Source organism: Roseibium algicola, from assembly GCF_001999245.1.
Lineage (GTDB): Bacteria > Pseudomonadota > Alphaproteobacteria > Rhizobiales > Stappiaceae > Roseibium > Roseibium algicola.
The window spans coordinates 1-54,920 of sequence record NZ_CP019632.1; the positions used below are offsets into that span (position 1 = coordinate 1).

Annotated in this window: 62 protein-coding genes and 1 riboswitch (1 of these 63 running past the window's edge); of the genes, 43 read left to right on the forward strand and 19 right to left on the reverse strand. The window is 57.1% G+C overall.

What is annotated here, in order from left to right:
- Window positions 1-90 precede the first annotated feature (90 nt).
- The 11 genes from trbB to trbI all read left to right on the forward strand — a co-directional run bounded on the left by trbB (window position 91) and on the right by trbI (window position 9,798).
- Complete coding sequence (gene trbB / locus B0E33_RS30180) at window positions 91-1,104, forward strand: P-type conjugative transfer ATPase TrbB (protein ID WP_077294666.1); 1,014 nt, start codon at window positions 91-93, stop codon at window positions 1,102-1,104.
- On the forward strand, window positions 1,094-1,453 hold the full coding sequence (locus tag B0E33_RS30185) for a TrbC/VirB2 family protein (RefSeq protein ID WP_077294669.1): 360 nt from the start codon (window positions 1,094-1,096) through the stop codon (window positions 1,451-1,453). The genes trbB and B0E33_RS30185 overlap by 11 nt, the downstream gene beginning before the upstream one ends.
- The gene (locus B0E33_RS30190) at window positions 1,446-1,742 is read left to right on the forward strand and encodes a conjugal transfer protein TrbD (protein ID WP_077294672.1); all 297 of its coding nucleotides are present in this window, start codon (window positions 1,446-1,448) and stop codon (window positions 1,740-1,742) included. Before B0E33_RS30185 ends, B0E33_RS30190 begins: the two co-directional genes overlap by 8 nt.
- Before the next feature lie 2 nt (window positions 1,743-1,744).
- Window positions 1,745-4,180, forward strand: a complete 2,436-nt coding sequence (locus B0E33_RS30195) for a conjugal transfer protein TrbE (RefSeq protein ID WP_077294675.1) — start codon at window positions 1,745-1,747, stop codon at window positions 4,178-4,180.
- The gene (gene trbJ, locus B0E33_RS30200) at window positions 4,158-4,949 is read left to right on the forward strand and encodes a P-type conjugative transfer protein TrbJ (RefSeq protein ID WP_077294678.1); all 792 of its coding nucleotides are present in this window, start codon (window positions 4,158-4,160) and stop codon (window positions 4,947-4,949) included. Before B0E33_RS30195 ends, trbJ begins: the two co-directional genes overlap by 23 nt.
- A gap of 4 nt (window positions 4,950-4,953) precedes the next feature.
- The gene (locus B0E33_RS30205; RefSeq protein WP_062492205.1) at window positions 4,954-5,196 is read left to right on the forward strand and encodes a DUF2749 domain-containing protein; all 243 of its coding nucleotides are present in this window, start codon (window positions 4,954-4,956) and stop codon (window positions 5,194-5,196) included.
- Window positions 5,197-5,216: 20 nt separating this feature from the next.
- The gene (gene trbL / locus B0E33_RS30210) at window positions 5,217-6,434 is read left to right on the forward strand and encodes a P-type conjugative transfer protein TrbL (protein ID WP_077294681.1); all 1,218 of its coding nucleotides are present in this window, start codon (window positions 5,217-5,219) and stop codon (window positions 6,432-6,434) included.
- A gap of 15 nt (window positions 6,435-6,449) precedes the next feature.
- On the forward strand, window positions 6,450-7,112 hold the full coding sequence (trbF, locus tag B0E33_RS30215) for a conjugal transfer protein TrbF (RefSeq protein ID WP_062492203.1): 663 nt from the start codon (window positions 6,450-6,452) through the stop codon (window positions 7,110-7,112).
- Between the two features lie 65 nt (window positions 7,113-7,177).
- A complete protein-coding gene (gene trbG, locus B0E33_RS30220) occupies window positions 7,178-7,975 on the forward strand; it encodes a P-type conjugative transfer protein TrbG (RefSeq protein WP_077294841.1) in 798 nt (265 codons plus the stop codon).
- 2 nt (window positions 7,976-7,977) lie between these two features.
- Window positions 7,978-8,442 (forward strand): conjugal transfer lipoprotein TrbH, encoded by a 465-nt coding sequence (locus B0E33_RS30225; protein ID WP_062492199.1) that lies wholly within the window; start codon window positions 7,978-7,980, stop codon window positions 8,440-8,442.
- Between the two features lie 12 nt (window positions 8,443-8,454).
- The gene (gene trbI / locus B0E33_RS30230) at window positions 8,455-9,798 is read left to right on the forward strand and encodes an IncP-type conjugal transfer protein TrbI (RefSeq protein ID WP_062492197.1); all 1,344 of its coding nucleotides are present in this window, start codon (window positions 8,455-8,457) and stop codon (window positions 9,796-9,798) included.
- A gap of 252 nt (window positions 9,799-10,050) precedes the next feature.
- Here trbI and B0E33_RS30235 read toward each other — a convergent pair whose 3' ends face one another.
- Entirely contained in the window at window positions 10,051-10,425 is a 375-nt protein-coding gene (locus tag B0E33_RS30235; RefSeq protein WP_439126698.1) for a MerR family transcriptional regulator, read from the reverse strand.
- Window positions 10,426-10,542: 117 nt separating this feature from the next.
- On the opposite strand from B0E33_RS30235, the gene B0E33_RS30240 reads away from it, so the two are divergent.
- The 22 genes from B0E33_RS30240 to B0E33_RS30350 all read left to right on the forward strand — a co-directional run bounded on the left by B0E33_RS30240 (window position 10,543) and on the right by B0E33_RS30350 (window position 24,905).
- Window positions 10,543-10,929 carry a mercuric transporter MerT family protein gene (locus B0E33_RS30240; RefSeq protein WP_077294687.1) on the forward strand — a complete coding sequence of 129 codons (387 nt, stop codon included), beginning with the start codon at window positions 10,543-10,545 and terminating at the stop codon, window positions 10,927-10,929.
- Between the two features lie 13 nt (window positions 10,930-10,942).
- On the forward strand, window positions 10,943-11,254 hold the full coding sequence (locus tag B0E33_RS30245; protein WP_077294690.1) for a hypothetical protein: 312 nt from the start codon (window positions 10,943-10,945) through the stop codon (window positions 11,252-11,254).
- Between the two features lie 3 nt (window positions 11,255-11,257).
- A complete protein-coding gene (locus tag B0E33_RS30250) occupies window positions 11,258-11,512 on the forward strand; it encodes a hypothetical protein (protein ID WP_156912582.1) in 255 nt (84 codons plus the stop codon).
- A complete protein-coding gene (merF, locus tag B0E33_RS30255) occupies window positions 11,509-11,736 on the forward strand; it encodes a mercury resistance system transport protein MerF (RefSeq protein ID WP_077294696.1) in 228 nt (75 codons plus the stop codon). Before B0E33_RS30250 ends, merF begins: the two co-directional genes overlap by 4 nt.
- On the forward strand, window positions 11,729-13,153 hold the full coding sequence (gene merA / locus B0E33_RS30260) for a mercury(II) reductase (protein WP_077294699.1): 1,425 nt from the start codon (window positions 11,729-11,731) through the stop codon (window positions 13,151-13,153). Before merF ends, merA begins: the two co-directional genes overlap by 8 nt.
- Window positions 13,154-13,222: 69 nt before the next feature.
- Window positions 13,223-13,891, forward strand: coding sequence for a cytochrome c biogenesis CcdA family protein (locus tag B0E33_RS30265; RefSeq protein ID WP_077294702.1), 669 nt, complete (start codon window positions 13,223-13,225; stop codon window positions 13,889-13,891).
- A 21-nt stretch (window positions 13,892-13,912) separates the two neighbouring features.
- The gene (locus B0E33_RS30270) at window positions 13,913-14,362 is read left to right on the forward strand and encodes a hypothetical protein (protein ID WP_156912583.1); all 450 of its coding nucleotides are present in this window, start codon (window positions 13,913-13,915) and stop codon (window positions 14,360-14,362) included.
- 135 nt (window positions 14,363-14,497) lie between these two features.
- On the forward strand, window positions 14,498-15,979 hold the full coding sequence (locus B0E33_RS30275; RefSeq protein ID WP_156912584.1) for a multicopper oxidase family protein: 1,482 nt from the start codon (window positions 14,498-14,500) through the stop codon (window positions 15,977-15,979).
- Window positions 15,976-16,692: a c-type cytochrome gene (locus tag B0E33_RS30280; protein WP_077294707.1), complete on the forward strand. Its 717-nt coding sequence runs from the start codon at window positions 15,976-15,978 to the stop codon at window positions 16,690-16,692. The genes B0E33_RS30275 and B0E33_RS30280 overlap by 4 nt, the downstream gene beginning before the upstream one ends.
- Before the next feature lie 218 nt (window positions 16,693-16,910).
- Window positions 16,911-17,639, forward strand: coding sequence for a WD40/YVTN/BNR-like repeat-containing protein (locus B0E33_RS30285; protein ID WP_228148171.1), 729 nt, complete (start codon window positions 16,911-16,913; stop codon window positions 17,637-17,639).
- A gap of 11 nt (window positions 17,640-17,650) precedes the next feature.
- Complete coding sequence (locus B0E33_RS30290) at window positions 17,651-18,136, forward strand: DUF411 domain-containing protein (protein WP_228148172.1); 486 nt, start codon at window positions 17,651-17,653, stop codon at window positions 18,134-18,136.
- 132 nt (window positions 18,137-18,268) lie between these two features.
- Window positions 18,269-18,754 (forward strand): c-type cytochrome, encoded by a 486-nt coding sequence (locus B0E33_RS30295; RefSeq protein ID WP_077294713.1) that lies wholly within the window; start codon window positions 18,269-18,271, stop codon window positions 18,752-18,754.
- Window positions 18,751-19,356, forward strand: coding sequence for a DsbE family thiol:disulfide interchange protein (locus B0E33_RS30300; protein ID WP_077294716.1), 606 nt, complete (start codon window positions 18,751-18,753; stop codon window positions 19,354-19,356). Before B0E33_RS30295 ends, B0E33_RS30300 begins: the two co-directional genes overlap by 4 nt.
- A gap of 107 nt (window positions 19,357-19,463) precedes the next feature.
- Complete coding sequence (locus B0E33_RS30305; RefSeq protein ID WP_077294853.1) at window positions 19,464-19,961, forward strand: TlpA family protein disulfide reductase; 498 nt, start codon at window positions 19,464-19,466, stop codon at window positions 19,959-19,961.
- Window positions 19,962-19,974: 13 nt separating this feature from the next.
- The gene (locus B0E33_RS30310) at window positions 19,975-20,400 is read left to right on the forward strand and encodes a hypothetical protein (protein ID WP_077294719.1); all 426 of its coding nucleotides are present in this window, start codon (window positions 19,975-19,977) and stop codon (window positions 20,398-20,400) included.
- Window positions 20,393-20,632 carry a hypothetical protein gene (locus B0E33_RS30315; protein WP_077294722.1) on the forward strand — a complete coding sequence of 80 codons (240 nt, stop codon included), beginning with the start codon at window positions 20,393-20,395 and terminating at the stop codon, window positions 20,630-20,632. The genes B0E33_RS30310 and B0E33_RS30315 overlap by 8 nt, the downstream gene beginning before the upstream one ends.
- Before the next feature lie 45 nt (window positions 20,633-20,677).
- The gene (locus tag B0E33_RS30320) at window positions 20,678-21,325 is read left to right on the forward strand and encodes an SCO family protein (RefSeq protein ID WP_077294726.1); all 648 of its coding nucleotides are present in this window, start codon (window positions 20,678-20,680) and stop codon (window positions 21,323-21,325) included.
- Window positions 21,322-21,771: a copper chaperone PCu(A)C gene (locus B0E33_RS30325; protein ID WP_062492177.1), complete on the forward strand. Its 450-nt coding sequence runs from the start codon at window positions 21,322-21,324 to the stop codon at window positions 21,769-21,771. The genes B0E33_RS30320 and B0E33_RS30325 overlap by 4 nt, the downstream gene beginning before the upstream one ends.
- Window positions 21,768-22,394, forward strand: a complete 627-nt coding sequence (locus tag B0E33_RS30330) for a hypothetical protein (RefSeq protein WP_077294729.1) — start codon at window positions 21,768-21,770, stop codon at window positions 22,392-22,394. The genes B0E33_RS30325 and B0E33_RS30330 overlap by 4 nt, the downstream gene beginning before the upstream one ends.
- 17 nt (window positions 22,395-22,411) lie before the next feature.
- Complete coding sequence (locus tag B0E33_RS30335; protein ID WP_077294732.1) at window positions 22,412-23,215, forward strand: DsbA family protein; 804 nt, start codon at window positions 22,412-22,414, stop codon at window positions 23,213-23,215.
- A 27-nt stretch (window positions 23,216-23,242) separates the two neighbouring features.
- Entirely contained in the window at window positions 23,243-23,983 is a 741-nt protein-coding gene (locus B0E33_RS30340; protein ID WP_077294735.1) for a cytochrome c biogenesis CcdA family protein, read from the forward strand.
- Window positions 23,984-24,524: 541 nt separating this feature from the next.
- Window positions 24,525-24,905, forward strand: a complete 381-nt coding sequence (locus tag B0E33_RS30350; RefSeq protein ID WP_077294738.1) for a sulfite exporter TauE/SafE family protein — start codon at window positions 24,525-24,527, stop codon at window positions 24,903-24,905.
- A 342-nt stretch (window positions 24,906-25,247) separates the two neighbouring features.
- On the opposite strand, the gene B0E33_RS30360 is transcribed toward B0E33_RS30350, so the two are convergent.
- Together B0E33_RS30360 and B0E33_RS30365 are read right to left on the reverse strand one after the other, a co-directional pair.
- On the reverse strand, window positions 25,248-25,574 hold the full coding sequence (locus B0E33_RS30360) for a YnfA family protein (protein WP_077294744.1): 327 nt from the start codon (window positions 25,572-25,574) through the stop codon (window positions 25,248-25,250).
- Window positions 25,575-25,623: 49 nt separating this feature from the next.
- The gene (locus B0E33_RS30365; protein WP_077294747.1) at window positions 25,624-26,202 is read right to left on the reverse strand and encodes a recombinase family protein; all 579 of its coding nucleotides are present in this window, start codon (window positions 26,200-26,202) and stop codon (window positions 25,624-25,626) included.
- Between the two features lie 334 nt (window positions 26,203-26,536).
- Here B0E33_RS30365 and B0E33_RS30370 point away from each other — a divergent pair, with 334 nt between their 5' ends.
- Window positions 26,537-27,532, forward strand: coding sequence for an IS30 family transposase (locus B0E33_RS30370; RefSeq protein WP_077294751.1), 996 nt, complete (start codon window positions 26,537-26,539; stop codon window positions 27,530-27,532).
- Between the two features lie 51 nt (window positions 27,533-27,583).
- Here the strand turns inward: B0E33_RS30370 and B0E33_RS30375 are convergent, their stop codons facing one another.
- Complete coding sequence (locus tag B0E33_RS30375; protein ID WP_228148173.1) at window positions 27,584-28,603, reverse strand: radical SAM protein; 1,020 nt, start codon at window positions 28,601-28,603, stop codon at window positions 27,584-27,586.
- Window positions 28,604-29,025: 422 nt separating this feature from the next.
- On the opposite strand from B0E33_RS30375, the gene B0E33_RS30380 reads away from it, so the two are divergent.
- The 4 genes from B0E33_RS30380 (at window position 29,026) to B0E33_RS30395 (ending at window position 33,356) form a co-directional block, all read left to right on the forward strand.
- Window positions 29,026-29,220 (forward strand): hypothetical protein, encoded by a 195-nt coding sequence (locus B0E33_RS30380; protein ID WP_062492162.1) that lies wholly within the window; start codon window positions 29,026-29,028, stop codon window positions 29,218-29,220.
- Between the two features lie 27 nt (window positions 29,221-29,247).
- Complete coding sequence (locus B0E33_RS30385) at window positions 29,248-32,100, forward strand: HsdM family class I SAM-dependent methyltransferase (RefSeq protein WP_228148174.1); 2,853 nt, start codon at window positions 29,248-29,250, stop codon at window positions 32,098-32,100.
- On the forward strand, window positions 32,101-32,817 hold the full coding sequence (locus B0E33_RS30390) for a hypothetical protein (protein WP_077294754.1): 717 nt from the start codon (window positions 32,101-32,103) through the stop codon (window positions 32,815-32,817).
- Between the two features lie 314 nt (window positions 32,818-33,131).
- Window positions 33,132-33,356, forward strand: a complete 225-nt coding sequence (locus tag B0E33_RS30395) for a helix-turn-helix domain-containing protein (RefSeq protein ID WP_062492156.1) — start codon at window positions 33,132-33,134, stop codon at window positions 33,354-33,356.
- Here B0E33_RS30395 and B0E33_RS30400 read toward each other — a convergent pair.
- Genes B0E33_RS30400 through traA form a run of 5 tightly spaced genes read right to left on the reverse strand, consistent with a single transcriptional unit; the run spans window position 33,353 to window position 39,439 of the window.
- Entirely contained in the window at window positions 33,353-33,721 is a 369-nt protein-coding gene (locus B0E33_RS30400; protein WP_062492154.1) for a thermonuclease family protein, read from the reverse strand. The genes B0E33_RS30395 and B0E33_RS30400 overlap by 4 nt on opposite strands.
- A complete protein-coding gene (locus B0E33_RS30405) occupies window positions 33,718-34,344 on the reverse strand; it encodes a TraH family protein (RefSeq protein ID WP_062492152.1) in 627 nt (208 codons plus the stop codon). Before B0E33_RS30405 ends, B0E33_RS30400 begins: the two co-directional genes overlap by 4 nt.
- 4 nt (window positions 34,345-34,348) lie before the next feature.
- Complete coding sequence (locus B0E33_RS30410; RefSeq protein WP_077294757.1) at window positions 34,349-35,587, reverse strand: conjugal transfer protein TraB; 1,239 nt, start codon at window positions 35,585-35,587, stop codon at window positions 34,349-34,351.
- On the reverse strand, window positions 35,508-36,062 hold the full coding sequence (gene traF, locus B0E33_RS30415; RefSeq protein ID WP_077294863.1) for a conjugative transfer signal peptidase TraF: 555 nt from the start codon (window positions 36,060-36,062) through the stop codon (window positions 35,508-35,510). Before traF ends, B0E33_RS30410 begins: the two co-directional genes overlap by 80 nt.
- Window positions 36,062-39,439 (reverse strand): Ti-type conjugative transfer relaxase TraA, encoded by a 3,378-nt coding sequence (gene traA / locus B0E33_RS30420; RefSeq protein WP_077294760.1) that lies wholly within the window; start codon window positions 39,437-39,439, stop codon window positions 36,062-36,064. The genes traF and traA overlap by 1 nt, the downstream gene beginning before the upstream one ends.
- A gap of 216 nt (window positions 39,440-39,655) precedes the next feature.
- Between traA and B0E33_RS30425 the strand changes: the two genes are divergently transcribed.
- The 4 genes from B0E33_RS30425 (at window position 39,656) to traG (ending at window position 43,514) form a co-directional block, all read left to right on the forward strand.
- Window positions 39,656-40,798, forward strand: a complete 1,143-nt coding sequence (locus tag B0E33_RS30425; RefSeq protein ID WP_156912585.1) for a hypothetical protein — start codon at window positions 39,656-39,658, stop codon at window positions 40,796-40,798.
- Between the two features lie 311 nt (window positions 40,799-41,109).
- On the forward strand, window positions 41,110-41,361 hold the full coding sequence (locus B0E33_RS30430; RefSeq protein WP_062492145.1) for a TraC family protein: 252 nt from the start codon (window positions 41,110-41,112) through the stop codon (window positions 41,359-41,361).
- A gap of 46 nt (window positions 41,362-41,407) precedes the next feature.
- Window positions 41,408-41,665 (forward strand): conjugal transfer protein TraD, encoded by a 258-nt coding sequence (gene traD, locus B0E33_RS30435; RefSeq protein WP_062492143.1) that lies wholly within the window; start codon window positions 41,408-41,410, stop codon window positions 41,663-41,665.
- Window positions 41,610-43,514 (forward strand): Ti-type conjugative transfer system protein TraG, encoded by a 1,905-nt coding sequence (gene traG / locus B0E33_RS30440; protein ID WP_265733584.1) that lies wholly within the window; start codon window positions 41,610-41,612, stop codon window positions 43,512-43,514. The genes traD and traG overlap by 56 nt, the downstream gene beginning before the upstream one ends.
- A gap of 157 nt (window positions 43,515-43,671) precedes the next feature.
- On the opposite strand, the gene B0E33_RS30445 is transcribed toward traG, so the two are convergent.
- The 9 genes from B0E33_RS30445 to repA all read right to left on the reverse strand — a co-directional run bounded on the left by B0E33_RS30445 (window position 43,672) and on the right by repA (window position 51,537).
- Entirely contained in the window at window positions 43,672-43,959 is a 288-nt protein-coding gene (locus B0E33_RS30445; protein ID WP_077294769.1) for a hypothetical protein, read from the reverse strand.
- 304 nt (window positions 43,960-44,263) lie between these two features.
- Window positions 44,264-44,608, reverse strand: a complete 345-nt coding sequence (locus tag B0E33_RS30450) for a DUF736 domain-containing protein (protein ID WP_077294866.1) — start codon at window positions 44,606-44,608, stop codon at window positions 44,264-44,266.
- Window positions 44,609-44,883: 275 nt separating this feature from the next.
- Window positions 44,884-46,602 (reverse strand): Fic family protein, encoded by a 1,719-nt coding sequence (locus B0E33_RS31685; RefSeq protein ID WP_077294772.1) that lies wholly within the window; start codon window positions 46,600-46,602, stop codon window positions 44,884-44,886.
- A 64-nt stretch (window positions 46,603-46,666) separates the two neighbouring features.
- Complete coding sequence (locus B0E33_RS30460; protein ID WP_062492137.1) at window positions 46,667-46,873, reverse strand: antitoxin VbhA family protein; 207 nt, start codon at window positions 46,871-46,873, stop codon at window positions 46,667-46,669.
- Between the two features lie 224 nt (window positions 46,874-47,097).
- Window positions 47,098-47,505, reverse strand: coding sequence for a type II toxin-antitoxin system VapC family toxin (locus B0E33_RS30465; protein ID WP_062492135.1), 408 nt, complete (start codon window positions 47,503-47,505; stop codon window positions 47,098-47,100).
- On the reverse strand, window positions 47,502-47,744 hold the full coding sequence (locus B0E33_RS30470; protein WP_077294775.1) for a type II toxin-antitoxin system Phd/YefM family antitoxin: 243 nt from the start codon (window positions 47,742-47,744) through the stop codon (window positions 47,502-47,504). The genes B0E33_RS30465 and B0E33_RS30470 overlap by 4 nt, the downstream gene beginning before the upstream one ends.
- A gap of 114 nt (window positions 47,745-47,858) precedes the next feature.
- On the reverse strand, window positions 47,859-49,115 hold the full coding sequence (gene repC, locus B0E33_RS30475; RefSeq protein WP_077294778.1) for a plasmid replication protein RepC: 1,257 nt from the start codon (window positions 49,113-49,115) through the stop codon (window positions 47,859-47,861).
- 223 nt (window positions 49,116-49,338) lie between these two features.
- On the reverse strand, window positions 49,339-50,340 hold the full coding sequence (gene repB, locus B0E33_RS30480) for a plasmid partitioning protein RepB (protein ID WP_077294781.1): 1,002 nt from the start codon (window positions 50,338-50,340) through the stop codon (window positions 49,339-49,341).
- A gap of 3 nt (window positions 50,341-50,343) precedes the next feature.
- A complete protein-coding gene (gene repA / locus B0E33_RS30485) occupies window positions 50,344-51,537 on the reverse strand; it encodes a plasmid partitioning protein RepA (protein WP_077294784.1) in 1,194 nt (397 codons plus the stop codon).
- 269 nt (window positions 51,538-51,806) lie between these two features.
- Window positions 51,807-51,932, forward strand: a riboswitch (TPP riboswitch).
- Between the two features lie 91 nt (window positions 51,933-52,023).
- Between repA and thiC the strand changes: the two genes are divergently transcribed.
- Entirely contained in the window at window positions 52,024-53,832 is a 1,809-nt protein-coding gene (thiC, locus tag B0E33_RS30490) for a phosphomethylpyrimidine synthase ThiC (protein ID WP_077294787.1), read from the forward strand.
- A 775-nt stretch (window positions 53,833-54,607) separates the two neighbouring features.
- On the opposite strand, the gene B0E33_RS30500 is transcribed toward thiC, so the two are convergent.
- Window positions 54,608-54,920: the 3' portion of a methyltransferase gene (locus B0E33_RS30500; RefSeq protein WP_077294790.1), read on the reverse strand. 533 nt of this gene lie beyond the right edge of the window; the window shows 313 of its 846 coding nt (coding positions 534-846); its start codon lies off the right edge, out of view; it ends in the stop codon at window positions 54,608-54,610.

Here is a 54,920-nt window from a genome sequence, read left to right on the forward strand (position 1 = left end):
GAAAAGATTATCGATACCGTTTGATATCGCTTTATAGAGTGTTACTGAGCGGTTAAAACTCAGCCCGTTTAGACAAATCAAGGGGTGGTCATGGTGGCCGTTAAAGGTGGTGAAAGCCGTCGCAGGCTGATCGCCGGGCTCGAGGATTCGCTTGGGAAAGCGATCATGTCGGCACTATCGGAGCATGACGTGGTTGAGATCATGCTCAACCCGGATGGGCAACTGTTCATCGAGCGCGTTGGTAAGGGCATGGAGCCCTCCGGCGAAATGACGCCCCATGACGCTCAAATCATTATGGGCAAGGTCGCCCATGCGCTCGGCACGGAAATCACCTCCGACAAACCGATCATTTCCGGCGAGCTGCCGATAGGCGGTCATCGTTTTGAGGGTCTTCTGCCACCGGTCGTTTCCAAGCCGTCCTTCACGATCCGCAAGAAGGCATCGCTCCTCATCCCGCTTTCCAAGTACGTCGAGGATGGCGTGATGACGGACGGCCAGGCCGCCGTGATCCGTGATGCCGTTGCCGGCCGCAAGAACATTCTGGTTTCGGGCGGCACTGGCACCGGCAAAACGACCCTGACGAACGCGATCATTGGCGAAATGGTTTCAAGCGCTCCGGATCATCGCCTCGTCATTCTGGAAGACACCGCGGAAATCCAGTGTGCGGCCAGGAACGCCGTGATCCTGCACACGTCCGACACCGTGGACATGCAGCGGCTTCTGAAATCGACCATGCGCTTGCGTCCCGACAGGATCATTGTCGGCGAAGTCCGCGATGGCGCAGCGCTGACGCTGCTCAAGGCATGGAACACGGGCCACCCGGGCGGCATCGCCACGGTTCACTCCGACAATGCCTATACCGCATTGACCCGGCTCGAACAGCTCATCGCGGAAGTCTCTCAGCAGCCAATGCCGCAAGTGATTGCGGAAGCTGTTGACCTGATTGTGTCAGTCGAGCGCTCCCCGGAGAAGGGACGCATCGTTCGGGACATCGTGACCGTCTCCGGGTTCCGGGACGGCTCCTATGACGTCCACTCAGCCGTCCTACCCAAGTTCCACACTGATGTTTCCAACGAAAGGCAAGGGAACCTCCATGTCGCGTAATTTTGCATTTCTTCTCGCCCTCGTGGGGGCCGGACTTATCTTCATTGAACCTGCCTTTGCCTCCGGGGGCGGTTCGCTTCCCTGGGAAGGCCCGCTTCAGCAGATCCAGGCCTCCATCAACGGTCCCGTCGCTGGCGCCGTTGGCCTGATCGCGGTCGCGATCGCCGGCGGCATGCTGATCTTCGGCGGCGAGCTCAACGACTTCGCCCGCCGCATGGCCTACGTGGTTCTGGTTCTCGGGATCCTTCTTGGCGCGTCCACGATCGTCGGCCTGTTCGGTTCTTCCGGTGCCTCCATCGGCATCGCTCCCGAAGTGGAAGCGGCAACCGTGGACCCGGCTCGTGACTGATGCGCCGGGCCTCAACAGAGCGCGGATTCATCGCGCTCTTTCACGCCCGACATTGTTGTTCGGGGCAGACCGGGAGCTGGTGCTCGTGACCGGTCTTGCCTCGGTCATTCTGATTTTCGTGATCCTGAAGCCCTATGCCGCCGTGCTCGGCGTGGCGATCTGGATCGTGGTGGTTGGCGTGCTGCGGATGATGGCCAAGGCGGACCCGCGGATGCGCGCTGTCTATCTGCGACACGTCAGATACCGCGCTTACTACCGGCCGACATCCACGCCCTGGCGGAAATACTGAACATGGTTGCCCTCAAAAGATTCCGGCACGTCGCGCCATCCTTTTCCGACCTGCTCCCTTACGCCGCGCTGGTCGACAACGGCATCGTGCTCCTCAAGGACGGGGGCCTGATGGCCGGTTGGTATTTTGCCGGGCCGGACAGCGAGAGCTCGACCGCCTTTGAGCGCAATGAGGTCTCCAGGCAGATCAATTCAATTCTCGCCCGCCTTGGCAATGGCTGGATGATCCAGATGGAAGCGGTTCGCATTCCCTCAACCGGATATCCGGTCAAGGAAAGCTCGCATTTTCCGGACCCGGTCACCGCCTTGATCGATGATGAGCGCCGACAGCGCTTTGAAGCCGGGGAGGGGCACTTCGAAAGTCAACACGCCATCATTCTGACTTACCGGCCGCCGGAGAAAAACAAGTCCAAGCTGGTGAAATACATCTATTCGGACGAAGCCAGCCGCAACACGTCTTTTGCCTCCCGGACGCTTGAGCACTTCAAGACGACGATCCGGGAATTTGAGCAGTATATGGCGAATGTCGTCTCGATCCGGCGTATGGAAACGCACGAGGTACCGGAAAGGGCAGGGGAGAGGCGCGGCCGCTACGATGACCTGCTGCAGTTTGCCCGCTTCGCGCTGATCGGAGAGAACCATCCGATCCGGCTGCCTGACATTGCGATGTATCTCGACTACCTGGTAACGGCGGAATTCCATCACGGTCTCAACCCCATAGTGGACGGCCGCTATGTCGGCGTCGTGGCGATCGACGGGTTTCCAGCCGAAAGCTGCCCGGGGATCCTGAACGCCCTCGATCTGATGCCGATCACCTATCGCTGGTCGAGCCGGTTCATCTTCCTTGATCCGATCGAGGCGCGCTCGGTGCTGGAAAAAACGCGCAAGAAGTGGCTGCAGAAGGTACGGCCGCTGATGGACCAGCTCTTCAAGACCAATTCCGGATCGCTCGATCAGGACGCCATGGTGATGGTTGGGGAAACCGAGGACGCGATTGCTGAGGCGAACTCGCAACTCGTCGCCTTCGGCCACTACACACCTGTCATCGTCCTCTTCGACACAAACCAGGCGCGGCTTCAAGAGAAGTGCGAGGCGGTGCGCCGGCTCGTTCAGAACGAAGGCTTTGGCGGGCGCATCGAAACCCTGAATACGACCGAAGCATTCCTGGGAAGTCTGCCCGGTGTTTCCTATGCCAACGTTCGCGAACCGCTGGTCAGCACGCGCAATCTCGCGGATCTGGCACCACTGAATTCCGTATGGGCCGGATCGCCGGAAGCACCATGCCCCTTTTACCCCGTAGGCTCCCCGCCACTCATGCAGGTGGCGTCAGGTTCGTCGCCGTTCCGGTTCAATCTCCATGTCGGCGATCTGGGGCATACGCTGATCTTCGGGCCGACCGGTTCGGGTAAATCGACGCTTCTGGCGCTGATCGCAGCTCAGTTCCGGCGCTATGAAAACGCGCAAGTCTTTGTCTTCGACAAGGGCAAGTCGATGTATCCGCTGACGCTTGCCGTTGGCGCGGATCACTATGACGTCGGCAAGTCGGAGACGCTTGCCATTGCACCGCTCTCTTCACTCGAGGACGACACCGACAAGGCGTTTGCTGCCGAGTGGCTGGAAACCCTGATCGAAATGCAGGGCGTGAAGGTGTTGCCGGAGCACCGCAACGCGATCACGACGCAGATTGACTTGATGTCAAAGTCGCAGCGCCGGTCGCTGACCGACTTCGTGTCGGGTGTCCAGAACCGAGAGATCAAGGACGCGCTGCAATATTACACGGTGGACGGTCCCATGGGTTCGCTCCTCGATGCGGAAACGGATGGCTTGTCACTCTCGAACTTCCAGACCTTCGAGATCGAGGAGCTGATGAACATGGGCGACCGGAACCTGATCCCGGTCCTGCTGTATCTGTTCCGCCGGATCGAAAAGCGCCTGACCGGTGAACCGAGTCTGCTCATTCTGGATGAAGCCTGGCTGATGCTCGGTCACCCAGTCTTTCGCGACAAGATCCGGGAATGGCTGAAAGTGCTGCGCAAGGCCAACTGCGCGGTGGTCCTGGCAACGCAATCGATCTCGGATGCCGACAGATCCGGCATCATCGACGTTCTGAAGGAAAGCTGTCCGACAAAGGTTTGTCTTCCCAACGGGGAGGCGAGGGTTTCCGGAACGCGCGCGTTTTACGAAAAGCTCGGCTTCAACGAGCAGCAGATTGAAATCATCGCCTCCGCGATCCCGAAGCGCGAGTACTACGTCACGTCTCCGGACGGGCGCCGGCTCTTCGACATGGCGCTCGGCCCGATCACGCTGTGCTTCGTCGGGGCGTCCGCCAAGGAAGATCTCAAGCGCATCGAAGACCTTCACCTTCACTACGGCGACAAATGGCCCACTGAGTGGCTCAAACAAAGAGGAATTGCCAATGCCGAACAGCTTCTTGGCTAGATCGCTCGCCAGCGTTCTTTGTGTGATCGGAATTGCAGGACCGGTCCAGGCTGGTGGCGCGGTCACCGGTGCGACCGAGTTCACCCAGATCCTCAACAACAGCGAGCTTATAGCCCTCGGCGGTCAGAACGCCGAGCAGATTGCCAATCAGGTGCAGCAGATCGGCAACCAGATCCAGATGATCGAAAATCAGATCTCCATCTACGAGAACATGCTGCAGAACACGCTCTCCCTGCCGATGCAGGTTTGGGGCGAGGTCGAACAGAACCTCGGCCAACTGCAGAGCCTGGTTCAGAAGGGTCAGGCGATGGCCTTCTCAATGGGCAATCTGGACGACACGCTGAAACAGCGGTTCCAGAGCTACGCCGACTTCGCGAAGAACGGCCTGCCGGACGGGCAGTCGTTTTCGACCATGTACCAAAGTTGGTCGGATACCAACCGCGATACCATCTCCTCGACCTTGAAAGCGGCCGGATACACCTCGGACCAGTTCGCGACCGAAGAGGCCACCATGCGTCAGCTCCGGCAGCATTCTCAGTCGGCCGCGGGCCAAAAGCAGGCCCTGCAGGTGGGTCATGAGATTGCAGCCCAGCAAGTCGAGCAGATGCAGAAGCTTCGGGGTCTGGTCTCTCAGCAGATGACCATGATGGGAACCTGGTACCAGTCCGAACAGACGGCACGCGATCACACGAAAGCAGCCTCAGATCAGTTTTTCAAAAACCCGAACGTCTCTTCTGGGAATGGGCAAGACTTCAAACCTCAGTGGTAAACATATGACATTCAAACTTCCCATCGTCGTGTTAATCGCGCTCCTCGCAGCTGTCGCCGGGGCGGGCACAACATACGTGATCGTACCGAAAACCGATCCCGAAGTTGCGGAACTGCTGAGACGCCAAGTTGAGTTGGCGGAAGAAGCAAAAGCAAAGCGTGAAGCCTCCCAGAAGGCCGCCAAAGAGTTCTTCAAGGCGCCTGATATTGAACCGGGCAACGGGCAGGATTTCAAACCTCAGTGGTAAGTAAGTAGGGGGCTGTGGCTATGGCCAGGAGGAAGTTCGGACCGCTTTTTGGAACACTCATTTTGGGAATGGTGTTCGCAAGCATATTTGCCTCGACTGGATTTGCTCAGAGCGGCGGTGCGCTGGATACTGTTCAAAACAGTTTGGCAAACGCCGCCAAGAGCTGGGAGTCCACGCTCATAAGCGGCGCAACGTCTCTCTTCTGGCTGCTAGCCACTATCGAGATCGGCTTGGCGGCTGTCTGGCTTGGCGTGAACGCTGCCTCTCTGGAGGTCTGGGCGACAGAATTGGTCAAACGGATCATTTTTATCGGCTTTTTCGCATTCGTACTGACTCAAGGCCCACAGCTAGCAAAGGACATCGTTGATAGCCTTTGGGGGATCGGAAGCGGAAGTGTCTCGGGTAAACTCTCCCCAGCGGACCTCTTCGATACAGGTTTGCAGGTCAACGGCATCCTGAATGAGCAAATTCAAAATCTGGATTGGACTGCCATTGCGCAAGCGTTGATGCTTGCCGGCTCCGGCCTCATCGTTCTCCTTTGCATGGCGTTGTTTGCGGCAGTTTTGCTCTCTGTCATCGTGGAAATGTACATCGGGCTTATCGCCGGCATGATCATGCTCGGTTTGGGTGGTTCGTCCTACACCAAAGACTTTGCTGTTCGTTATCTGATCTACGCGTTCAGCATCGGCATGAAATTGATGGCCCTCAGCATCATCGCCAAAACAGGTTCAACTCTTTTGACGAACCTCGCGGCGGATCCGACGATGACGACAACCGCATCCGGTCCCGGAATGCTGGCTGCAATAGCTTTGGCGATGTTCGCGCTTTCAATCTTCGTTCCGAATATTGTCCAGGGCGTGGTTCAAGGCGTGTCTGCCGGCAGCGGGATGGAGGTCATTAGAACGGGCCAAGGGACATCCTATTACGCTGGCGCGGCGTTTCGGCAAACCGCCAGTGTGGCAGGAGGAATTGCCGGAGCCGGGATCGGTGCCGCCGGAATAGCATCCGGTTCTTATCAAGCTGGAAGAGCCGCGTCCGATGCCGGGCACTCGCCAGCCCGCAGTGTTGCCGCTGCATTTGGCACAGGCGGAAAAGCCCTAGCCTCTGCTGCCGCGGATAAGTTGACCGGAGCGCCGAGTGCTCACGGGTCTTCAACGCTAGGTCTCGCCAATCACAAGCTGAAGCAATCCCTTCCAAACAAACCAACTGGCGGCGGGTCTTCGCCCAAATCCTCCTGAGCAATAGGCACCTAGATGGCAAAACACACTCCAATCGATAATCCCTATCTTGCCGCTCGGATGGAATGGAACGAGCGCTACGGATCGTACGTACGCACCGCTCGCGTTTGGCAGGGTATCGGCCTGCTCGCTATGGCGATGGCGATCATCGGCTTTGGGTTCGCGCTCTACCAGAGCACGCAGGTCAAGCTCGTTCCTTATATCGTCGAGGTGGACAAGCTCGGCACACCCGCGATCGGTGGTTTCCCTGCTCAGATCGAATACGCCGATGAGCGCGTTGTCCGTTCCATGCTCGGAGCCTGGATCACTAATTTCCGCTCTGTCACCCCGGACACGGTTGTCGCCAAGGGATACATCGACCGGGTTTACGCGATGCTGCGGCAGACGGACGTTGCCACCCAGAAGGTCAACAACTTCTACCGGACGAACTCTCCATTCGATCGCGCACAGTCCCGAACCGTGTCCGTCGAGGTGACAAGTATCGTCCCGCTCTCCAATCAATCTTATCAAATCGATTGGACGGAGATCGAACGGGACAGGAAGGGCAAAGAGCTTCAGACGAAGCGCTGGCGCGGAGTTGCAGCCGTGACCCTATCGCCACCACAGGACGAAGCTATCATCAGGCTAAATCCAATCGGTCTTTACCTAAAGGACTTCGATTGGACCGCGCAATTGTAAGCTAATCACACGCTCAGAGAGTGAAAGTTATGTTCCAGAAAATCAGACCGCACGCGGGCGTGTGCATGTTCGCGGCCGCGGCCGCCGTCATCGCCCTACCTGTTCAAGCATTGGCTGCCGACTACACGGCAAAGGAGCTGCGCGCCCTCGGGCTTTCGAGCGACTGGCGTAATGGCCGAGGCGTGATTACCAAAGGTCCGGACGGCAAGGTCATCTATCTCTATGGCCAGGTCCAGCCAACAGTGGTTTGCGCTCCCTTGCAGGTCTGCGACGTGGAGCTACAGCCTGGGGAAGCTGTTCGCAACGTCATGGTCGGGGACACTGTTCGCTGGAAGGTGGATCCGGCAACATCGGGGGGACCGGGCGGAAACTCGGTTCACCTGATCATCAAGCCGACAGAACCCGGGCTTGTCACATCCATGGTGGTGACGACATCGAGGCGCACCTACCAGATCAAGCTTCAAAGCGACAGTCACCGTTACATGGCCCGGGTGGGCTTCGATTACCCTGAAGACATCCAGGCGAAATTCGAAGCGGCCAATCGCCAGCTTGAGGCAAGCATCATCCCCGGCGCCGGCGTCCCGGCTGAAAACCTGGACTTCAAATATCACGTTCACGGGCAAGCCCGCTGGCGGCCGACACGTGTCTATTCGGACGGCACCAAAACTTACATCCAGTTTCCCTCAGGAATGGCGTCCGGGGATGCACCGGTTCTTTACATCACCTCCGGGGGACAGAACCAGATCGTCAACTATCGCCTGAAGGGCAGCCTCATGATCGTGGATTACACGATCGACCAGGCGGTACTCGTGTCCGGTGTTGGTTACAGCCAACAAAAAGTTCGCATCAACAGGGGAGGCTGATCATGTTGCACACACGCCGCTCAATTTTGAAAGCCATCGGCATTTCGGCGCTGATAACACCCATGGCAGGCTGCATGACGCAAAGTGGCTGGTTCAACCCGACAACAAGCGTTGATGCTGCCAATCTGTCGCCTTCAGCCGCAAGCATCGTCGCCGGCGACATGGTTGCGAAACTCTCTGAACATGTCGGAGCTGGAACGGGCACCATCTTCCTCAAGGCTGACAATTCCCAGTTCGGGCTTGCCCTCGAAAGTTCACTACGCGGATGGGGTTACGCGGTCGCGGAGGCCGACCAACAGCCATCGGGCGACACGATCATTCCCTTGGCTTACACGGTCGATTCCGATGCCGGGCAGATCTTCGTTCGCCTCACCACGCCAACTGTCGAGTTGGCACGGACCTATCAGGCAACGGCGGCCGGCGCGTCTCCGACGAGCCCTGTCTCCGTGCTGACGCGCACAGCGTAAGGGCCACCCTATATGAGCAATTCGGATTCCAATGTGCATCTGGCGGGTGACGACATTCGCGCCGACGATGAAGCTCCCAAGATACGTCGCTTAAACCGGCTGCCGATATTTCTATTCATCGGGCTCGTTGTCGTTTTCGGTGTTGTGATCATCTATGGCCTCGCGAACCGTGGCATCACGTCGGGCGGCAGTATTGTCGAGGATGGTGGTGGCACGCCGGCAAGCGGTTTTGCGGACCAACTCAAGGCCGGCATCAGCAACGGCGTTATCGATCCGCCAGGGCAACCGATCACGCCGGTTCGGCCGGAACCAGTTGAAGTTGCCAAACCGGAAATCGTGCAAGCGCAGAAGCCGTATAGCAATCCGTTTCAGCAGCAGCCCGTCTCATCGGACGCGGTGATCGAACCGCAGGAAACGGAGATAGATTGGCGCGAAAGGATGAAACGCCGCAACGAAGAGCAGGAAATGCAGGAATTGCAGCGCCAACGGATGAAGCGCCTGCAATCCATTGACGCGGCTTACGACAGTCCAATCGTCGTGAACATCGATGAACTGGAGGGGCAGGGGCAGGGATCGCAGACCACCCAGGGCAATCAGACAGGAAACGGGGCGTTTACGCGCAGCCCGTCTTCTCCTGATCTTCTATCCGCAGCCCTGCAGGCGGCTCAAGGCGGGGCTGCTAATGCCGATCCCAACGGACAATTCGGTAAACAGGATTTCTTCAATCAGGACATTTCGGAAGCCGGATATCTCGCGAACCGCGTTGTTCCGCAGCAGTCACCCTATGAATTGAAACGCGGCTCGGTGATCCCGGCAACGCTCATCACCGGCATTAATTCGGACCTTCCCGGCCGGATCACCGGCCAGGTCAGACAGAACGTCTATGATAGCGCAACCGGCCATCTGCTTTTGATCCCTCAAGGAACCAAACTGTTCGGCCGGTATGATTCCGATGTGTCGTTCGGTCAGAAGCGCGTGCTCGTCGTCTGGACAGATATCATCTTCCCAAATGGAGCTACTTTGCAGATCGGCTCCATGGGGGGCGTTGACGGCGAAGGTTATGGCGGTTTCAAGGACAAGGTGAACAACCATTACCTGCGCACCTTTGGGTCCGCAGCGCTTCTCGCAATTATCGGAACTGGAATTGATATGGCTGTTCCGGAGAGCTCTACGCTTTCCACCCAGGACACGGCCTCAGATGCCGCCCGCCGCAACTTCGCGGAAGTGTTCGGCCGGGTGGTGGAGCGGACCATCAACAAGAACCTCGATGTCCAGCCGACACTTCAGATCCGGCCGGGATACAATTTTAATATTCTGGTCGATCAGGACATCATCTTTCCGGGATCGTATGGCTGACTATGCTGGAATACAGGAAGGCAATTGAATTAGCGGCCAGAACAAGATTTGCCAAAAATCCTGCGCTTAGTTGGAACGAACTTCGAGCAATCGATTTGACCAGTCTGATTTTCACGACCTGCTACAGCGACAGTCTTTATTTAAGAAGAAACTCGCACAGGCTTATTTGAGCACCGCGTTTGTCAGGTGCAAACAGCCGGCACAGCCCCCGGGGCGAGCAACTTAGCGGGACAGTCAATCACCCAATAGGTACTACGCTTCAAAGAGCGTTTGGATAATCGGACAGGTCGGGACATCTCCCTTGGCGCATTCAGACGCCATTTTAGTCAGAGCCTTCTCCAGCTTCTTCAGGTGCTGAATCTTTTCCCTCACAGAGCTCAGGTGTTCCATTGTCATGGCATGCACCTCACCGCAACTGATGCCTTTCTGGTCGACCATTTTCAGCATCTCGCGGATCTCGTCGATGCTGAACCCGAGTTCCCGGCTCCGCTTGATAAACGACAAACGTTGAAGGTGGTCGTGGGTGTATTGCCGGTTGCCTCCGGCGGTCCGGTCAGGCTTGGGCATCAATTCAATGCGTTCATAGTACCGGATCGTCTCGATATTGACACCGGCTTCGCTGGACATTGCCCCAATCGGATAGCCTCGCGCGTTCGTGATCCCGGACATGAGAGAAACTCCTTGCATCTGTAGTGACTACAGACGGTAAGCCTTCCCCATAGTCAGATCAATGGGGGTGCCGGAATGACGACGGACATACATCCAGTGACCAAAAGAGAAACAGACCTTGGTGCGAAGGCCGCTACCGCCGGCGGCATACTTGGCGCACTTGCAATGACGTCCTGCTGTATTCTGCCTCTGGTTCTTTTCAGCCTCGGGGCCACAGGCGCCTGGATCGGTCAGCTTGGTGCGCTCACCCAGTACAAATGGATCTTTTTCGCGTTTGCCGGAGGCGCACTCGGCTATGGGTTCTGGAAGGTTTACAGGCCGACGCCGCAGGCCTGCGATGATGGGAGTTGCGACCGCCCCCTGCAAAAGCGGTTCATGAAAAGAGCACTGTGGAGCGCAACTTTCGTTGTCGCGCTCTCCTTGGCCTTCCCGTACCTCGCTCCGCCGCTGCTCGGCTACTGAGAAAGGATCCTCCATGAAAAAGACGTTTATGACACTTGCCGTTTTGTTCCTGGCAACCGGAGCAACACACGCAGAAGAACGAAAAGCGCGGATCGAGGTCACTGGCCTTTGGTGCCCGTCTTGTTCTTACATCGTCGGCGAGGCGCTGCAGAAATCCGAGAGCGTCGCGATATTGAATTTCCAAGAACACGAAGATGGCCGGTCCGGTGTCTACACAATCACGTTCGACGATGCTGTGACGGATTTGGGGGAGATCGCCGCACAACCTGCTGCATACGGGTACACGGCGGTATTGCTGGACGATGGAACGAACTCCGGAAGTTGACCTGTGAGTGACAAACCCTTGGGAATGATGCTGGCGACGGCGGTTGCCGCTCCCGTCATGATTGTCTGCTGCGGTGGCGGTCTGGCGTTCGTCGGTTCCGCGGCAACAGGATTGATTGCCCACTTTTCCGGTTCCGGTGTCGTGTTGTCGGTGCTGACTGCCGCAATCGCAGGTTTTCTCGCTTATTTCCTGCGCCAAAGGTCGCGACTGTCGGCCGGGGAAGGCTGCGGAGAAGACAATAGGAAAAATATGAAATGAACAACAAGCTCCTGGCGACAGGGGTAATAGGTACAGTGATCGCTGCGCTTTGCTGCTTCACACCGGTTCTCGTCGTATTGTTCGGTGCCGTTGGGCTGTCAGCCTTCGTTGGCCTTCTTGACTACGTCCTGTTGCCCGCTCTCCTCGCCTTTGTACTTCTCACACTCTATGCGCTTGTTCGCAATGCACGACGCCAACGCAACGAAGGAAACCGGAATGTCTGACTGTTGTTCGAAGAGGAACGGATCCTACCACCTGGCTGTGGTCGGCGCGGGCTCAGCCGGGTTCTCGGCCGCGATCACGGCGGCCGAGGAAGGTGCCCGGGTTGCCCTGATCGGTCACGGCGTCATAGGAGGAACTTGCGTCAATGTCGGTTGCGTGCCGTCGAAGGCGATGATCCGGGCTATGGAGATCATGCACGCGCCAAAAGCCGCTCGAAGATTTGACGGGATAGAGGCGACGGCGCAGATCACGGATTGGGCCGCCGTAATCCGCCAGAAACAGGCGCTGGTCGATGACCTGCGAGCTGCAAAATATATCGACGTCCTGCCCCAACACAACAACATCGCCTATCTGGAAGGTGAGGCTCGTTTCATTGCCGGCGGGCAGCTGACCTTGGAAGGAGAGGTCATCAAAGCTGAGAAGATCCTCCTTGCCACGGGATCCCGGCCGCAGGTGCCTGACATTCCCGGAATGGCCCAGGTACGCCCTCACGACAGCACATCAATTCTCGATGTTCAGAAGCGCCCGGAATCTTTGATTGTCATGGGAGGCGGATACATCGGTGTCGAATTGGCGCAAGTTTTTGCCCGTGCGGGTACGCGCGTCACCATTGTGAGCCGCCGAGGATTGCTGCCGGAGGCGGAACCGGAAATCGGTGATGCGCTGACGCGGGCGTTTGAAGACGAAGGCATTGTCGTCCAAACCATCAAGAGCTACACAGAAGTTTTGATGCGTGACGGCCGCATTGCACTGAGGGTCGAAACCGAACATGGAACCGGAATCCTGGAAGCGGAGGACCTTCTTCTTGCGACAGGTCGTACGCCCAACACGCAAAATCTTGCGTTGGACCTGGCCGGAATCGCCACCGACCAGCGTGGCGCGATCCTTGTCGATGACCGGATGCGTACCAGCCAGAAAAACATCTACGCCGCCGGCGATGTAACCGGACGTGATCAATTCGTGTATATGGCAGCCTACGGTGCCAAACTGGCCGCGAAAAACGCGATGAACGCCGATAGCTTGGTCTATGACAATGCTACCATGCCGGCAATCGTCTTCTCCGATCCCCAGGTTGCAAGCGTCGGTTTCACTGAGGCCGCCGCGAAGGTTGCCGGCCACACTGTTCGCACTTCAGTCTTGTCGCTCGAGCACGTTCCTCGAGCACTCGCAGCCCGGGACACGCGCGGGCTCATCAAACTTGTCGCGGACGGAAACACCAAGCGGTTGCTCGGGGCACATATACTTGCTCCGGAAGGTGCCGACAGTATCCAGACCGCGGCGATGGCGCTCAAGGCGGGAATGACATACGAAGAGCTCGGCGCGATGATCTTCCCATACCTCACAACGGTTGAAGGGTTGAAGCTTGCTGCGCAGACTTTCGAAAAGGATGTAGCGGCTCTCAGCTGTTGTGCAGGTTGACAGGGGCAGTCTTGAGCTTCCAGCAGGTAGAACTTGTATAAACGGCAAAGAACCTGATTGGAAACCGCGTTGGACCTGACCTTTCAAACATTCAGTCTGGCATTTGGTCTTGGACTGCTGGGTTTTATCGAACCCTGCACGATCGGTGCGCACCTCATATTCGTAAACCGGCAATTACAAAATCCGTCTGAATATCGACTGGTGGCAGTAAGTACCTTCATTCTTGCACGCGTTATCGTCATGGCCGGCTTTGGCGGGGCTATTGTCATGTTGGGCCAAATGTTGATCGGGGTTCAGACCGGCTTCTGGCTGGTGTTTGGGGCCCTTTACCTGGCCCTGGGTCTGTTCATGATTGCAGGCTTTGGCCGGATTTTGCGCCGAAAGTTCGAGGTCGCTCCGGAGCGCTGGCGAATTGCCGGAAATCCACTCCTGCAGGGGCTCGCCTTTGGTTTGAACATTCCTGCATGTGCGGCGCCGATCCTATTCGCTCTTATAGGAACAGTGGCACTTACCGGTTCCCCTGTCTCTGGCGTAGTGCTGATGGGTACTTTCGCACTGGCCCTGTCTGTGCCGCTTCTGCCGCTGACCGTTTGGCCACGCTCTGCGGGTTTTCTTTCCCGGATGGCGGACTGGTTGAGGGCACGGCGCTGGATTCTCGGCCTAGTATTCGTCCTGCTTGGCATTTGGTCGATATGGTTCGGCCTTTTTGTCGATCCTGCGGACTGGAGCGGAAGGTGACGCCGCGCCGAAGATTTTGGCATGTTGTCGGTACCTTCCCGGCCATCCTTCTTTACGGCCCGCTCGGTTCAAGAGCAGTCTTCAACAAAACGTAAGTCGACAGGTTTCGCATTTTCCGGTAATGAGCGTCTTATGACGAGGTATGTCCGAATCTTCATGATCGTGCTGCTCGCTGCTTTCGCGGCGGGAACCGTGGCGCATGCCGCGGGTTCAGCCAAAATGACCATGAAGATGGCTTTTGTCTTAGGCGACGGGACGGACATTGGCGATTGCAAGGATTGCCTGGACGACAAGAACGCTGCGCAACAGTGCGATAACGTATGTATCTCGCCGATCCTGGCAGTAGTGCCCCTGGGACAATTCACCTTGCATGGATCACAGGCGGCTGCCGAAAGTCCGGTTCTGCAAAGCGTGACCGGACGCACTGGTCTGCCGGAACCCTATCCTCCCCGATCAATCATCCTGAGCTGACGCCGCGCGGACTTAACTTTCCGGCTAGCGGCGCCCGAAGTCATGTGCGGTAAAACCGACTGCCCATGATCTCGATATGCTTTGCGCAGAGTGCGCGTTGCTATTCAAGCACCCTCTCAGGATGGTTGGAACGTCATGGCCATGTATCTGCCGACGCTGACGCGTCGGACATTCCTCACACGCACCGCAGCTTTCTCGGCTGGTGCAGTGCTTCCGGTTCTTGGACTACGAAATGCCCAGGCGGCCTCCATTAGGGAGTTCCGGCTGAAGGCATCACCGGGACGGACGCAACTCGTTCCGGATACTTATGGAAACACGCCGGTCTGGGCCTACAACGGCACAGTGCCCGGCCCGGCAATTCGTGTCCGTCAAGGCGATCGCATTCATGTCGTGATCGACAACGGCCTTGAGGAAGAGACCACCGTCCACTGGCACGGTGTGCGCACGCCGAACGCCATGGACGGCGTGCCGCATCTGACGCAGACGCCGATCGCTCCCGGTGAGACCTTCACCTACGAGTTCGACGCCGTCGATGCCGGTACCTATTGGTATCACCCTCACTTAAACAGCACGGTGCAGGTGGGGCGCGGTCTCTACGGCCCGCTGATCATCGAGGAATCCGAGCCGGTTCGCGTCGACCGAGAACTGATCTGGGTTCTCGACGATTGGCGACTCACCGGGGACGCAGCGATCAGCGACGATTTCGGCAACCCCCATGACTTGATGCATAACGGACGTATCGGCAACACGGTCACCGTCAACGGCCGTGTTCCGGAGAGCATTGCGGTCCGTGCTGGAGAGCGCATCCGGCTGCGCCTGATCAATGCTGCCAATGCCCGGATCTTTGGCCTCGACTTTGCAAACCTCGAGCCGGTTGTGATCGCCCTCGACGGGCAACCCGTGACGCCGCACGCACCGGCGAACGGGCTCGTCACGCTCGGTCCAGCCATGCGGGTGGACCTGATCCTCGACATGACCGGCCGGCCAGGCAGCCGGGTCTCTGTGGTGGACCGGTTCTACAAGGGACAGGAGTACCGGTTGGTCGATCTCGCCTATGCGGAAGCGGCGCTCAGGAAAGCTGCTCCTGACTGGCCTCTTGAACTTCAAGACAATCCGCTTGCCGAGCCGGACCTGGGCGACGCGATCCGGCACGAGGTCACGTTCAACGGCGGCATGATGGGCCAGATGATCATGGCCGAAATGGGCGGCAGCATGGGGAACGAAGCCTCCGGTGGAATGATGGGCAACATGATGAACATGATGCATGGCCGGGGCATCTGGTTCATCAACGGCAAGGCCGCCACCGGTCATGTGATGGACCCGCTGCTGACGGTGCCGCGCGACAGCACATGCGTCCTGGCAATGACAAACGCAACGGCCTGGCATCATCCAATCCACCTGCACGGACATTCCTTCCGCGTCCTGTCACGGAACGGTCTGCCTACAACGCATCGTGAGTGGCAAGACACCGTGTTGATGGCACCGCGCGAGAAGGTCGAGATCGCCTTCGTCGCCGACAATCCGGGAGACTGGATGTTTCACTGCCACATTCTTGAGCACCAGGCCGCTGGCATGATGGGGGTGATCCGCGTTTCCGGAAAAGAGGAGCGGATATGAGCCGGGTAGCCCTTTTCCTCGCCGCGTTGGCCGGCCTTTCAGTCAGTTCGGCCGCACTCGCAGACGGGGACGTGAGGCGTGGTGCGCAGGTCTATCGCGCCTGCGTTGCTTGCCATGCCCTCGAACCGGGGTTGCATCTCAGCGGCCCGAGCCTCGACAGCTTCCTGGGCCGTACGGCGGGTACGGCGGAGGGGTTTGTTCGTTATTCAAGCGGGCTAAAGGACGCCGGTATCTTCTGGAACGCGGCTACGCTCGACGGTTGGCTGAAAGACCCGGCGGATATGATCCCTGGTACCTACATGACCTTCCGAGGGATCGACGATCCTCAGGCGCGCACCGATCTGCTCGCCTTTCTCGCTATCGCCGGCCAGCCCGCCGGTGGCAAAAAGGTCGTTGATGAAGGACTTATGCCCGCTGGTTGGTTGCGGGCCGGGGCGCCGGAGCCGATCGGCGAGCCATCGCCGGAGACGCATGTCACGGCAATCCGCCATTGTGGCGACAGCTACTTCATCACCACTGGCGACGGGCGGGAAACGCCCTACTGGGAGAAGAACATCCGGCTCAAGATCGACAGCGCCGAGACCGGCCCGCCGGTCGGCCTGCCTGTGATCCTTGGTGCTGGCATGGGCGGTGACCGTTTCTCGGTGATCTTCCGGAGCCTTGCCGATCTCCAACAATTTGTCACGGAAAGCTGCGAGGCACGCCGAACATGAAAGATATCGACATGAGAGTAATGACCCAAAGTTCCTACCGCCTTTCGAGGCGCGCTTTTCTCGGTGCTTTGCTAGTGGGGACTGGCCTCATAAACCTGCCTTTGGGCGTTCGCAACGCGTTTGCAGCAACCCGTCTGTCAATTGCATTCGATGGCGATGCTTTGATCCTGGCCGGTAAGACTCTTTCCCGCAGCGACGGCTCCGGCGGCTGGAGGGAGATGCCCGCACCGGCGGTGAACGGCATCTTGTCGCTCGCAACGCACCCGGGCCGGCCTGGCCGGATCGCGGCGGGGCTCGCGGGTGGCGGCTTCGCTATTTCCGAGGATGGCGCGCGCACTTGGGAGACGAGAAGCACTGGTCTACCCGACGCCCCGGTATCAGCAGTCACCATTGCGGTGGGAGAGCCAAATACGATCTACGCGGCCATTCGCGGCGACGGTCTTTGGAAGAGCGAAGATGCCGGTGGCTCTTGGGCCCTCGCGATGGACCGACCGTGGCTGGCGGACGCAGAGCACGATCTGACGGCATTGGCCTCGGTCGATCTAGCAACGGGCATGGGCGGTATCTGGATCTATGCCGGAACCGAACTTGGTCTCACGCGCGTGCCCGACTGCTTCTGCCGCTGGCAGGAGGTTCAGCCGGGCGATGCGATGGACGCGCTTGCATCGGGGAAACCGGCTCCGTCGGAAGCGCCCCTTCCCGAAGGTGGGACAATCAACGGATTGGTCAGCGCGGCATCCCAACCCGCTCGCCTTTACGCCGCGCTGCCTTCGGGCATCTGGAGATCTCAGGACGCCGGAGTCGTGTGGTCGCAAATATCGGGCACGGCCTCGCTCGCCCTCGCCGTTCACCCCACCAATGCCGATCATGTCGTCGCCATCAGAGGCGATGGCCTTGTCGAAAGCCGCGATGGCGGCGCGAACTGGACCGCGCTCGCAGGGGCATAATGGAGAATGTCATGAACAAGATAAAAAATGCCGCAGTCGTCGTTGCCGTGTTCGCCGCTGCGGGTATCGCCTACTGGTCGTTGGGGTCAACCGACGCTCCCCTTCAAAGTGTTGCTGCCGCCACTTCGGGGTCCAAGGAGATCACCATCTGGCGTGATCCGGGATGTGGGTGTTGCGATGCCTACGCGGTCTATCTGGAAGGCAATGGCTATGTAGTGACGCGCGTCGACGACCGGAATTTTGACAAGCGCTCCATCGAAGCCGGGGTACCTGAAAAGGGTCTTGGATGCCATTTGGCCGAGATCGACGGTTATATCGTGAGCGGGCTCGTGCCGGCCGAGATCATCGAACGGCTTGTCACTGAGCGGCCGGATATCACCGGGATCACCTTGCCCGGCATGCCCGCCAACGCTCCCGGCATGGCTCCATCCAAGACCGGTACGTTGAAGACCTACGCGTTTGGTGAGGGCGGTGTCTCCGTCTATGCCGATGAATGAGTTCATGAGTGAAGCAATAGATGGTGCCAAAATCGGTCTGATGATAGCCGGGGGCCTTTTTGTGACGATTCTAGTCTTCGGCGCCGTGATCTTCGGGTTCTACACGTTCGTGAAACACTTGAGGGGGCCGCGATGAGGCGCAAGCTGTTTTTCGTCTCCGCTATCGTCGTTTCCGTTCTGTCAGCCATCGGCGCATTCGCGCAACAGGAGGATGGCAAGGAGAAATCGCAAACGGTGACCTTCCTTGGTCAGCCTGTGACGAGCAAGCAGATTGCCCTGGGTCAGAGGGTCTACGGCGAATACTGCGCTTCCTGCCATGGAGCCAGCCTTGAGGGCCAGCCGGACTGGAAGCGCCGGCTGGAAAACGGCCGCATGCAAGCGCCGCCGCACGACGAGACTGGCCACACATGGCATCACTCGGACCAGGATCTGTTTGACATCACAAAGCTCGGCGTTGGCGGTGTCGTTGCGGGCTATGAGAGCGACATGCCCGCTTTCGGGGACATCCTGAGCGACAAGGAGATCACCGCCGCGCTCGCATTCATCAAGAGCACCTGGCCCGAACGCCAGCGGGACGTGCAGGCTCGCATTTCAGCCAAGGACGGGGGTGCTTCATGAGCCATGCCAATGAATATGCCATTGTCTCTACGCGCCGCCGCAATTTTCTGGCGTTTCTGCCTCTGGCTGGAGCGGTCCTGCTAGGCGTGGTGCTCGCCTGGGGCTTGACCCGCGATCCGAGTATTCTCCCGTCCACACTTATCGGTAAGTCCGTGCCTGCGTTTGAGCTGCCGCCGGTCAAGGGGCGGACACTCGGATTGTCGAGCACCGATCTCAAAGGCGAAGTCTCGCTGGTCAATGTCTTCGCCTCCTGGTGCGTTGCTTGCCGCGCGGAGCACCCTCTGTTCATGAAGCTTGCTGCACAAGGCGCCGTTCCGCTGCACGGCCTTAACTATAAAGACCAGCCGGATGACGCGGCGCAATGGCTGGACAGCCTTGGCGATCCTTACACGCGTACGGGGGCCGACATCAGCGGACGCGTGGCGATTGATTGGGGTGTATACGGCGTACCTGAAACGTTCGTCATCAGCGCGGACGGACGCGTCACCTACAAGCATATCGGACCCGTGAATGAGGAGGTGCTTACCCGCACCATCCTGCCGCTCGTTGAAGAGCTGCGCCGTCAGGCTAAAGGCGACAACGCCCTGGGTGACGGCCAATGAAGAAGCTCCTGCAGGGACAGCGCGCGATCGTATTTCTGGCGGTAGGCACGCTCGCACTGACCGTGATCGCGATCGTTGGCGTGACCTATTTCAGCGGAGGCACGCCAATGCGTCCGCCTCAAGGCGGAGGACAGGCCGAGCCAGCCTCGTCCCGGTCTTTCGTGATCCACGAGGCACCGCGCCCGCTCCCCGAAATTAAGTTTGAGGACGGGAACGGTCAGGCTCTTACTCTGGCCGATTTGAGAGGCAAGACCGTGTTGCTCAACATCTGGGCGACGTGGTGCGTTCCCTGCCGCGAGGAAATGCCGACGCTCGACGCGCTTGAAGCGGAACTTGGCGGCCCGGTCTTCGAAGTTGTGGCGCTTTCGGTCGATCGGGCTGGACCGGATGTTGTTCGGAATTTCTATGCAGAAATAGGCATTGAACATCTTGGTCTCTACATCGATGCCACAATGCGGGCCTCGTTCGACCTCCAGGCGCCGGGACTGCCGACGACGCTTCTCATCGACAGCGAGGGCCGAGAACTGGGAAGACTTGTCGGTTCTGCCGAGTGGGACACACCAGAAATGATCGCACTCCTCAATACTCATCTGAAGTCAAATTGAAAGGGAACCCGCCATGCCCGATACACAACAGTCACAATCTCGAAACGGGTCTCTCAGCCGCGACCTGCTTTATGCGCTTCGCTATTATCTCGGCAACCGACGCGGTTTACTCGTTCTCGCCGGACTGGTGATTGCGTCGGGGCTGGCGCTGAACTGGAGTTGGTTGGCTGCTGTCGGCATCGCACCAATCCTGATCAGCCTTTTGCCTTGCTTGGCAATGTGTGCGCTCGGCCTGTGTATGAACCGGTCAGGCAGTAAATCTTGCTCGGCCGCAGAGAGCAATGCTGGCCCTACCGAGACCGAGGTAGCTCGGCCAGCCACGAAGGTTGTAGCAATCGACACGGCTCCTGACAGCGTGGCCCCTAAGATTGACGAGGCCCGCGTTCTTGCAAGCCACGAACCGCAGCCCTCCAAAGAAAGGAGACCGAGCGATGCGTAAATCGATCAGAGCGTTCGCTATTGTTTCTTCAGTTGTCGCAGGGCTCGCGGTTGCACCCGTGCTCTACACCCATGCCTCAGAGGCGTCCCGCGACACCCTGAAAGGCTCCGGCACAATGGAAGGCTGCAACAGGATGATGCAGTCCATGAGCCATGACGACCCTGAACGGCCCAACGAGCAGTGGCGCGAGAAATCGCTCGACCGCAAAGGCCTCCCAGAAACGAATGGGTGAGCATGTTATCGGCCACACACGGGCGGATGCTTTCGAGGTAGACAGATGACATCAACCAAAACAAGGCAGCTCGAACGCATCCGCATCAGCCTATGGATCCTCGTGGCCGCTGCTGTGCTGGCGCTCAGTGGCGTCTATTTCGTCCGGACCATTTGGGTTCGCGAGCCATCTCCGCCGATCACCGTCGGCGAAGCTGCAATTCGCTCCGATTTTTCGTTGATCGACCACAACGGCAATCGCGTAACAGAGGCCGACTTCCTGGGGCGCTGGCAACTCGTGTTCTTCGGATTTACCTATTGCCCGGATGTTTGCCCTACCACGCTTGCCTATCTGGGGAACGTGCTGGATCGGCTTGGCGGCGAGGTCGAGCACGTTGCTCCGATCTTCATCACGGTCGATCCGTCCCGGGACACGCCGCAGGTGATGGCGGAATATGTCCAGGCCTTTCACCCCAAGCTGGTCGGACTGACCGGATCGGAGGCCGAGGTTGCCGCGGCTGCCCAATCCTTCCGCGTCTATTACGAAAAAATGGAAGAGGAGACGGCTCCGGACGGATACCTGATGGCACACTCCGGGCACATCTATCTGATGACTCCGGACGGCCGCTTTGAGGATGTCTTCCGCGAAGGTGATCAGTCCGCAGAAGAGATGGCCGCCCATGTCCTTGCAACAATGACCGGGAAACAACTATGAGAAAACTGATTGCAATAGTCGTGATAACTTTGGCCGTCGCATCGCCGGCACTCGCCGGTGAGAGTGTTCGCGTCCTCGATGCGTGGGCGCGGGCGTCCATCCTCGCATCCCGTCCCGGCGCCGCCTATGTCACGATCGAGAGCACTTCGGACGACAGGTTGATTGGAGCGAGCACGCCTGTGGCCGCTCAGGTCATGATTCATGCAGTCGAGAAGGACGGTGACGTAAGCCGCATGGACCACATCGAAACGCTTGAGTTGCAGGCGGGTAAGCGGATCACGCTCGCGCCCGGTGGCATGCACCTGATGCTGATGGGACTGCAACACAAACTCAGTAAGGGTACGACATTCCCCATGACGCTCAGCTTCGAAAAAGCCGGAGAGATCACCGTCCAGGTTTCGGTGCTTGCAATAGCGGCTGAAGGCCCGCGGGAGGCAGCAGAATGAAGCGTTTCCTGGGCCTCGCCGTCCTGCTGAGCGCCCATCCGGCATTTGCCCACCATCCCGGCGAACGCATTGACGAGGTGATGACCGAAAAGGAGCCGGCTTTCGAGGTGACAGATCGCCCTTCCATGCCCGAACTCAATCTCGAAGAACCGGGTGGCAATGTCCTGCACTTCGATGATCTCTCTGATCAGGTCATCGTGCTTAGCTTTGTGCCAACGGACTGTGGCGGCCCATGCGCCGAGCAGCAGGCTGATCTCGCTGGCGTGCAAGGACAAGTGAACGTTTCGCCGATGAAGGAAATGGTCACGTTCGTAACCGTTCACGACTCGGACTCGTCAATCGAGGTTACGTGGGATGAGGCGAACTGGAAACTTGTCATCCCGTCCGGGGAGGAGACAACCGCCGCTGCTGCGGATCGTTTCGCCGCGCTAAGTAGCCAAGGTCAGGATATGCCGATGGTGCATGTTATCGACCGAAACGGACGACATGCCGGGATATTCCATGGCGCTGACTTTCAGAGGGCAAACGTGACGCTCTACATCAACCAGCTCATCAACAATGCGTATGCGCCAAAACCACCAACCGAAAAAGGGTGGTGGGAACGGCTGACAGGCTGGCTCTGAATGGTGGAAGAAGAGAAATGACGCAGTTTTCGAGACCCACGGGGCGCCGCTTCGGCTTGATCCTCCTTCCCCTATTGCTGATCATCGCGGCAGGAGCCTGGTATCAGCTCGATCCAGGGTTCCAGACAGGCCGGCAACTCGCGACCGCGTCGGAGAACTTGCCGCAGGAAGCGTTCGAGCGGCGAGTGCGCAACTATCTTGTCGCTAACCCCGAAGTTATCGTCCAGGCCATGCAGAACCTCGAACGAAAGCAAAGGGAGGCAGAACAAACGGAGGCTCAGGCGGCCCTTGCCGCAAACAGTGACGAACTGCTCAAAAGTCCCGAAAGTCCGGTCGGCGGCAATCCGCAAGGCGATGTGACCATGGTCGAATTCTTCGACTATAACTGCCCATATTGTCTGCAGGTCGCGTCCGCAATGGCGGCGGCCGAAGAAGGCGATTCCCAAATGCGGATCGTCTACAAGGAGTTTCCCATTTTGGGCCCGGACTCCGTGTTCTCGGCTAAGGCAGCGCTCGCGGCGCACCGGCAGAACCTCTACCCGCAGTTCCACAAGGCGATGATGCAGGTGTCAGGCTCGGCCGACGAAGTGCAGGTCATTACTGTCGCCAAAGAGATAGGCGTCGATGTCGAACAACTCCGGACCGACATGCAGGATCCTGCGATCCACGAGGAGATTGAGCGCAATCTTGCGCTCGCCCGAATACTGAGGATCAACGGCACCCCGGGTTTCGTCATCGGCAACGAGATCCTGCGAGGTGCTACCGACTTGCAAACCATGCAGCGATTGATCGACCAAGCCCGGAAGGAAATAAATCGATGAAGCCGGAGTCTCTGAAAGTTTATCCTAATGCCTGAACTCTCGAACATCGGTATCCTCAGCGCCTTCCTGGCCGGAGTTATTTCGTTTTTGTCGCCTTGCGTCCTGCCGTTGGTGCCGGGATATGTTTCTTACGTCGCCGGCCGGTCGACCTTCGCTTCACCGTCAGGTGAGATAGCTGTCGCCCGAAGCACAACGCTCGCTCTCAGCCTCTGCTTTGTGCTTGGCTTCACCACGGTCTTCGTGATCCTCGGTGCCAGCGCCTCGGCGCTTGGCCAGTTGTTGCTCAGCTACCGGTTCGAGTTGAACATCATTGGGGGCGGGATCGTCACGCTGTTCGGGCTGTTCATGCTCGGAACGATCCGCCCGGCGTGGATGATGCGCGAGGCACGCTTCCATCTCGATCTACCTGGCGGACGGACCGTCTCGGCCTATGTCCTCGGTTTGGCCTTCGCTTTTGGCTGGACACCCTGCATCGGTCCGATACTTGGTGCCATCCTGACAGTTGGCGCCGCGTCGACGACGCTTGCCGACGGTATCGCTCTGCTCACAATCTATTCGCTCGGTCTTGGCGTGCCATTCCTGCTTGCAGCGCTGTTCACCGATACGCTGGCCGCCAGGTTGAAGGCGTTCGGGCGCATTGGAAAAGGCCTGCGGATTGTAGCGGCAGTGGTAATGATCGTGATGGGAATTGCCATGATGACGGGTTATCTGTCCGCTTTCGCCTTCTGGCTTCTGGCCACCTTTCCCATTCTGTCATCTATCGGTTGAGTTTAACCACGATATAGTTGGAGAAGTTGCTTCGTGCCCTCAATCGTCACTGCCTCGAAAGCCGGATGTTCTTCGCCGGTCAGGTCGAAATACGCGGCAATATGGATGCAAGAGGCGATCCTGTTTCCGTAGGCGTACCGGATCCGCTGCTGCGCCCTGTCCATGTTGACTGGTCCGTGATGTCGAAGCACATGCATTCGGCCATGTAGGGTGGGTGGCGTGTAGCGATCAAGGCCGACGACCAGATAATTTTAGCTCAAGCGGCGCGTGACGGCCGCGCCGAGATATCCGCTCGAACCGGTGACCAGAACGACCGGTTTTTGCTCTTAGTTCAAGATTGAATTCCAAAATCAGTCCTGCGTCATTTGCGCAGATATTTAATCAGGGCGGCGATGAGGAGGATCAGGGAAACTACGATCAGTATCCACACCACCCCCATTCCGATCATCATTCCGCCGCCCATGCCTTCACCCATCATCATTCAGTCGCCTTCCAGAATCGCTTAACTGACCCATCTTTCTATAATGTCTGAGCGCAATATTTGTTCCCGCCTCCTTCGACGAGTTGGCGAACCATCTCGGCGTATGCCCTCGGTCTGGCCTTCGCTTTTGGCTGGACACCGTGCATCGGTCCGATCCTTGATGCCATCCTGACAGTTGGCGCCGCGTCGACGATGCTTGCCGACGGTATCGCCCTCTTCACGATCTATTCGCTCAGTCTTGGCGTGCCGTTCCTGACTGCAGCCCTGTTCACCGACACGCTGGCCGCCAGGTTGAAGGCGTTCGGGCGCATTGGAAAAGGCCTGCGGATTGTAGCGGCAGTGGTAATGATCGTGATGGGAATTGCCATGATGACGGGTTATCTGTCCGCTTTCGCCTTCTGGCTTCTGGCCACCTTTCCCATTCTGTCGTCTATCGGTTGAGTTTAACCACGATATAGTTGGAGAAACTATGACTTGACCTTCCTGTTGCTGGATGGCTCAGGCTTGATCATCAAAGAAGGAAGCAACGGCAATGACAAAAAGCGTCGATCTGTTGGAGAAAGAACTCCTGCACGTGTTCAGGTATGCCTGTCGACGAGACCGGATGGACATCGCAGAATTCATACTCGCTGCCTTGGAGAAACTGGATGACGAAAGAAAGTTATCTTCTCATGGCAATCGTCCATTGAACGATGCCTATCGTGATCTGATAGGGACTTGCATCGCCGGTAGGCCATGACTTTCGCGATCCGGTGAGTTTTCCTGTCCGCATCCTACTCGTGGCTATGTGGCCCGCGGGCCTAAAAAAATGATTGTCGCGCCAATCATGCAAACCGTTGCGCCAGTAATGTCCCAGCGGTCAGGATGGACGCCCTCGGCCAGCCAGAGCCATATGAGAGAACTCGCAATGTAGATACCTCCATAGGCCGCATAGGCACGACCTGCGGCCGCGCTATCTACCAACGTGAGCAAATATGCAAACAGGCTCAACGCGGCGAGACCCGGAACGATCCACCAGATTGACTTGTCGAGCCGCAGCCAAGCCCAAAATGCAAAACATCCTGCTATTTCAAAAACGGCTGCGCCGACATATGCCGCGAAAGTTTGCATTCTTGATAGCCCTCGTTTCGAAGAATGGAAATCCGATCCTGCTTCTTGCTCAACGGAATTCGTCACGCACTCGCATGATTGTTTGACGGCTGGTACCAAATGCTCGGGCAATAGCAGAAATACTTTTGCCGGAATTCAGCGCAAACCGCACATCTTGCTTTTGGCTGTCTGTCAGGCTTGGCCGCCGACCCAGAACTTTCCCTTCGGACTTGGCACGTCTTAGGCCTGACTGCGTTCGCTCGATTAGCAAATCCCGCTCGAACTGGGCAACGGCATTGAGCACGTTCATGGTCATCGTGCCGGCGGAACTCGTCAGGTCGACACCGCCAAGTGCAAGACAGTAGACCCGTACTCCTTCGTCGGCCAATGCCTTTACTGTTGAACTGACGTCTATCGCATCCCGGCCGAGGCGATCGAGTTTCGTCACGATGAGAATGTCGCCCGACTCTAAACGGTCCACCAGCCGAGAGAATTCCGGACGCTGCGTTATCGGCACACTGCCGGAAATCCTCTCGGTCACAATCCGGCGGTCTTCGACGTGGAACCCCGCCGCCCGGATTTCTTCTAGCTGGTTTTGGGTCGTCTGGCCGGGCGTGGAGACGCGGGCATAGACGAAAGTGCGTGACATGGCGTCAATCCTGTCCGAAAAGGCTGTTCAAATTATCTGCTTGTCCAGAATGCAGTCAAGCTAATTTGTGGACAGGGTATTTAAGCCCCGTACGCAATCGGACGTTTTCGGACAGGAAACCTGTCAGGTTCAAGCTGCACCATCAAAGCCTGGGATCAAACACCTAGTGCAGGATGGGCATACTCGCTCTTCTATACCGATTGGAATTGATCAAACGGTCAAAATAAATTCCATAATAACTATTATGCGTTATGTTATTATAGCAGGGTGCGCGCTATTCCCAAGTGCGACTTCTGTTTGAAACCAATAGGTTATCAAACAGGAGGATTGTGTCATGGGATCAAAATACAGCCACCTGACGCTGGAGGAGCGCCGCAAGATTGAACGCTGGCGCCAGGCGAAAGTGTCACCTTGCCGAATGGCGAAGATCCTTGGGCGGCACCGATCAACGATTTTTCGAGAATTGAAACGCAACCATTTTCAAGATGAACAGTTGCCGGACATCGTCGGCTATTTTGCTGTGGCGGCCCACCAGGAATGCGCCACGCGTCGGTCACGAAAACGAAAACTGATCAAGCATTCGGATCTGCGTCATCTTGTGACCGATCGCATCAAGGATGGCTGGACGCCGGAACAGATTGCCGGACGCATGAGATACGAAGGCGCCTCCCACCGGGTCTGCCAGGAAACGATCTACCGTTATATCTATTCGAAGGAAGGCCTGGCCCAGGAGCTGTGGTGGTACTTGCCGACACATCGAAAGTCTCGAAAGCCCAGACGAGCGAGAAAGCGCCTGCCACCCAAATTCCATCGTGACGTCAGCATCTTGTTCCGGCCAGATGCCGTGGCACATCGGCAGGAGTTCGGGCACTGGGAAGGTGATTTAATGCTGTTCAAACAGCACTTTGGTTCTGGCAACGTTACGTCCCTGGTGGAACGCGTCACCCGGTTCACCTTGCTTTTAAAGAATGACAACAGAAGAACACATTTGGTGCTTGGCAAGGTCATCGATGCGATCCGCCACCTGCCAATCCGTTCCCGAAAATCCATCACGTTCGATCGAGGAACCGAGTTTGTGGCCTGGCCGCATCTTCAAGCGGAAATCGGTACACAAACCTGGTTCTGTGATCCATCTGCCCCCTGGCAGAAAGGCACCGTGGAAAACACCAACCGACGTGCCCGACGATGGCTTCCCCGCAAACTCAATATGAGCCGGGTCACCGATCTTGAGTTGAAAGGGATCTGTGACCGGCTCAATGCGACGCCCCGGAAATGCCTTGGTTGGAAGACGCCGGCCGAAGTCTTCAGGGAGAAGATGCTGGCGCAATGAGTGAACGCCCCCTACCCTTGCAATCCGCAGAAGTCGCACTTCAAGTATCGCTCACACTACGATCCGACGATCAGAAATCTCGATTCCATTTAGGTCCGCCAGCGAGACGCTACGAGCGAGGCTTCGAACAGCCTCAGTGTCAGGTTTATGGTGATGCTTACTGCAGATCTCACGTTGGCCCTCGGGACAGATGCTACAAATTTCGCTGATGCCGAAATGACCATTAAAATCTGGTGTCCCGTGGGCGAAGGCGACCCCGCATGACGTTTTGCGGAAGATCGGGCGCCCTTCGAAATGGGCCAAAATTCGACTTTCGGTATCACGTGGTAAAATCTTTCGTCGGGCCAAATCCGTGTAAAGGTCAGGCACCCCGGCTTCTCGAAAATAGGCCTGGATTTCTTTCCGGTAAAAGAGGCCCGTGAAAACCGTCGCATCCGCTAACTCCGAAAGCCGGCGTGCAGACGCGAAGTGGTCGATCGTATCATTTAGACCCGAGATAATCGGGCGCCAGTAGAGGATCTTCTTCACACGAGACGCCGATTTAGCCAGCACTTCCAAGCTTCCTGCGGCTATCGCCGACGGTACTGGCTCCACACGTTCGTCATGGATCCCTGACCAGGTGACCAAGATCGTCAGTTGCAGGTTCTTGAGAGCTTCAAGACGCTCAACGTCTGATCGATCAATTCGCCATCGGGTGATAACCAGGACTGGATTGCTGAGCCCTCGCCTATCCAGAGCTTCGAGGGTCTTGAAAAGATGCGTCTTCACACCAGGCAGGAAGGGGTCCGTAGCTCGGTTGAAAATCTGAATCGGAGTCGTGTGAGCACGAAACGCCCAATGGCCGATGAGTTCCTGCACGGCGATTTCGTCATCGACGATGAGGTGGGGTCGCTTCATCGAAAAATTCTCGAACAAGTGGCGTACGCAGTAGCCACAATCCAGAGGACACCCGACGATGTGATTGAGACTTAAGCCCGACTTTCGATAGTCAATGAAATTCCGAAGGCTTCGAGGTAGATCATCCGGCGCAGGGCGCACGGACTTCAAATTTAAGAATTCTGCTTTTGTCACGTGTACCTCCCAAACCCACAGTCGGACAGTGAACTGCAACACAGGAAAACACAAGTTAGCCGCGAGGAAACATCAACCACCATCACTCTATGCTGCGATGTTCCTTCGAAGCGACCTCGCATCGACCACGCAGAGAAGCATGTATCCAAACGGGATATTCTCACCGCCAGACACGGACCAGCTAGCGAGCAAACTGGTAGATCATGAACAGTATCGTCACGGAGATTGTCATGTGACACGTTTTGGCGCGACATGTGGTGCGACTGCTTTGAGGAAGAGGGCCGCTACGCGCCTTAATCACATCCATCCAGACGCGACAAAGAGTTCCGCTGCTGTTTCAGCCATTCTGTATTGCCCGATTGCTGGCCATACAGAATTCTGTTATTCGTTCCTCTGCTTGCGGTGAGCAGAGGAAAGTGGTCATGGCGATCAACACAACGAAGGACGCGCTGAATTCTACAAGCCGTCACTCCATAGAGAAGCTCGAAACTCTGAATTTCAAGGTTCCGGCCGACTTCAAGAAGGCATTTAAAGGTTATGCCGTTGCCCAGGGTATGACGATGGTTGACTTGCTTCGTGAAGGATTTGAACTCAGCAAAGACAATCGTAAGTCCTGATGCAGCCGATCAAAAGCGGAATATAGTATGTCCGTCAGCGGCGCGAAAACGGCTTGGATTGAGCATCTGGATGTCAGCAGTGTCCAGATTGATGGTCTAGTTCGGGTCGCAGGATATTTGCCTGATGGCCGTCCGCCCGAAGAAGTTGTGACCATGGAGAAGGCCGCCTCATATGGCGCCTACGCGGTGTTTTTCGAAGCGGGGAAACAAGGCAGGCCGGGGGCACCGCAAGCGTTCTTATTCGTCGATGATGGGCCTGCTAATAATCCGGCGTTTGCGGAGTTGCACAAACGAATCTGGAGTTGGGGCGGCGTTCCACTCCTTTATCGGCGGATACCAGGCCTGGTGCAGCTCTTCCGATGCGCCCACAAGGCCGATTTCATTTCGGCTTCGGGAGATCTAGTCTGCAAACCAGTTAAAACACTGGGACTCGCTTCACGTATAGTTGCAAAAGAAGCTTGGTGGGACGCAGAAAGACTGCGAAACAGCACGCTTTGGGATGATCCAGCAGCTTGCAAGCTACTTCTATCCGCGTCGAAATCGGCACATCGCCGGCTTGTCGATGCCGTTAGTGGCCTCCATTCTAGACTGAAGAGTAGTGGTCTACTGAACGCAGGGCTTCGACGCCGCCTTCTTATCCTTTCACTCCTCATTGCTTATCTGGAAGAACGCGGCGTTCTCCCAGCCGACTTTTTCGGGCAATTTACTGAAGGTGCCACGAGATTTTTTCATGTTCTTGAGGACGGTCCTGCGCTTGTACAACTTCTTCGATCTCTTGAAATGCGCTTCAACGGCCACATTTTCAGAATTCACGACGAGGACCGCGCCGCACTTGAGAACAGCACGGAACTTCAAGATTTCAGCACGCTGATAGAGACGCGGGTTGAAGCAGGAGGGCAGCTCAACCTCTGGGCGCTCTACTCTTTCCGCGATTTACCCGTCGAGGTTATCAGCCATATCTATCAGCTATTCGTTTCCGACACCGATAGCTCCGTCTATACACCTCCTTCGCTTGTCCGCCTCATGCTTGATGAGGCATTGAGCTGGCAACGACTTGACCGGGTGATCGACCGAGACGAACTCATCCTCGATCCTGCATGTGGCTCTGGTATTTTCTTGGTCGAGGCTTACAAGCGCCTCGTGCTGCACTGGAGAAGCCGAAACGGCTGGGCTAAACCTGGTGTCCATGTGTTACGCGCATTAGTCGAACGCCTTCGCGGGGTTGATGTCGAAGGTGGCGCGATCGAGCTAGCAGCATTCAGCTTGTGCCTGGCGCTATGCGACGCGCTGGAGCCTGAAGATATCCGCGCAAGTGTTCAGCTTTTCCCAAAGCTAAACGACCGTACACTAATAGAATCCTGCTTTTTTGAAGCAAAGGAGAAAAAACGCATTGTTGGCCCTATCGGCGTCGTTGTTGGTAATCCACCCTTCGTATCCGCCCTCAAGACGCAAGGTGCAATCCGAAGCTATCAGCGCTTCACAGAAGCTATCGGTACTGGGGCAGACAAGCAGATTGCGTACCTGTTCTTGCATGAAGCCATGGAACTTCTCGTTCCTGGGGGTACGCTCTCCATGCTTCAACAGTATAACCTGATCTACAACGCCAGCTCCGCACCTGTTCGCACTGCCTTTTTTTCACGTTGGGATGTGCGCGAAATCCTCGATTTTGTGTCGATTCGTGGATTGTTTAGCAAAGGTGGCGCAGACACTAAAATTGTCGCCGTCGTTGCGGATGCGGCTGAACCACCCAATAACCGCAGAATCTTGCACGCTGTTTTCCGTCGCGCTGGTCGTGCCGATGCCGAACAAGGTTTCGATATCGATTATTATGATTTGCATTGGCTACCGCGCAGTGACGTTCTCGCGGAACCCGGACCTGAAATTTGGCGTTCGGGTCTCTTGGGCGGGGCGCGCGCTTACAGCCTCGTCAAAAGGCTCAAGCAATATCGTACGCTTAAGCAGCATGCCGCTGAACGAGGGTGGCATGTTCGCGAGGGGTTCGTTGAGGGCCAGAAGGGTGTATCCCGGCCCTCTGATCACCTGATCGGCAAGCCACTTCTGCCCTCGACCGCTCTTTCCGTGACCGGCATCGACAAAAGCCAAATCACTGTAGTGCCAGACAAGCCGATTGAGGGCCCTCGCTCGGCCGAACTCTTCACTCCGCCTATGCTCTTGGTCCGCGAACATGAAGATTTGCCAAATGCGATTTGGTCTGAAGAGTATCTCACCTTTAAGAACCAGATCGTCGGATTCGCCAAGGCTGGCCGCGACGATCTAGAGGTAGTTGCACGCTGGCTCAAAACTGAGTCGATCGCGTTGCGCGCCTATGCAGCTGGGATCAGCACGAAGCTCTTCACCCAGAAGGCGACTAATATTGCCGGAGCTGATGTGCTTGCTTTGCCCTTTCCTGAGGATGGCGATCTCGACCTCAGCGACAATGAGCGAATTGTTGCCGAGGATATCGTCCACCAGTATCGAGAATTCGTTCGCAAGGGCAACGAGTCTTGTCTTTTACGCGAGGATGCCTGCCAGGTACTTGACGACTTCGCACGTTTGTTCTGCAAGCAGATCAACACAGTTTATCAAGAAAAGCCGCTGATATCGCTGACACCGCGGCGCTGGTCAGGAATCGTCTGCCAGCCCTTCGTGTTTGGGACTGGGGTGATCGATTGGGACGGCGAAGATACGCTGCACGACAAGATTGATGTTCTACTAAGGGAACAAAAGGGCACGTCGGTTTCCATTACACGCATCGCAAGAATATATGACGGGCATTTTATTTTCCTTCTGAAGCCGGATCGTCTTCGTTACTGGCTACGTTCGGTGGCATTGCGCGATAGCGACGACGTATTGGCCGATCTTCGGGCGCAAGGATTTTGAATGCTGGCGGATTCTGACGGAGTTAATGTTCAGAGTGGGGGGTTCTCACCCGACCTACATCGTCCGAAGACTTGGCTTCATCAACTGATAACTTTCATTCTGGAAGAATTGCCGAGCTGGCGGGATCGTGGTGGTCGACCAACTGGGGATTCTGAAACACAACTAACCTCGCAACTCTGCGCTCACCTTAACGGCACCACCCGAAAATCTCCCGGCTGGGACGTTCTCCAGTTCCGCATCGAAGAGCCCGACGAAACGAAGCTTTCGCGCCGAATTGATCTCGTTGCAGCGCCAGCGGGAGAGGTCATCTGGATTGAAGGACGCCGGCATGACGATTTTGATACGCTTCTTCCAATTGAATGCAAACGACTTCCCACACCAAAGGGCAAGAACCGAGACAAGCGTGAGTATTTGCGCGTTGCGAACGGCAGCACTGGTGGCGTACAGCGCTTCAAGGCGGGATTGCACGGCGCTGCGCACGAACAGGCAGTCATGATCGCTTATGTGCAGACGGGCGGCATAGTGTCTTGGATCAACCGACTCGATTTCTGGATTCGCGCCCTATCTCGTGTTGGTATTTCCGGTTGGAGTCTTGATGATCGTCTGAATCTAGTCAGCCACGACACCAATCTGCGTATCGCCGTCCTATCATCCGAACACGAACGAGAACTCAACCTAAACAGAATTGAGCTTCGTCATTTGTGGGTCGAGATGTGAACGTCTCGGGTCAATTTCACCATCGAATAGACGTGAATCAACTAGCGGATAAGTATAGGAGCGGTGGCTGAAAATATCAAAAACATTTCGTTTGCCATCTATGTATATTCGTGACGAAGTTGTTCAAATACATTTCGCACGAAACTTGAAAACTAGGCCATTTAATAAACAGATTTGCGGAAAGCCGACATGATGACGTGAATAATGGCGACGCAGGCGCAAAAGTCTCTTAATACGGTCGCCCGTCAATCCCCATGTTTGACGAATAGAGAAGTTGATAAACTCTAATTTTGTAAGCTGCCAATCAAAAGCGCATGGACATGCGCCGCCTCGTCGGAAAAAATCTCACCCGCCTAAGAGATGAGCGGAATATGACGCAAAAGGAAATTGCGGCGATCAGTGGCATCAGCCAGCAATATCTGAGCAGCCTGGAACGCGGAAAACGGAACCCAACCGTTATTACAATCTATCAGATTTCATTGGCGCTCAACGTGGATCCGATGGAGTTTCTTCGACGGATCAAGAAGCCGAAAGATTAGCACCACGGCTCGCGATGTCCGTGCCACGGCCGGGCAAGCCCCTCGTTGATGAGAATTTGGCTTACGTCGTTGCCGTTGACCAAGACCCTTGCGAGGGTGCGGCCATACTTGTCCTTGCCATTTCGGAGGATCTGAATGCGTTGTCCGTTCGCCAACTCGGCGAGCCGGCGCTTGGCCTTCTTTGCCATCTGGATTTCATAGGAACATTTTCCGTCGATCTCGGCGGTATCCAGGCCGAGAACCCGCACACGCTCCGAGCCGTGCTTCATGCCGATCAGGAAACTGTCACCGTCCCAAACGCGCAATTGCTGTGGCTGGCATGTCGCAGCACAGAGATACACGGCAACAACGATGTGGCTGGTCATTCTCTGTTGAAGTCCCCTATTCCGGACAGATCAACGCCAATGTCCGCCTTATTTGGATCCTGCGCCCATAGCTGTTGCCGGAGTTCATTCCTGGGGTCCGGACTCGCATTGTCAGCCTCTGGCGCCGGCGCTCCCTCCACTGAGGCGGCCGGGTCCGGAGCAGCCAGATCAACGCTCTCTCCTGGGTCTTTTGCCGTGAACACATACTCACCGTCGAAATACCCGGTCTGGTATGCCTCGATGGCATCTTCGAACGCCTCTTGAACCGGCGTGCCGTACCACTTCGTCACGACCCGATAGACGCGGGCGAACAGCGCGGTCCCGATTTTGATGTTGTTGCAGGTGTCGAACACATCCGCGGTGACCTGGGACTTGTCGGTGACGCCAATTCCAACGGGGTATTGCGTGAGCCCGACGCGCACGACGGCTTTGCCGAGGTGATCCTGAACCAGCTTCATCGCTTCTTCGGGTGATTTGACCTTCGGCACCAGAAACGTCTTCGATCCGGCACGAACGGTCACGTTCAACGGATCTTCTGATCCTGCCGCCGCAATGAACTCTTCAACGATGGCAGGGGTCAAGGAAGGGTCGGCACACTGTTCTATCAGGGCGGCATCTATCATGGCTTCACTCGTTGAATGCGATCACCAGCGGAACATCGAACAGCTTTGCCCAGGCTGTGACGCTGGCACGCTGAATAGCGGTAATGTTGCTTCCGCCGGTCCACCAGCCGTTGGCGATCGCCACGATGATATCGGCGTTCAAAGCCATGGATTGCAGGACAGGCCAGATAATCAACTGCTCGTAGCAGATCAACGGCGCTGCGCGATAGCCCGCGACAGGCATAACTGGATTGTAGAATATGTAGGCGTTGGCTCCGCCGCCGTCTCCTGTGAGCCGGCGCCAAGGCTGCCACATGGAAACCGGGACCGGCATGCGTTCGCGATAGAGGATCCGCGTGTCCGACTTCGCGATCTCCACCATCACCGTGTCATAGCCGCTCTTTTGAATGGCCGCGGCGCCCCCGATCACGGTCACTGACAGATCCGACAAAGCATCTGTCCAGAGCCGTTCCGTCGTCGGAGTCCATAGTCCTAAAGCGCTCTCGGGCAGGACCGCTACCTTAGCCCCCTGCCCGGCCGCCTTGCGAACCATGGCGATTGTTTCCTGCTGCTGCTCATAACCGGCGTGCTGTCCAGCCCCTTCATAGCGGAAAGTGGTGTTGATGCCGGTCCAACCCTCAATTACGTTCGGGTCCGTCCAGAATGCGGCGGACCAAGCAGCACATCCGGCGACAATCGGGACCGCGATCCTCCAAAGGCTTGTGGTCATCATGAGCAACAGGATCGCGGTCGCTGCCAGTCCGAACCAGCTCCATCCCGGAAAGAGCACGCCGGCCGCAGTGATCGGGCTGGCCCAACCCATGATTCCGAAGGGTGGCAAGCTCATCAGAACGCTTGCGATTAGATACCGCAGCATTCGCGGCCAACCGGATCGGCCCGACCACAGCGCGGAATAGACGGCGACAAAGACGAGAGACGCTGCGAACCAAAGGCCGATTCCGATAGCATATTGGGATCCGAAGAATATGGACGCGCCCTGCGGCAAGCCTCGTGAGGCTCCGAGGAAGTGCGCCGCTGCCACCAGCGCCGCCACGGATCGGGACGGAGAATAGGCCCAGAAAGCCGGAAACAGCATTCCGGCCGGCAGCAGAAGCACGTTGCCGGACCAGCCGATTGTGCCGGTCGCAATGCCTCCCAGGACGCAAAGCAGACCCCGCGCGAATTTAGGGCTGGAAGGTGAGCACTTCTCGCGCCAGGCCGAGAATGCCGCTCGCCGGGATGGGGCCAAAATATCTTGAATCATAAGAAGCCACGTAATCGGAATGAACAAAGATATCGCCCGCCGGAACGATACCCCCGGCATAGGCGGTCAATGGACGCCCCTGCTCGTCCTTCGCCTGGATGGAAGAATGCGCCAGGAGCTCGCCATCGACGGCAACCTGATTGCCCTCGATGGTGACGGTCTGTCCCGGCAAGGCCACAACGGTTTTGATGAGCGGTGCCATGCCGCCGTTGCACAAACCTGCAGGAAGATAGAGCCGATCGCGCGCCAGTTCGATCGCCGGCGAATTCGCCGGCGGACAGATGAACAATGTGTCCCCCCGGCGAGCTTCCCTGGACAGTTCCTCGATCCGCCAAAGTCCGAGTGGGAAACTCGGTGTGGTGTTGATCCGGTAGCCGCCGAGAAAACCGGCGGCGGCAATGCCGCCAATCGCTAATCCGGCCAGCGACAGGATTGCCAAGGCTTTCCGCTTGCCCCGTCGCCGCGCCTTCTCTATCACCGGGTCATGCCCTGATCTTTGACCTGTTCCTTTTTCAACACCTGCGCTTGAGCTTTCTCCTGGGAACGCTTCTTTGCATCGACTTTCTGCAGCGCGTTGAACTTCGGCCATGCATCCGCAAGCTTGCTCCGATCTTCATCGGCAACCCGGGCGGCGGCCTTTTCAAAGGCAGGCCCCTCCGGTTTGAGACCGGCCATGAACGTTCTCTCGCCGAACCTCTGGTCCAGCTTCGCGGCGACTTCACCGAGCTCGGCCTCGACCATCTTGTCCGCCAGAAGGAAGGACAGGCCCGCATTCAGGTCGTTGCGGTCGATGGCATCGCGGATCCGCGACAAGACGCCATCGGCCGCCGGCGACAGCGCCGGCACATCGACGCGCGACAGATCCCGCTCCCGTTCCAACTCCACCGTGCGCAAGTCTCCGATCTCGGCCCTGAGACGGATGTAGTTTTTCACATCGTCGCTGAGCTGCGGAACGTTGTTCAACGCCTGCTCGCGAGCTTCGCGAGCGGACTTGCCCGCAAGCATTCCCGTCTTGCCGCGTAGCGATCCGAACTGTTCGGGCGCATTCGCCAATTCTTCAGCGAGCTTATCGCGGGCGGACACCTGCTCAGCGCCACTCGATTTCACGATGTCATCGATCCGCATCGACTTTACGGCCTCGTCCGGCTGCTCATAGACGAGACGGGCGCGGTTCTGGATTTCAACCCAATGGGCTGTCAACGTTGCATCGGACTGCAATTTGGCCTCCACAGTCTCAGTGACGGATAGTGCCCATTCCTCAACGCCTTTGATCCAGGGCTGCAGCGGGGCCGCCTGTTCGCGTGGCTCTGTTTGGACGGTAAGTGCGTTTGTGGCAAGACCGCGTGAACCAATGCCAAGCTTTGCGCCGAGCACGGCAAGCCGCTCGCCGAGCGCCAAGAGCTTCGCCCTTTGCTCGCCAAACCAACGGCGCTGGTTCTGCACCATGGCCTTCGCAACCCGAAGTCCGTAGAGACCCCGACTGCCCGCGTAGCTGAGCGCCTGGGCATAGAGTTCCGAGCCCGCATAATCGAGCGTCGTATCCTTGGCACCTTTCTTGGAAAGAACCTCGACCAGGCCGCCATTCTTCGCAAACGACAACGCTCCGTGATAGAGCTTCACGTCTTCCCGGTGCCTGGTCATCGCGACATAGGTCAGATGCCGGTCCAGCGAAAGCGTTGCCAGAACCTTGACCTTGTCGACGGTCGCGCCTTGAGATTTGTGGATCGTCGTCGCATAGCCGTGATCGACATTGCGATAGGTCTTATGGTTGACCTCGACGCGCCGGGTTTGATCCGATCCCCCACTACCACCAACAGCCCCGATCTCTGCAACAATGCGCCCCTCACCCGCTTCGACCACGCGGCCGATCATGCCGTTCTTGACGTTTAGGTCTCGGTCGTTCTTCAGGAACACGATCTGATCGCCAGCAGCAAAGAACCGTTCGCCGTCCTCGGTACGGAACTTGTGCCCTTCCTCAATCAGACCGCGTTCAATGAGCGTGGCGCGTGCCAACTTGTTGAGCTCAAAAACATCAGCTCGAAGATGGGCAAGCATCAGCATCGACTTCGAGGGATCGTAGTCGGCCGACCAGTCATCGATCATGCCTTTGATGACCTGATCCTTGAGCGGCATGCTGACAACGTGACCGTTGGCGCGATACGCGTTGATCGCTTTGGCGACATCGCCCCGTGCAAGATCCATGGACGCATCGCGCATCCACTGTTCGCGCTGACGGTAGATCGTGCCAAGTTCCGCGTAGCCCGTTCGGCCCGTCAGGGACCGAAACGCGGCACCGGCTTCGATCGGCTGCAGCTGCTCCGCGTCCCCGATCAGAATGAGCTTGGCTCCGGCCTTCGCGATCGTCTCGACAAAGACGCACATCTGCCGACTATCGACCATGCCCGCCTCATCAATCACAAACACGGTCTTTCTATCCGGAAGCCCCTCACCCCGCGCCCACGACAATTGCCAGGACGCCAGGGTGCGCGATGCGATTCCAGCTTCCTTCTCCAGCCCCTCGGCCGCCTTGCCCGCCAGGGCGGCGCCGGCGACATGATAGCCGTTCGACTCCCAGACCTGACGGGCGGCTTTCATCATCGTGGTCTTGCCCGCCCCTGCCCGGCCGACAACGGACGCCATTCGCTCATCGGCCGTGATGCGCTCAATCGCAACACGCTGTTCATCGGAAAGCTGCTGGATCTTGGAAAGGACCGCGGCGCGAGACCGCTCATCGACGCCATGGGAGGAAGCGGAAACAAGGTGATCGGCCCGCCGCGCCATCTCCGATTCGAGCCGCATCATCTCCCGGCTGGTGAGCTTCGCCGGTTCCATTTCGCAGGTTTCCGGATCAACCGCTTCGACGGCGAGCTTCACGACATCCGGGGAATTCAGAACGCGCGCCAGCAGGTCCTGGAACTTACCCGGATCGTCCACATAGCGATGAAGGTATTTTGCAATGTCCCGCTCATCGAAAACGCTCTTCTCGCGTGTGATCGCATCAATGACAATTTCCGGGCGGCGTTTGATACGCCGAACGTTCTCCAGGCAACTTTCCGCATGCCAGACCGCTCGTTCCAGATCGGCTTCACGTCCTTGGGCTTTGGCTTCTTTGGCAATGTTGCGAGCCTGAACTCCGATCTTGGATGTCGGGCGAAGCTCGATCCCCTGAGCCTCATAGCTGCGGTGATCGATCCGCGTTTCCTGGCCGGCTTGCTCCAAACTCTTGTTTGCATGCGTGGCCCAAAGCTCCCGCCACTGTTTCAGCGTTTCCTTGTCGCCAGCCCATGCCTTGTACTGGATCTTGCCGTTCTTCTGACCTCCCGCCCGAACCGGTTCTCCTTTCGCATCGAGAAGCGTTTCCCACTTCGACCCGAACCCCGCCTCCGTCAAAGGAGCCATCGTCAGCATGACATGGACATGCGGATTGTTTTCTTTGTCGTGATAGACCCAATCCGCAATCATGCCTCTCGATGTGAGGGCTTCGCGGACATAGCCTTGGACGAGGGCAACGTTCTCTTCGCGGCTCAATTCCGACGGCAGCGCGAACACGATCTCGCGGGCAAGCTGCGCATTGGCGCGGGTCTCATGCGCCTCGACCGCATTCCAAAGAGCCTCGCTCGCGCCGGCGACACTCCGCCCGTCGATCAGTGTCCGGAACCACTGTGGCGTCTGATCCGGCAGCGCCAGTTCCTCATGAACCAGATCGCCGTCCTTATGGGCGTAGTTGAATTTCTTGTGGTCCAGATCGTTCGATACCGTCATCTGGGTACGATGCCGGTATGCCGCCGCCGCGACACTCGACCGGCCTTCGCTCCGGGAGATCACCTGAACATGGAAATGATAGATGGCCATGGAGGGCGCTGAACCTGCGGGCGGCGATGATGGGGGCGAACGGTGGCGGGTTGAAGCGAGCGAAGCGAACAGCCAAGCCTCTGAAATTCATTTCAAGGGCCTGGCGTCAAACTTCGCGACAGAGTTGCGAAGACACTTGACGCTTAGCATACCGGGATTGTATCCACAATCCTATAAGTGCGCATTAGTAAGTTCTGCTTGAAAGCAGTCCTCTTAATGAGCAGCCGCCATGCGGCGGCTGGGCGCAAGCCCATCTCTTCGGTTTCAAGTCGCGAAGCTCATTTTCTGAAAAAGGCATTTCCAAACATGTTTGGCTGGCTCATTCGCAGAAAAGCGCAAACACAGGTCACTCCACCCGCCCCCACCTCTGAACGACAAGCTCCAAAAGTCGAAGCCAACCCAAAGGCGGCCTCGACACTGAAGACCGAAACACGCTCTTTTTCACTGGAGAGGGTCAGGCTTCAGAATGCGATGGGCTTTAAGGTCAGCCACGACGATTTGCCTGACAGCTTCCCGCTTCACTATTTCACCAAACGTCCTTTGCCGAATGGATCGATTGCGCTCTTTCCCGGCACGTGGGCTGCGGAAACACTGGAAATCAATCTGCCCATCCGGACGACGGAACAAGCCGACGCCCAGGAGGCGGGAGCGCAGGTAGAGAATGAAAGCGCTCTCATCGATCTGAGGAAGGTCGATAAGATCCCTGCCGAGCTGGATCTCTTCTTGCCGCTCTTCGCCAAAAGCGAAATCCAGCCACTCATGATTGACATGATCCCCGAAACCTCCTTCGGCGCATCCCTCGCAAACATCCTTACGCAAGGGAGCTGGAACGCGTTGCGGCTTGAGGCTACCGCGCGAAGCGGCGGCTGTTGTCAGGTCTGCGGTGACAAGCCCCAATCAATCGAGTGTCATGAGCTGTGGGAGTATCACACTCCGAAACGCCGCGACGCTGTATCGGATACGCGCGGCGTTCAAACTCTCGTAGCGTTGCTTTCCTTATGCAAGGCTTGTCACCGGATGTTTCATCCGGGTCGCGCTGATGCGCACGGCCAGTCTGACGAAGTGTGGGAGCGCATTGCCTGGGCAAACCGCTGGACGGGCGAACAGACTGCCGCCTATTCCCGTATCGTTCAAAAGATCTGGCAACGGCGATCTGCGATCACTTGGGATCTTGATCTAAGGCTGGTTCGCAATTGGGAACTTGTAGTCAGAAAGGCGAAAGTCAATATGCTTGATGACGGCCGTCTCCAGGATCTCATATCGGATCGCATCACCGGTCTGCTCGGCGTCAACTGGCGCTTTTCCAAAGAGAGCGAATTTCAAAAATCGTTGCCTCTTCCGGATTGGTTGACTGTCTAACCGACCTCCCGCCCGGATCTGGTTTACCACAGGCTACGGCTTTCTCTTCGGCGCTTGATGGGGAGCGCGTTCAAGCCTCCGCCCGCTCCGTCCGGTTTTCCTCAAAACCGGACTGCGGCCCTTCGGGCTGGAAAACCAGATCCTCAAAACCCGCATTTCGAAACCGATAGGCCCATCTCTTTTTACCTGAGCGGACTCCGCATGGGTTGAACGAACGGCTCCCGCTGCAACCCGTCTCGACACGGAGTCCCCGACCCGTTAAGAGCGAACCATGCCGCACCGGCAACCATTCACTTGAAGAGGATTATTTCATGGCTCCACGCACTGCCAAAACCGCCTCCGAACAGATCGACGACATCGAAGCACAGATTGCGAAACTGCAGCAGCGCAAAAAGGAAGTGCTCAAGAAGCAGTCCGAGCGCGTTGCCAAGCTCGTCATGGAGAGCGGCCTGGCCGATCTCGACATTGACGAGGCAGAGCTCTCCAAAGCTCTGAAAGATGTTGCTGCCCGATTTCAAAACCCGGCCACTCCACAAGCTCACACTCCGGCTCCGCAAAATTGAGGGGCAATTCCGAACTCTCGAAAATCGGATAAAGCGGGCTCGGTTCATGGACCGCAAGAAAGACGCAAGAGAGAAGATCCAGCTCGGCGGCCTCATCGTCAAAGCCGGACTTCGCGAAACCGACAAGGCCATCCTTCTCGGCATCCTCACCGATGCCGCGAAACAGCTTGGCGATACAAATCAGCGCGACAGATGGCGCGCGATCGGAAAGGCGGCGTTCAAGGATGACAGTCAAAAGGGCAATGTTGATGCTGATCCCGATAGCCCTCATGCTGGCGGCGGTGTGGGGCTTGAGCGGGATTGAGACGAAGATGGCCGCGCTCGCCACAAATCAAAAAGCCTACATGATGCTCGGCAGGATCGGGCTCACCCTCCCCTCCCTCGTCGCTGCCGGCCTCGGTCTCATTGTTCTCTTTTCAGCGCGCGGCAGCCTCGACGTTAGCTGGGCTGGCGTGGGCGTACTCATCGGCGGCCTGATGGTGTTCACCATCGCGGCGCTCCATGAGGTGCTGCGGCTGAATTCATTTTCGTCTCAGGTGCAGCCTGGGACAATCCTGCAATATGCCGATCTCTATTCGCTCAGTGGTGCAACCGGCGCGCTCTTCGTCGGCCTGTTCGGATTGAAGGTCGGCCTGAAAGGAAACACGGCGTTCGGCGTCAATCGGCCGAAACGCGTTTCCGGCCGACGGGCCATCCATGGCGAAAGCGACTGGATGGACAACGCGATGGCTGCCAGGATCTTTCCGGAGCAAGGCGGAATTGTCCTGGGTGAGCGCTACCGGGTCGATAAGGATAGCGTGACGGAGGTCAATTTCGATCCGCGCCATAAGGAGACCTGGGGCAAAGGCGGCAAGGCTCCCCTCGTTGCATTCGATCAGGGGTTTGGATCAACCCACGGCATCGTCTTTGCCGGATCGGGCGGCTACAAGACGACATCGGTAGTCATTCCGACCTGCCTTAAATATCCTGGTTCGATGGTCGTCCTCGATCCATCGACAGAGATAGCGCCGATGGTATCTGAGAGCCGCAGCGCGATGGGACAGAAGGTTATCTGTCTCGATCCAAAGGAATCTGACGTCGGTTTCAATGTCCTCGATTGGGTCGGACAGTTCGGCTCGTCAATCGAAGAGGACATTGCGACGGTCGCGGCCTGGCTCATGTCGGAAAAGCCGCGGCTTGCATCCGGCGCCGATGACTTCTTCCGCACCAATGCGGAACAGCTCATTACCAGCGTAATCGCGCATGTGGTCTTTTCCGATCAAGAGAACGCCACGGGAAGTCGGTCGCTGCGCGCCGTGCGGAGCATTCTGACGAAACCGGAGGAGAACCTGAAAGAGTTCCTGGCCGACATCCACGACACGGCTCCGACCGAGTTCGTGAAAGAGCTTGTCGGTCCGTTCATCAACATGACGCCTCAGACCTTCTCGGGCGTCTATGCGACCGCGGCCAAGGAAACGCACTGGCTTTCCTATGACAACTATGCGGCGCTGGTATCCGGCAACACGTTTGGAACGGATACGATTACCAACGGTCGGACGACGATCTTTCTCAACATCGATCTGTCCACTCTGGAAAATCATCCCGGCATGGCCCGTGTGATCATCGGTGCGTTCTTGAAGGCTGTCTATAACCGGGACGGCAACGTCAACGGCCGGGTGCTCTTCATGCTGGATGAGGCTGCGCGCCTCGGCTACATGCGCATCATCGAGACGGCCCGTGATGCCGGTCGCAAATACTGCATCTCGCTCTTGATGCTATTTCAGTCTCTCGGACAGATGCGGGAAGCCTTCGGCGGGAAAGATGCCACGTCCAAGTGGTTCGAATCCGCGTCCTGGGTCTCCTTCTCCGCGATCAACGATCCGGACACGGCCCGGTACATTTCCGACCGCTGCGGCATGACGACAATCGAGGTGGAACAGGTCAGCCGCTCCTCGCGCGGTGGTCATGTCACCCGTAACCGGTCCCGCCAGCTCTCTCAGCGTCCTCTCATCCAGCCGCATGAAGTTCTGCAAATGCGATCCGACGAACAGATCATCTTCACCAGCGGCAACGAACCACTGCGTTGCGGCCGGGCCATGTTCTTCCGACGGAACGACATGACCGAGAAAGTCGGCGCGTCCCGGTTTGGCAACTCAAGCCAGGCGAAGAACTGATGAAAAGCAGGATTATCAAACGTCCTATCGGGGTAGGTCCCTGGGGATAGAAGTTCGGCGATACCCTACCAAGACGGTCTGGCGCGCTCGATGCGCGCCAGGCTGTCACCATGATGAAGACTGCGAGAGGGCTTTCGCCCTCTCGCGATTGAACGTTTCAAAAGCCAATATCGAGAAATGCGGCTGTCCGGCCTGACGCCTCCAGAATGGTAAGGGCGCGCGGGTTGGCCTTCAGTGCCTCTTGAGCGGCGGCTAGACGATCCCACGGTTCAACGTTTTCAAAGACTTCCTGTTCGCCGTAAGCATCGACAAATCCGCAGTACTGCGGTTCCGTTTTAAGAGCGTCTAGTCGAAACTGCACGCTGGCGATCACTTGATAAGCCTCGCGGAGCTCGGCCCAGTAAGCTGCACTGCCGCCGTCGATGGTGTTGACTTGATTGATCATTGATTTGTCCTTTCGTTTTTCTGACGAAAGGTCCCCACTTCTGCACGACGAGGGAGTCAAGGACCGCGCAGCGGCCGGCGGAGCCGGTGAGTGGGGGAGCCGATTTTCTCGTGGACGCGCGCAGCGTGGCCGCGTGAAAATTGGGGGAACCGCTCATCCTTTACTCGTGAGGAGTTGGAGTACGATGGGCTTTCACAGAAGAAGCATAAACCTCCCGGCTGGGTGATGCCTCATCGGCAAGCGGAGCGCGCAGGGCGAAGCCCGGAGATCAATTGGGCCTTTCATCGGCCCGAAGGCCGGGGGATTAACCCCGGCGATCGCTGTTCAGATAGTCATTCGGAATGACGGCCTGAAGTGCATCGTCATCATGATCCGGATACCGGCCGAGGTTCGCGTAGAACTTCGAGTGGCCCGTGTTGATGGTGAGCGAAAAGTACGGATCGCCGTTGGCGTTGTTTCGCTCCCAGATGCCACCGATATCGATGCGCTTGCCGGCTGGGCTCTTGGCATAGAGCCGGAACTTGGGGGCTTTCTCGTTGTCGCTGTGCAAGGCTTCGCCGGTCACATCGACGTCGAAGGCCAGAGTTGCAATGTTGCCTGTGAGCTTGTCACCGGCGAACTGGATGTAGTTGGTGAGGTTGTCGGTCATCTTCCGGTTCCTTTTGTTCGAATTGCCGATGGACAAAAAGAACGGCCGCCAAGAGCGCGGGCCGCACCCCGAAGGGACCGCAACGCCAGTGCAGGACCGCAGGGCGGGAAGAATTTGGGTAGCGAGGAGCCGGGAACCGGCGGGGAAATTCTTTGCGCCCAAGGTTGAGGACGAGCTCAAGGCCGTATTGTCCAATCGTCGGCATATTCGGATAGCTCCAATGGGAACCGGAAGATGACCGGCCCCCTGCCCTCTCCGCAATCTGTTTCGCCTGGCTAGCGGACTGGCCCGCCCTTGCCTCGCTCCGCCGACTTCGCTTGTTCCAGCTTGCGGGCTTCCTGTCGAACACGAACCTGCCCCTTGTCCAGCACTTTCAAGGTGCTCTTCACCCGCTCTATCTGTTTGGGATCGAGGCCGTGTTTCTGGGAGAGCTCCGCATGCCTTTCAGGCTTCATGTGCGCACGGATCTCCCTCAAGTCCGTGCCGAAGCGTTTTTCCAGCGTGGCCATCACCTGCCGGAGCTCGGCCTTGTGCGCCTCGGTCAACGGCATGGTTTCCTGAATGGCTTTCATCAGCGATTGGCTTGGCGCGCTGACCTCAACCCGCGCCTGGTCGACAACGGCGCGGCGCTCCTGGGCCATCGTCTTGCGGATCCCGTGCACCACGTTGATGTGGGTTTCCACGATGGCACGCAGGTTCACGGTACCGGCAAGGGCATTCCGGCGCGCAAGCCGCTCTTCGCGGCTGGAAGTTATGCCGCCTCGCCCTGCGAGTTTGCCGAATTTCTCGGGACCGTCCTTCAATTCATAAGCCAGCGAGGCATCGCCAAGTTTGCCCAGTTCTGCGGCGTCTTTCACCCGATTGATAACCTTTTGAGGATCCGCGAAGACGACCTTGAGATGGCGCTCCAGGCTCTCGGTCGATTTGATGGCAGCTTTTGAAACCGCAAGCCGGTCCTGCAGCTCCTCTCTCGTCACCTCGGGGCTGAGCACCTTTTCCGGCACCATGACGCCGGCGGCTTCATAAACGAGAGATTCAAGGCGCTCCTTGGTGGAGCTAAGAACACGTTCGGCATTCTGTGCCGGCGGCTGGCCCAGAATGGAAAAATCCGATTGGACCGTGATCGTGATTTCTGCATCGCCTGCCGGCAACCTGACAGGAAGGTCCGCCCGGTCCAGCGCGACGATGCCCTTTTCGGTCAACAGGCTGGCAACGCGGTCGCTGTGTCCCAGGATTTGACCGGTCAGGGTTTCGCCTGGACGGGATGCGCGTACATTGTGGTCGAACGGGTTCTCTCCAAGCCGTTCCAGATCCGAGAGTGCGCCCCGGATGGCCTCCCGCCGATTGGGATTTAGGGAGTCCTCGAGGAGATGTTGCATCAACGGGCTTTTCGGATCGTGGGTCGTCTCGATGGAGGTCTCGATCATGCGTGCCTTGGTGATGACGGATAAATCCACCTCGCGGCCATAGTGCTGACCGAGCATCGTAATGAAGGCTTCCTGGGCGCGGCCATTGCCTTCCCGAAAGGGGTGAACGTAGTTGAGCTCCGACAGCGCCAGGGCCGCCCGTCTGGCGAATTCTTCCGGAGTGGCCGATTTCATGACACTCTGGTCTTGAATCGGCTTCAAGGCTTCGTTCAAGCCCAATTCCAGACGGGAACCGTGCAAAAAGGACGTTCCGCCTTTCGATATGACGCCGATCGGCTCAACGCGCTCGCCATCAATGACAGGGCATTCGTTCCGGGTATGCCCTGCCCACTCGTAGACATCCTGAAAAATGAAGCGGTGTATGGCTTTTAAGTGAGCAGCGTCGAAGTTGCCCGAGGGGCCACGGCCTTGAACGACTTCTGCCATCCGCGAGGTCGTTAGCGCGTATTCGGCGGTCGTCAGATCACTTCGGGTTCTGAGGTTCAACTTGTTCCGCAGGACGCCTGAGCGCTCCGGATCCCCTGGAACGTCCGGATAGGTGTAAGAGCCTTTTTGTTCGTTGCTCAAACAGAATTCCTCACAAAAATAAGCCGCCCATTCCGGGGCGGCCTGGACCTTCTCTGAAGGGAATTCAGGACTTTTGAAAGCGGGCCATCATCTCGGCGCGGTGCTCTTCAATCGTTATGTCGCCGGCGACATAGCGAGCGTTGGCGTTTTCCAGAACCGGATCATGAACATAGCCCTGCCGTTTGTTCGCTGCGGTGGCTTGCTCAATGGCTCTGCGGCGCTGTTCCACGGCTTCCGGGGAACGATCTGGACGGGAGGAATGAACGTTCATGGGGTAGTCTCCAAACTACGGACCTAGCAACTGACGCCATAGAGAGCCTGAACCGGGAAAAGTTCCTAACTCTCTAACCTATAATAGCATTTTTGGCTGTCGAAGGCGAATGCCGAGCGTGTTTGCCGTTCATCTACCGAAGGTCCGGCCTTGCAAGCGAGCGATCGGCAAAGCTTATCCCGGATTTCGTCACCGAACGCGGATCTGGCAATCAAGACTTCCAATCAAACGAATGGATCGACAAGTTGCACGCCTGTCGGTTCAAAATCAGACGCGTTCCCGGTAACGACCCATCCGTTACGGGTCAAAGCCTGAGCAGCAATCATCAGATCAGCGCCGTTGTGACCAATTCTCGCGGAGAGCTCACCCCAACATAAGGCATCTGATGCGGTAAACTCCAACAACCGGTCTCCAAACATTGAAACCGTCCGGTCCAACCACTGACGAAGATGCTTGGCAAAATCCATATTCCGCCGTTCCTGAAGCCGGATTCCTCTTTCAATTTCGCCAAGCGTGACAACGCTCACATAGAGCGTTTCCTCCGGCTTATCCGACAACCAGGCAGCGACCTTGGGCGCTCTTTCCGCACGCCTTGCGGCAGTAATCACGTTTGTATCCAGAACATAGATCAAAATTCGACATCCCGGGGCGATACCTTTGATCGCTCAATGCCCTCTCCCGGGAAGCTGAGGACATGGTCTGCAAAGCTCTCGCGCCGCCCCTTCGCTTCTCTGAGAAGCCGGCGATACTCTTCCGAGGAAATAACGACGACAGCTGGTTTGCCTCTGCGGGACACTTCCTGAGGCCGGCCAGCCATTGCGGCTTCAACCACAGCGCTGAATCTGTTCTTTGCATCTTGAAGAGAAATCATCTCGCCCTCACTAACTGGCTAGCTATCTAGCTAGATAGCATTTTCTTCATCGATTTCCAAGTCTATCGTGTGGTCAGCGCAAGTTTTCGCCGCCCGGTCCGCGCGTCCACCGCCTCACACCAGCCCATGCAGAGACTTGTGAAGGTGGAGTTTGCCCTCCCCTGCCCTGTCAATCATGGCGCGGAAATACCCGCCGGGCGAAGCAATGTGCTCCGGATCCCGCAGCGCCTTCTCTGCGACAACCACAAGGCAGGCCGCGGCCAGATATCTGCCTTGCCGCTCGACAGCGAGCTGATATCCGGCTGGACTTAGGCCGATCAGCAGGCGCAACTGTTCAGCAGCTCCACAAAGGGCTGGCCAACTGTTCAAGTTGATCCCGGTTTCTGCCTGTACCGATGAACATGCCGACTGGATGAGTCCTATGGAAACGCCATCCAGGTTGGTTTCGGGTAATTTGCTTGGTCCTGCCCTGCCCGCTTGCGATTTCGGCCGTTGTGTTTCCGAGCGACCGCCGCAAGGCTCTTTTTCAAGAGCCATTTCAACGGCGAAGCCGTTGTCAGAAGGAAACTTAGTGTCTTGCTCGTTAGAGCAAGTCCGCTGAGAATTACTTCTAAGAGAGTCGGTTTGGGTTGTAATAGATAAAGGGCTGACATCAATGTCATCCGCGGATGACAATTTATCCTTTATTTCCAACGAGTGGGCGTCATGGAGAGCCAGAATTTCCGTGTAGATCGTTTCCAGGATCCCCGCCTTTTCCACGACAGTCAGTTCATCCCGGTTCACAACTGAATGGGCCCGTGCTGCAAAGCCGTGAAACTCCGCAGGCTCCAATTCGACCACGTCGGCGATCGCCCGTGAAAAGCGCGTGACGGCCCGCTTGGCTTCCTGCTCCGCCTTAATCCGGCGCTGGAACGCATCCGCCTGAGCCTTGAAGGCTTCCAAGTTGAAGCATGCAGGCGTGAAGTCGAGCCCGTAGGCCTGCGCGAAATCTCCGTCTGAACCGCGGTACATATAACGGCGCCCAGTCGGGCTGTCCCGATAGGCAAGCACTCCGGCTTCGACGAGCTTCTTCAGGCAGCGGGTGACGGTGCGTGTGGTGCGCCGTGTGTATTCGGCGAGCCGTTGATTTGAGATCGCCACCACCGGCCGTTTCCCTGTCTGGAAGTCGTCCGCCTGGACGAGGCCCAGGAGAATATCCAGGACATGGTAGGCCGTGCCATCAATACCAAGCGCCGGCGCGACGCGTTTCAGAACCAGGGAGATTTCCTTTTTGGTGACCTTCGGCCGATCCTCCTGGGACGCCAGATGCGCGCTCGCAAGGATCCCGGCAGACACCTTGCGAAAACTCGCAATCTGCTGAGACGAAGACATAAGTCCTCCTTTGCCGGAAGCGCATAAACGCGACCGGACACTGAGTGTTCAGATGCGAGACAAGCAAAAAGACGCAAGAAATCGTGCTCTGCTCAAAGACAGAACTTGCGTTGCGCTACAAGTGATTCTATGATTTTAGCTGCTACACATAGAGCATAGGCACTCGTGCTTATCTCAAGTTTGGACCCGCCCTTGTGGCGGGTTCTTTCGTTTAGAGCCTCATTTACTCCCCCCTCTCTTTCATGTAATCCGCATAGAGACTGTTCAGTTGAGCCTTCAAAAACTCATCGAATCCTGGAGCTTTAGCTCCATTTACGGTGAACGTAGTGCCGCTTTTGGTCGATCTGATCGTCACCGGTACGTGCTCAACATGTTGGACCACCATCTTTGGTTTTTTCGGCTTTATTGCTTTCTTCGCGCTGCGAAGCACGAATTCGAAACGCTCGTCCGAAGTCAGCACTGCGATGTTGTCCGCGGACAACATTTCTCGAAGTGGCTTCCAATCAACCAATTTTGCTAACTCAGCAAGTTCCATCCATTTTCGTCGCCCTGTACCAGGAGCGGCGCCAATCGCAACAATCAATTCGACGGGCAATTCTCTGATCAGCTTGATCATTTTTGATACAGCCGCTCTGTCCACTTTGAGCGCAGATATAATGACATTCCGCTTGAACTTTTGGTCTTCCAATCGCGCTGCAAACAACGCACGTTCTATATAGGAAAGATTGGTTCTGGCACTGTTTTCCTGCCCTTGAAGAACGACCAGTTGCTCATCGTTCAACTCCCGAACGACAGCCTTGACCTTTCGATTGAGGCTTCTGGCCGCCCGAAGTCTACGATGGCCGAATGCCACCTGCATGCGACCCTTTTGAGCCGGGTTTGGACGAACAAGGATTGGTACTAATTGCCCGTGCTCATCGATTTGTTGAACAAAGTCCCTCTCGACTTCCGGGTCCGCTTCCAAACGGTCGCGAACAAATGAATCGTCTATTTGAGAGGGATCCAGTTCAACGACCTTTTGTCCTTCCAACAGTTGCCGTTCTAATTCACTAGCACGGTCCATCTGACTTGAGAGTGAGCCAAGAGTTTTTGCGATGCCTCCAACCGGTGAACTTGACCGTCTATTTGGCGTGATGCCCGCCAGTGGGCGATCCGATTTATTTGGATCCCCTTGGATTTCACCATCCTCGTCCGACGAAAAACTGATCAGGTCTTTGCGTGCCATCCCTTACCTCCGTCCCCAAGTCACGTTTAAGAGGTCTTCGATTTCCTGGTTCACGAGAGACATAGATTCCATTGCGCGATCATAAGTACCGCGCACAAATTGGCTTCTTTCGACTTCATACAAAGTTTGCTTGGTAACACCGGCATCAGAAATAGCAGTAGATTTAAGCATCGCATGTTGAAGCATGCGATTTCCAAATATTGAACGCATAAACCCGGTCATCTGGCTTTGTGGTCCATCGTTTGGTTCGAAGCGAGTAACCAAGTAACGCATCCAATCATAGCTGGTACGCCCTCCGGCCTTTTCGACAACACTCATCAATTCAGCTGTCATAGAAAGAAATTGGGACATAGACATAACGTCCAACATCTGTGGATGTACGGTGATCAATACTCCTGTGGCCGCACTTAAGGCCGACATCGTTAGAAAGCCAAGCTGAGGTGGGCAATCAATGACTACAACGTCGTAATAGCTTTCAACGCTTGTCAGCACCTCCCCTATTCGGGCGAAAAACATGGACGCTGAACGTCCTTCAGACATTGCTTTGGGCGTTTCATGCTCGAATTCCATCAATTCAAGATTGCCTGGAACAATATGGAGGTTTGGCGTATATGTGGATCGAATGATTTCGCTTAAGGCTCGAGGGTCTTCATAACGGATAGCACCGTAAAGCGTTTCTCCCTCGTCGACATCTAGTTCGGGTTGATGTCCGAACATCGCTGACAATGATGCTTGTGGATCAAGGTCAATTGTTAAAACGCGGTATCCACGCAACGCCAAGAACTGAGCCAAATGAGCAGATGTGGTGGTTTTTCCGGAACCACCTTTGAAGTTCATTACAGTGATAACCTGAAGCTTTTCATCTCCCCGACGGATCGGCACATATTTTGGCGTGCCATTTTTCTCGTCCAAGACCTGACGTATATGATCCATGTCCTCGACAGAATATGTGCGCCTACCGTTCTCGTTTGGTTCGGGGCCATGCCCATCAGCGGCGACCTGACGTAAATAGCCTTCCTTAATGCCAATCAATTTAGCTGCTTCTGCAGGCGAAAATTTTCGGATAGTCTTTTGAGAAGCAGGTGGAAAGATTTTTCGTTGATGTATCTGCAATTGATGAGCGAGCTCATTCGCGTCCGCCGAAAGTGTCGTTGGCAGGTGTTCAGCAGCACCTTCAACCAGAAGATTGGTGTCCATCTCGAAAAATCCTCGAACTGCGCATTTTTGAAAACTACGCCTCAAACTGCGCTGTTACAATATGCTCCGATTCGTTACCAATTTACAAACGCTTAACCAAGTGCATTTTTCAGCCTAGTTTCGACAAGAACTTCGCATTGTTGTCCGCGGACAACTTTTTGGAGTCACCCGGCACATTTCCTTCAACCTTTTGCCGCCAAAGTGACAGCACTTCCTCGTCGAGCCAAGCATCTCTGTATTGACAAACGCACGTGGATGATGGCCGATGGCAACGTTACCAGGGGTGCCCCGGCAAGGGGCTGAGATACTGCTGGGCCGTTGATCGATGGCAGCGCAGTGACCCGTTGAACCTGATCCAGTTCATACTGGCGTAGGGACGGTGCAAGCGCTGCAGTACGACGTTGCCCAGAATCCGGAGCGTCATGGCGTCTTTCCATCATTCCGGCTTCGAACTGGGTCTCCAACTTGAAAGATTGGAGCCTCAGAATGAACATTGCCACCAAGACTATTACGCCCGAAATCACCAAGGGGCCGCTGCCTGCCTCTACAAAGGTTTACAAGCCGGGCGAAATTCATCCCGATATCCGCGTACCAGTGCGCGAGATCGCAGTCCATCCGACCGCCGGCGAACCGCCCGTCACGGTCTATGATGCCTCCGGTCCCTATACCGACCCGACCCAGGCGATCGATATTGAGATGGGACTGCCGCGCCTTCGCGCCGAGTGGATCGCCGCCCGCGGTGACACGGAGGAATATGAGGGCCGCATGGTCAAGCCGGAAGACAACGGCTTTGCCACCGGCGAGCGCCTGACACTGCAATTCCCTAACCTGCAGAAACCGCGCCGCGCCAAAGACGGCAAGACCGTCACCCAGATCGCCTATGCCCGCGCCGGCATCATCACGCCAGAGATGGAATTCATCGCCATCCGGGAAAACCTTGGTCGCAAGGCTGCAAACGAAAAGCTTCCCCGTGATGGAGAGAGCTTCGGCGCGGCGATCCCGGATTTTGTTACACCGGACTTCGTCCGCGAGGAAGTCGCCCGCGGGCGCGCGATCATCCCAGCCAATATCAACCATCCGGAAGCGGAGCCGATGATCATTGGCCGGAACTTCCTGGTGAAGATCAACGCCAATATCGGCAACTCTGCCGTCACCTCGTCGATGGCGGAGGAAGTCGAGAAAATGGTCTGGGCGACTCGCTGGGGCGCCGACACCGTCATGGACCTATCGACCGGGCGCAACATCCACAACATTCGTGAATGGATCATCCGGAATTCGCCGGTTCCGATCGGCTCGGTGCCGCTCTACCAGGCGCTGGAAAAGGTTGGCGGCATTGCCGAGGACCTTACCTGGGAAGTCTTCCGCGACACGCTGATCGAGCAGGCCGAACAGGGCGTCGACTATTTCACCATCCATGCCGGTGTCCGGCTCTCCTACATTCCGCTCACCGTCAACCGCGTTACCGGCATCGTATCGCGCGGCGGTTCGATTATGGCCAAGGGGTGCCTGCATCATCACAAGGAGAGCTTCCTTTACGAGCATTTCGAGGAGATCTGCGACATTTGCCGTGCCTACGACGTTTCCTTTTCACTTGGTGACGGCTTGCGTCCGGGCTCGATTGCCGACGCCAACGACGCAGCGCAGTTCGCCGAACTGGAAACGCTCGGAGAGCTGACGAAGATCGCCTGGGCGAAAGACTGCCAGGTCATGATCGAAGGCCCTGGTCATGTGCCGATGCACAAGATCAAGGAGAACATGGACAAGCAGCTTGCGGTCTGCGGCGAGGCGCCGTTCTACACGCTCGGACCGCTGACGACCGACATCGCGCCGGGTTACGACCATATCACCTCGGGCATCGGTGCCGCGATGATTGGCTGGTTCGGCACGGCGATGCTCTGCTACGTCACGCCGAAGGAACACCTCGGCCTTCCCGACCGCAATGATGTGAAGACCGGTGTCATAACCTACAAGATCGCCGCCCATGCCGCCGACCTCGCCAAGGGTCATCCGGCAGCGAAGGTCCGCGACGACGCCCTGTCGCGCGCCCGTTTCGAGTTCCGCTGGGAGGACCAGTTCAACCTCGCGCTCGATCCGGAAACGGCCCGTTCGATGCATGACGAGACCTTGCCGAAGGAAGCCCACAAGGTCGCGCACTTCTGCTCCATGTGCGGTCCGAAATTCTGCTCCATGCGGATTTCCCACGATATCCGCGACGCTGCTCGTCAAGAGGGCATGGAGGCGATGGCAGTCAGATATCGTGCTGGCGGCGATCTCTACATGCCAAAGGATCTGTAGTTCATTCGCAGAGGGGAGGGGAGATTCGAGGGGAGGGGTTTAGGGCTCCCTTCGCCCGATGGCCTACCGCTCGATGCGGTAGGCGAGCGGAATGGGCTCCAAAATCGGTATTTTGATAAAAGGCCTTTGCTCAGCTATTCCGGGAGCGGTCCTGCGGCACCGTTTCACGGTTTTGTCACGCTTGGCCGCCGTTTTTCACGTTTGCACACTACCGGCCGATGTCGCGAGGACATCCGATTGCCTGTTTGACATCCATCATTTGGAAAATTCAGAGAATTGACTTATATTCTTGTCCGGAGTGGGACGGCAGGTTTCCCCGCCGCCCCCTTCCCTAAAGTATGAATTGGACCCGGATTTCGATTTGCAAGGTCGTCCGGGTCTTTTTCACTTTAAGGGTAACGCTGATAGGCCAATGCCACATCGTCGTTACCTCCGGTTTGAGAGCAAGGCTGTTGCCTCAGCCGGGCTAGCCAATCCGGCCCGGTCGCGCCGCTTGCTCTGCGCTGCTGCTTTTGCTGCTCAAAACTGAATCAGGTTTCCTCTTTGTAGAGCGCTAAAACTCTCGGGTTCGTTAACTGGTCGTGCGTTGTCTCAAATGTGGCACCGTCCCATTCAATCCACGCTTCCCAACCGGTCGGCGTCGCTCTGCCGTACCATACTCGAACGCTAATCCGATTGTTCGGCAATTCTTCGACTATGGAAACTGTGTGCGTGCCGCCGAGGCCGGAATCAATGTCATAGACTTTGACTTTTCGTATCGGTCCCATGGTTCCCCTCACAGCAACGCAAGTTGTTCGGCTGGGCGAAGTGGGACGACCGGGACCGGCAGGGCGCTTAGGCGCTCCTGCACCTGACCTTGCCGGGCGCGATCCTGGGCAAACTCGTAGCAGGCAATTTCGCAAATGATCGAGGTATCCTTCCAATCGTCCCTGTACATCGAGGTATCGACGCCCGCGCCTTCATACATGTGGAACCCTGACAACTTCTGATATTCAGCCGCAGGACCGGTTTCAACCCTCTGAAAGCATTGCGCGCCGGAATATCGGAAGGCGGCGGACGCTTGCGGGACGATGAATGCGCCCCGATTG

What these genes read in the sequence shown, in the direction of transcription:
- B0E33_RS30240 (WP_077294687.1), top strand. Translation starts at nt 10,543, where the DNA reads ATGACGACGGACATACATCCAGTGACCAAAAGAGAAACAGACCTTGGT.
- B0E33_RS30380 (WP_062492162.1), top strand. Translation starts at nt 29,026, where the DNA reads ATGGCGATCAACACAACGAAGGACGCGCTGAATTCTACAAGCCGTCAC.
- B0E33_RS30275 (WP_156912584.1), top strand. Translation starts at nt 14,498, where the DNA reads ATGGCCATGTATCTGCCGACGCTGACGCGTCGGACATTCCTCACACGC.
- B0E33_RS30370 (WP_077294751.1), top strand. Translation starts at nt 26,537, where the DNA reads ATGGGATCAAAATACAGCCACCTGACGCTGGAGGAGCGCCGCAAGATT.
- trbF (WP_062492203.1), top strand. Translation starts at nt 6,450, where the DNA reads ATGGCAAAACACACTCCAATCGATAATCCCTATCTTGCCGCTCGGATG.
- B0E33_RS30410 (WP_077294757.1), bottom strand. Translation starts at nt 35,587, where the DNA reads ATGATTCAAGATATTTTGGCCCCATCCCGGCGAGCGGCATTCTCGGCC.
- trbB (WP_077294666.1), top strand. Translation starts at nt 91, where the DNA reads ATGGTGGCCGTTAAAGGTGGTGAAAGCCGTCGCAGGCTGATCGCCGGG.
- B0E33_RS30395 (WP_062492156.1), top strand. Translation starts at nt 33,132, where the DNA reads ATGGACATGCGCCGCCTCGTCGGAAAAAATCTCACCCGCCTAAGAGAT.
- B0E33_RS30270 (WP_156912583.1), top strand. Translation starts at nt 13,913, where the DNA reads ATGTTGTCGGTACCTTCCCGGCCATCCTTCTTTACGGCCCGCTCGGTT.
- B0E33_RS30365 (WP_077294747.1), bottom strand. Translation starts at nt 26,202, where the DNA reads ATGTCACGCACTTTCGTCTATGCCCGCGTCTCCACGCCCGGCCAGACG.
- B0E33_RS30430 (WP_062492145.1), top strand. Translation starts at nt 41,110, where the DNA reads ATGGCTCCACGCACTGCCAAAACCGCCTCCGAACAGATCGACGACATC.
- merF (WP_077294696.1), top strand. Translation starts at nt 11,509, where the DNA reads ATGAACAACAAGCTCCTGGCGACAGGGGTAATAGGTACAGTGATCGCT.
- trbI (WP_062492197.1), top strand. Translation starts at nt 8,455, where the DNA reads ATGAGCAATTCGGATTCCAATGTGCATCTGGCGGGTGACGACATTCGC.
- B0E33_RS30320 (WP_077294726.1), top strand. Translation starts at nt 20,678, where the DNA reads ATGACATCAACCAAAACAAGGCAGCTCGAACGCATCCGCATCAGCCTA.
- B0E33_RS30235 (WP_439126698.1), bottom strand. Translation starts at nt 10,425, where the DNA reads ATGTCCAGCGAAGCCGGTGTCAATATCGAGACGATCCGGTACTATGAA.
- B0E33_RS30185 (WP_077294669.1), top strand. Translation starts at nt 1,094, where the DNA reads ATGTCGCGTAATTTTGCATTTCTTCTCGCCCTCGTGGGGGCCGGACTT.
- repC (WP_077294778.1), bottom strand. Translation starts at nt 49,115, where the DNA reads ATGTCTTCGTCTCAGCAGATTGCGAGTTTTCGCAAGGTGTCTGCCGGG.
- B0E33_RS30225 (WP_062492199.1), top strand. Translation starts at nt 7,978, where the DNA reads ATGTTGCACACACGCCGCTCAATTTTGAAAGCCATCGGCATTTCGGCG.
- B0E33_RS30305 (WP_077294853.1), top strand. Translation starts at nt 19,464, where the DNA reads ATGCGTCCGCCTCAAGGCGGAGGACAGGCCGAGCCAGCCTCGTCCCGG.
- B0E33_RS30205 (WP_062492205.1), top strand. Translation starts at nt 4,954, where the DNA reads ATGACATTCAAACTTCCCATCGTCGTGTTAATCGCGCTCCTCGCAGCT.
- B0E33_RS30325 (WP_062492177.1), top strand. Translation starts at nt 21,322, where the DNA reads ATGAGAAAACTGATTGCAATAGTCGTGATAACTTTGGCCGTCGCATCG.
- B0E33_RS30390 (WP_077294754.1), top strand. Translation starts at nt 32,101, where the DNA reads ATGCTGGCGGATTCTGACGGAGTTAATGTTCAGAGTGGGGGGTTCTCA.
- merA (WP_077294699.1), top strand. Translation starts at nt 11,729, where the DNA reads ATGTCTGACTGTTGTTCGAAGAGGAACGGATCCTACCACCTGGCTGTG.
- B0E33_RS30330 (WP_077294729.1), top strand. Translation starts at nt 21,768, where the DNA reads ATGAAGCGTTTCCTGGGCCTCGCCGTCCTGCTGAGCGCCCATCCGGCA.
- B0E33_RS30245 (WP_077294690.1), top strand. Translation starts at nt 10,943, where the DNA reads ATGAAAAAGACGTTTATGACACTTGCCGTTTTGTTCCTGGCAACCGGA.
- B0E33_RS30385 (WP_228148174.1), top strand. Translation starts at nt 29,248, where the DNA reads ATGTCCGTCAGCGGCGCGAAAACGGCTTGGATTGAGCATCTGGATGTC.
- traA (WP_077294760.1), bottom strand. Translation starts at nt 39,439, where the DNA reads ATGGCCATCTATCATTTCCATGTTCAGGTGATCTCCCGGAGCGAAGGC.
- B0E33_RS30195 (WP_077294675.1), top strand. Translation starts at nt 1,745, where the DNA reads ATGGTTGCCCTCAAAAGATTCCGGCACGTCGCGCCATCCTTTTCCGAC.
- B0E33_RS30315 (WP_077294722.1), top strand. Translation starts at nt 20,393, where the DNA reads ATGCGTAAATCGATCAGAGCGTTCGCTATTGTTTCTTCAGTTGTCGCA.
- thiC (WP_077294787.1), top strand. Translation starts at nt 52,024, where the DNA reads ATGAACATTGCCACCAAGACTATTACGCCCGAAATCACCAAGGGGCCG.
- B0E33_RS30460 (WP_062492137.1), bottom strand. Translation starts at nt 46,873, where the DNA reads ATGAACGTTCATTCCTCCCGTCCAGATCGTTCCCCGGAAGCCGTGGAA.
- B0E33_RS30310 (WP_077294719.1), top strand. Translation starts at nt 19,975, where the DNA reads ATGCCCGATACACAACAGTCACAATCTCGAAACGGGTCTCTCAGCCGC.
- repA (WP_077294784.1), bottom strand. Translation starts at nt 51,537, where the DNA reads ATGGACACCAATCTTCTGGTTGAAGGTGCTGCTGAACACCTGCCAACG.
- B0E33_RS30290 (WP_228148172.1), top strand. Translation starts at nt 17,651, where the DNA reads ATGAACAAGATAAAAAATGCCGCAGTCGTCGTTGCCGTGTTCGCCGCT.
- repB (WP_077294781.1), bottom strand. Translation starts at nt 50,340, where the DNA reads ATGGCACGCAAAGACCTGATCAGTTTTTCGTCGGACGAGGATGGTGAA.
- B0E33_RS30450 (WP_077294866.1), bottom strand. Translation starts at nt 44,608, where the DNA reads ATGACCGACAACCTCACCAACTACATCCAGTTCGCCGGTGACAAGCTC.
- B0E33_RS30400 (WP_062492154.1), bottom strand. Translation starts at nt 33,721, where the DNA reads ATGACCAGCCACATCGTTGTTGCCGTGTATCTCTGTGCTGCGACATGC.
- traD (WP_062492143.1), top strand. Translation starts at nt 41,408, where the DNA reads ATGGACCGCAAGAAAGACGCAAGAGAGAAGATCCAGCTCGGCGGCCTC.
- traG (WP_265733584.1), top strand. Translation starts at nt 41,610, where the DNA reads ATGCTGATCCCGATAGCCCTCATGCTGGCGGCGGTGTGGGGCTTGAGC.
- B0E33_RS30470 (WP_077294775.1), bottom strand. Translation starts at nt 47,744, where the DNA reads ATGATTTCTCTTCAAGATGCAAAGAACAGATTCAGCGCTGTGGTTGAA.
- B0E33_RS30405 (WP_062492152.1), bottom strand. Translation starts at nt 34,344, where the DNA reads ATGATAGATGCCGCCCTGATAGAACAGTGTGCCGACCCTTCCTTGACC.
- B0E33_RS30295 (WP_077294713.1), top strand. Translation starts at nt 18,269, where the DNA reads ATGAGGCGCAAGCTGTTTTTCGTCTCCGCTATCGTCGTTTCCGTTCTG.
- trbL (WP_077294681.1), top strand. Translation starts at nt 5,217, where the DNA reads ATGGCCAGGAGGAAGTTCGGACCGCTTTTTGGAACACTCATTTTGGGA.
- B0E33_RS30300 (WP_077294716.1), top strand. Translation starts at nt 18,751, where the DNA reads ATGAGCCATGCCAATGAATATGCCATTGTCTCTACGCGCCGCCGCAAT.
- B0E33_RS30285 (WP_228148171.1), top strand. Translation starts at nt 16,911, where the DNA reads ATGCCCGCACCGGCGGTGAACGGCATCTTGTCGCTCGCAACGCACCCG.
- B0E33_RS30445 (WP_077294769.1), bottom strand. Translation starts at nt 43,959, where the DNA reads ATGATCAATCAAGTCAACACCATCGACGGCGGCAGTGCAGCTTACTGG.
- B0E33_RS30425 (WP_156912585.1), top strand. Translation starts at nt 39,656, where the DNA reads ATGAGCAGCCGCCATGCGGCGGCTGGGCGCAAGCCCATCTCTTCGGTT.
- B0E33_RS30280 (WP_077294707.1), top strand. Translation starts at nt 15,976, where the DNA reads ATGAGCCGGGTAGCCCTTTTCCTCGCCGCGTTGGCCGGCCTTTCAGTC.
- B0E33_RS30335 (WP_077294732.1), top strand. Translation starts at nt 22,412, where the DNA reads ATGACGCAGTTTTCGAGACCCACGGGGCGCCGCTTCGGCTTGATCCTC.
- trbG (WP_077294841.1), top strand. Translation starts at nt 7,178, where the DNA reads ATGTTCGCGGCCGCGGCCGCCGTCATCGCCCTACCTGTTCAAGCATTG.
- trbJ (WP_077294678.1), top strand. Translation starts at nt 4,158, where the DNA reads ATGCCGAACAGCTTCTTGGCTAGATCGCTCGCCAGCGTTCTTTGTGTG.
- B0E33_RS30340 (WP_077294735.1), top strand. Translation starts at nt 23,243, where the DNA reads ATGCCTGAACTCTCGAACATCGGTATCCTCAGCGCCTTCCTGGCCGGA.
- B0E33_RS30360 (WP_077294744.1), bottom strand. Translation starts at nt 25,574, where the DNA reads ATGCAAACTTTCGCGGCATATGTCGGCGCAGCCGTTTTTGAAATAGCA.